At 72.4% G+C, this 56533-nt stretch carries 52 protein-coding genes (2 of these 52 running past the window's edge); 19 read left to right on the top strand and 33 right to left on the bottom strand.

Going from position 1 to position 56533, the window contains the following annotated elements:
* The 4 genes from tal to pgl form a co-directional block, all read left to right on the top strand.
* Positions 1–345 carry the 3' portion of a transaldolase gene (tal, locus tag ABTY04_RS07075; protein ID WP_352212302.1) on the top strand. It extends 774 nt beyond the left edge of the window, so only the last 345 of its 1119 coding nucleotides appear in the window; the start codon falls outside the window, past its left edge; its stop codon occupies positions 343–345.
* A gap of 5 nt (positions 346–350) precedes the next feature.
* The gene (zwf, locus tag ABTY04_RS07070; RefSeq protein ID WP_352212301.1) at positions 351–1877 is read left to right on the top strand and encodes a glucose-6-phosphate dehydrogenase; all 1527 of its coding nucleotides are present in this window, start codon (positions 351–353) and stop codon (positions 1875–1877) included.
* Positions 1874–2920 (top strand): glucose-6-phosphate dehydrogenase assembly protein OpcA, encoded by a 1047-nt coding sequence (gene opcA, locus ABTY04_RS07065; protein ID WP_352212300.1) that lies wholly within the window; start codon positions 1874–1876, stop codon positions 2918–2920. Before zwf ends, opcA begins: the two co-directional genes overlap by 4 nt.
* A 170-nt stretch (positions 2921–3090) precedes the next feature.
* Positions 3091–3873 carry a 6-phosphogluconolactonase gene (gene pgl / locus ABTY04_RS07060; RefSeq protein WP_352212299.1) on the top strand — a complete coding sequence of 261 codons (783 nt, stop codon included), beginning with the start codon at positions 3091–3093 and terminating at the stop codon, positions 3871–3873.
* Positions 3874–3950: 77 nt separating this feature from the next.
* Here the strand turns inward: pgl and pgi are convergent, their stop codons facing one another.
* The 13 genes from pgi to ABTY04_RS06995 form a co-directional block, all read right to left on the bottom strand.
* Positions 3951–5606 (bottom strand): glucose-6-phosphate isomerase, encoded by a 1656-nt coding sequence (pgi, locus tag ABTY04_RS07055; protein WP_352212416.1) that lies wholly within the window; start codon positions 5604–5606, stop codon positions 3951–3953.
* Positions 5607–5758: 152 nt separating this feature from the next.
* Positions 5759–6094: an RNA polymerase-binding protein RbpA gene (locus ABTY04_RS07050; protein WP_007263454.1), complete on the bottom strand. Its 336-nt coding sequence runs from the start codon at positions 6092–6094 to the stop codon at positions 5759–5761.
* 187 nt (positions 6095–6281) lie between these two features.
* Positions 6282–6509: a preprotein translocase subunit SecG gene (secG, locus tag ABTY04_RS07045; protein WP_352212298.1), complete on the bottom strand. Its 228-nt coding sequence runs from the start codon at positions 6507–6509 to the stop codon at positions 6282–6284.
* A gap of 145 nt (positions 6510–6654) precedes the next feature.
* Positions 6655–7431 (bottom strand): triose-phosphate isomerase, encoded by a 777-nt coding sequence (gene tpiA, locus ABTY04_RS07040; protein WP_352212297.1) that lies wholly within the window; start codon positions 7429–7431, stop codon positions 6655–6657.
* 6 nt (positions 7432–7437) lie between these two features.
* Entirely contained in the window at positions 7438–8649 is a 1212-nt protein-coding gene (locus tag ABTY04_RS07035; RefSeq protein ID WP_352212296.1) for a phosphoglycerate kinase, read from the bottom strand.
* 144 nt (positions 8650–8793) lie between these two features.
* The gene (gap, locus tag ABTY04_RS07030) at positions 8794–9801 is read right to left on the bottom strand and encodes a type I glyceraldehyde-3-phosphate dehydrogenase (protein ID WP_030160344.1); all 1008 of its coding nucleotides are present in this window, start codon (positions 9799–9801) and stop codon (positions 8794–8796) included.
* Positions 9802–10033: 232 nt separating this feature from the next.
* Positions 10034–12988, bottom strand: coding sequence for a M14 family metallopeptidase (locus ABTY04_RS07025; protein ID WP_352212295.1), 2955 nt, complete (start codon positions 12986–12988; stop codon positions 10034–10036).
* Between the two features lie 185 nt (positions 12989–13173).
* The gene (whiA, locus tag ABTY04_RS07020; RefSeq protein ID WP_030160342.1) at positions 13174–14163 is read right to left on the bottom strand and encodes a DNA-binding protein WhiA; all 990 of its coding nucleotides are present in this window, start codon (positions 14161–14163) and stop codon (positions 13174–13176) included.
* Entirely contained in the window at positions 14154–15224 is a 1071-nt protein-coding gene (locus ABTY04_RS07015) for a gluconeogenesis factor YvcK family protein (protein WP_352212294.1), read from the bottom strand. The genes whiA and ABTY04_RS07015 overlap by 10 nt, the downstream gene beginning before the upstream one ends.
* A complete protein-coding gene (gene rapZ, locus ABTY04_RS07010) occupies positions 15221–16216 on the bottom strand; it encodes an RNase adapter RapZ (protein ID WP_352212293.1) in 996 nt (331 codons plus the stop codon). Before rapZ ends, ABTY04_RS07015 begins: the two co-directional genes overlap by 4 nt.
* Positions 16213–18222, bottom strand: a complete 2010-nt coding sequence (gene uvrC / locus ABTY04_RS07005) for an excinuclease ABC subunit UvrC (RefSeq protein WP_352212292.1) — start codon at positions 18220–18222, stop codon at positions 16213–16215. The genes rapZ and uvrC overlap by 4 nt, the downstream gene beginning before the upstream one ends.
* Positions 18223–18453: 231 nt before the next feature.
* Positions 18454–19230, bottom strand: coding sequence for a hypothetical protein (locus ABTY04_RS07000; protein WP_352212291.1), 777 nt, complete (start codon positions 19228–19230; stop codon positions 18454–18456).
* Positions 19227–19853 (bottom strand): papain-like cysteine protease family protein, encoded by a 627-nt coding sequence (locus ABTY04_RS06995; RefSeq protein WP_352212290.1) that lies wholly within the window; start codon positions 19851–19853, stop codon positions 19227–19229. Before ABTY04_RS06995 ends, ABTY04_RS07000 begins: the two co-directional genes overlap by 4 nt.
* Positions 19854–20104: 251 nt before the next feature.
* Between ABTY04_RS06995 and ABTY04_RS06990 the strand changes: the two genes are divergently transcribed.
* On the top strand, positions 20105–21055 hold the full coding sequence (locus ABTY04_RS06990; RefSeq protein WP_352212289.1) for a hypothetical protein: 951 nt from the start codon (positions 20105–20107) through the stop codon (positions 21053–21055).
* Positions 21056–21071: 16 nt separating this feature from the next.
* Here the strand turns inward: ABTY04_RS06990 and ABTY04_RS06985 are convergent, their stop codons facing one another.
* Entirely contained in the window at positions 21072–21503 is a 432-nt protein-coding gene (locus ABTY04_RS06985; protein ID WP_352212288.1) for a Rieske (2Fe-2S) protein, read from the bottom strand.
* An 87-nt stretch (positions 21504–21590) separates the two neighbouring features.
* Between ABTY04_RS06985 and ABTY04_RS06980 the strand changes: the two genes are divergently transcribed.
* On the top strand, positions 21591–22469 hold the full coding sequence (locus ABTY04_RS06980) for a carbohydrate kinase family protein (protein ID WP_352212287.1): 879 nt from the start codon (positions 21591–21593) through the stop codon (positions 22467–22469).
* On the opposite strand, the gene ABTY04_RS06975 is transcribed toward ABTY04_RS06980, so the two are convergent.
* Entirely contained in the window at positions 22459–23064 is a 606-nt protein-coding gene (locus ABTY04_RS06975) for a TetR/AcrR family transcriptional regulator (RefSeq protein ID WP_352212286.1), read from the bottom strand. The genes ABTY04_RS06980 and ABTY04_RS06975 overlap by 11 nt on opposite strands.
* A gap of 74 nt (positions 23065–23138) precedes the next feature.
* Between ABTY04_RS06975 and ABTY04_RS06970 the strand changes: the two genes are divergently transcribed.
* Complete coding sequence (locus ABTY04_RS06970; RefSeq protein WP_352212285.1) at positions 23139–23789, top strand: NAD(P)-dependent oxidoreductase; 651 nt, start codon at positions 23139–23141, stop codon at positions 23787–23789.
* A gap of 527 nt (positions 23790–24316) precedes the next feature.
* On the opposite strand, the gene uvrA is transcribed toward ABTY04_RS06970, so the two are convergent.
* The gene (gene uvrA / locus ABTY04_RS06965; RefSeq protein ID WP_352212284.1) at positions 24317–27280 is read right to left on the bottom strand and encodes an excinuclease ABC subunit UvrA; all 2964 of its coding nucleotides are present in this window, start codon (positions 27278–27280) and stop codon (positions 24317–24319) included.
* Between the two features lie 184 nt (positions 27281–27464).
* Between uvrA and ABTY04_RS06960 the strand changes: the two genes are divergently transcribed.
* The 3 genes from ABTY04_RS06960 (at position 27465) to ABTY04_RS06950 (ending at position 30346) form a co-directional block, all read left to right on the top strand.
* On the top strand, positions 27465–28175 hold the full coding sequence (locus ABTY04_RS06960; protein ID WP_352212283.1) for a maleylpyruvate isomerase family mycothiol-dependent enzyme: 711 nt from the start codon (positions 27465–27467) through the stop codon (positions 28173–28175).
* Between the two features lie 25 nt (positions 28176–28200).
* Entirely contained in the window at positions 28201–28857 is a 657-nt protein-coding gene (locus ABTY04_RS06955; RefSeq protein WP_352212282.1) for an MBL fold metallo-hydrolase, read from the top strand.
* 103 nt (positions 28858–28960) lie between these two features.
* Positions 28961–30346: an MFS transporter gene (locus ABTY04_RS06950; protein WP_502996568.1), complete on the top strand. Its 1386-nt coding sequence runs from the start codon at positions 28961–28963 to the stop codon at positions 30344–30346.
* A 55-nt stretch (positions 30347–30401) separates the two neighbouring features.
* Here the strand turns inward: ABTY04_RS06950 and ABTY04_RS06945 are convergent, their stop codons facing one another.
* The 4 genes from ABTY04_RS06945 to uvrB form a co-directional block, all read right to left on the bottom strand.
* Entirely contained in the window at positions 30402–31391 is a 990-nt protein-coding gene (locus ABTY04_RS06945; RefSeq protein ID WP_352212281.1) for a TerC/Alx family metal homeostasis membrane protein, read from the bottom strand.
* Positions 31392–31629: 238 nt separating this feature from the next.
* Complete coding sequence (locus ABTY04_RS06940; RefSeq protein WP_352212280.1) at positions 31630–33618, bottom strand: TerD family protein; 1989 nt, start codon at positions 33616–33618, stop codon at positions 31630–31632.
* Between the two features lie 67 nt (positions 33619–33685).
* Positions 33686–34264, bottom strand: coding sequence for a TerD family protein (locus ABTY04_RS06935; protein WP_352212279.1), 579 nt, complete (start codon positions 34262–34264; stop codon positions 33686–33688).
* An 88-nt stretch (positions 34265–34352) separates the two neighbouring features.
* Positions 34353–36503, bottom strand: a complete 2151-nt coding sequence (gene uvrB / locus ABTY04_RS06930) for an excinuclease ABC subunit UvrB (protein WP_352212278.1) — start codon at positions 36501–36503, stop codon at positions 34353–34355.
* A 245-nt stretch (positions 36504–36748) separates the two neighbouring features.
* On the opposite strand from uvrB, the gene ABTY04_RS06925 reads away from it, so the two are divergent.
* From ABTY04_RS06925 to ABTY04_RS06915, 3 genes are all read left to right on the top strand, one after another.
* Positions 36749–37660, top strand: coding sequence for a glycerophosphodiester phosphodiesterase (locus tag ABTY04_RS06925; RefSeq protein WP_352212277.1), 912 nt, complete (start codon positions 36749–36751; stop codon positions 37658–37660).
* A gap of 39 nt (positions 37661–37699) precedes the next feature.
* Positions 37700–38263, top strand: coding sequence for a methylated-DNA--[protein]-cysteine S-methyltransferase (locus ABTY04_RS06920; RefSeq protein WP_352212276.1), 564 nt, complete (start codon positions 37700–37702; stop codon positions 38261–38263).
* A 226-nt stretch (positions 38264–38489) separates the two neighbouring features.
* A complete protein-coding gene (locus tag ABTY04_RS06915) occupies positions 38490–39785 on the top strand; it encodes an MFS transporter (protein WP_352212275.1) in 1296 nt (431 codons plus the stop codon).
* Here ABTY04_RS06915 and ABTY04_RS06910 read toward each other — a convergent pair.
* Together ABTY04_RS06910 and ABTY04_RS06905 are read right to left on the bottom strand one after the other, a co-directional pair.
* Positions 39739–40137 carry a cupin domain-containing protein gene (locus ABTY04_RS06910; protein WP_352212274.1) on the bottom strand — a complete coding sequence of 133 codons (399 nt, stop codon included), beginning with the start codon at positions 40135–40137 and terminating at the stop codon, positions 39739–39741. The two genes, ABTY04_RS06915 and ABTY04_RS06910, sit on opposite strands and share 47 nt — an antisense overlap.
* Before the next feature lie 514 nt (positions 40138–40651).
* A complete protein-coding gene (locus ABTY04_RS06905; RefSeq protein ID WP_352212273.1) occupies positions 40652–40978 on the bottom strand; it encodes a hypothetical protein in 327 nt (108 codons plus the stop codon).
* Between ABTY04_RS06905 and ABTY04_RS06900 the strand changes: the two genes are divergently transcribed.
* On the top strand, positions 40969–41895 hold the full coding sequence (locus tag ABTY04_RS06900; RefSeq protein ID WP_352212272.1) for a pseudouridine-5'-phosphate glycosidase: 927 nt from the start codon (positions 40969–40971) through the stop codon (positions 41893–41895). The genes ABTY04_RS06905 and ABTY04_RS06900 overlap by 10 nt on opposite strands.
* Positions 41892–42791 carry a carbohydrate kinase family protein gene (locus tag ABTY04_RS06895; protein WP_352212271.1) on the top strand — a complete coding sequence of 300 codons (900 nt, stop codon included), beginning with the start codon at positions 41892–41894 and terminating at the stop codon, positions 42789–42791. The genes ABTY04_RS06900 and ABTY04_RS06895 overlap by 4 nt, the downstream gene beginning before the upstream one ends.
* 45 nt (positions 42792–42836) lie before the next feature.
* On the opposite strand, the gene ABTY04_RS06890 is transcribed toward ABTY04_RS06895, so the two are convergent.
* Both ABTY04_RS06890 and ABTY04_RS06885 read right to left on the bottom strand, forming a co-directional pair.
* The gene (locus ABTY04_RS06890) at positions 42837–43475 is read right to left on the bottom strand and encodes a hypothetical protein (RefSeq protein ID WP_352212270.1); all 639 of its coding nucleotides are present in this window, start codon (positions 43473–43475) and stop codon (positions 42837–42839) included.
* A 167-nt stretch (positions 43476–43642) separates the two neighbouring features.
* A complete protein-coding gene (locus tag ABTY04_RS06885) occupies positions 43643–44305 on the bottom strand; it encodes a nucleoside/nucleotide kinase family protein (protein ID WP_352212269.1) in 663 nt (220 codons plus the stop codon).
* Positions 44306–44396: 91 nt separating this feature from the next.
* On the opposite strand from ABTY04_RS06885, the gene ABTY04_RS06880 reads away from it, so the two are divergent.
* The gene (locus ABTY04_RS06880) at positions 44397–45842 is read left to right on the top strand and encodes a WGR domain-containing protein (RefSeq protein ID WP_352212268.1); all 1446 of its coding nucleotides are present in this window, start codon (positions 44397–44399) and stop codon (positions 45840–45842) included.
* Positions 45843–45867: 25 nt separating this feature from the next.
* Here the strand turns inward: ABTY04_RS06880 and ABTY04_RS06875 are convergent, their stop codons facing one another.
* Complete coding sequence (locus tag ABTY04_RS06875; RefSeq protein ID WP_352212267.1) at positions 45868–46239, bottom strand: cupin domain-containing protein; 372 nt, start codon at positions 46237–46239, stop codon at positions 45868–45870.
* Between the two features lie 150 nt (positions 46240–46389).
* Between ABTY04_RS06875 and ABTY04_RS06870 the strand changes: the two genes are divergently transcribed.
* Positions 46390–47094, top strand: coding sequence for a DUF2293 domain-containing protein (locus ABTY04_RS06870; RefSeq protein WP_352212266.1), 705 nt, complete (start codon positions 46390–46392; stop codon positions 47092–47094).
* Between the two features lie 24 nt (positions 47095–47118).
* Here ABTY04_RS06870 and ABTY04_RS06865 read toward each other — a convergent pair whose 3' ends face one another.
* Entirely contained in the window at positions 47119–47868 is a 750-nt protein-coding gene (locus ABTY04_RS06865) for a chaplin (protein WP_352212265.1), read from the bottom strand.
* 127 nt (positions 47869–47995) lie between these two features.
* On the opposite strand from ABTY04_RS06865, the gene ABTY04_RS06860 reads away from it, so the two are divergent.
* On the top strand, positions 47996–48538 hold the full coding sequence (locus ABTY04_RS06860; protein ID WP_352212264.1) for a hypothetical protein: 543 nt from the start codon (positions 47996–47998) through the stop codon (positions 48536–48538).
* 35 nt (positions 48539–48573) lie between these two features.
* On the opposite strand, the gene ABTY04_RS06855 is transcribed toward ABTY04_RS06860, so the two are convergent.
* The 3 genes from ABTY04_RS06855 to ABTY04_RS06845 are packed head-to-tail and all read right to left on the bottom strand — an operon-like array spanning position 48574 to position 52831.
* A complete protein-coding gene (locus ABTY04_RS06855; RefSeq protein ID WP_352212263.1) occupies positions 48574–48759 on the bottom strand; it encodes a hypothetical protein in 186 nt (61 codons plus the stop codon).
* A gap of 38 nt (positions 48760–48797) precedes the next feature.
* Positions 48798–50003, bottom strand: a complete 1206-nt coding sequence (locus ABTY04_RS06850; RefSeq protein ID WP_352212262.1) for an SWIM zinc finger family protein — start codon at positions 50001–50003, stop codon at positions 48798–48800.
* Positions 50000–52831: an SCO1167/SCO6262 family helicase gene (locus ABTY04_RS06845; protein WP_352212414.1), complete on the bottom strand. Its 2832-nt coding sequence runs from the start codon at positions 52829–52831 to the stop codon at positions 50000–50002. The genes ABTY04_RS06850 and ABTY04_RS06845 overlap by 4 nt, the downstream gene beginning before the upstream one ends.
* A gap of 221 nt (positions 52832–53052) precedes the next feature.
* On the opposite strand from ABTY04_RS06845, the gene ABTY04_RS06840 reads away from it, so the two are divergent.
* The gene (locus tag ABTY04_RS06840) at positions 53053–53313 is read left to right on the top strand and encodes a DUF6343 family protein (protein WP_352212261.1); all 261 of its coding nucleotides are present in this window, start codon (positions 53053–53055) and stop codon (positions 53311–53313) included.
* A gap of 38 nt (positions 53314–53351) precedes the next feature.
* On the opposite strand, the gene ABTY04_RS06835 is transcribed toward ABTY04_RS06840, so the two are convergent.
* The 4 genes from ABTY04_RS06835 to rpsA form a co-directional block, all read right to left on the bottom strand.
* Entirely contained in the window at positions 53352–53759 is a 408-nt protein-coding gene (locus ABTY04_RS06835) for a tetratricopeptide repeat protein (RefSeq protein ID WP_352212260.1), read from the bottom strand.
* A 66-nt stretch (positions 53760–53825) separates the two neighbouring features.
* Entirely contained in the window at positions 53826–54455 is a 630-nt protein-coding gene (coaE, locus tag ABTY04_RS06830; RefSeq protein WP_352212259.1) for a dephospho-CoA kinase, read from the bottom strand.
* 103 nt (positions 54456–54558) lie between these two features.
* On the bottom strand, positions 54559–55497 hold the full coding sequence (locus tag ABTY04_RS06825; RefSeq protein ID WP_352212413.1) for a PAC2 family protein: 939 nt from the start codon (positions 55495–55497) through the stop codon (positions 54559–54561).
* Positions 55498–55655: 158 nt separating this feature from the next.
* Positions 55656–56533, bottom strand: the 3' portion of a protein-coding gene (rpsA, locus tag ABTY04_RS06820) for a 30S ribosomal protein S1 (protein WP_030292147.1). It continues 631 nt past the right edge of the window; the window shows 878 of its 1509 coding nt (coding positions 632–1509); the start codon falls outside the window, past its right edge; the stop codon is at positions 55656–55658.

Below are 56533 nucleotides of genomic sequence, written 5' to 3'. Positions count from 1 at the left end.
GCCAACAAGCAGCGTGCGCTGTGGGCCTCGACGGGCGTCAAGGACCCGGCGTACAAGGACACCCTGTACGTGGACGACCTGGTCGCCCCGAACACGGTGAACACCATGCCGGAGGCCACCCTGGAGGCCACCGCCGACCACGGGCAGATCACGGGTGACACCGTGCGCGGCACCTACGAGCAGGCGCGTGCCGAGCTCGACGCGGTCGCGAAGCTGGGCATCTCGTACGACGATGTGGTGCAGCTGCTCGAAGACGAGGGCGTCGAGAAGTTCGAGGCGTCCTGGAACGACCTGCTGAAGTCCACCGAGGCGGAGCTTGAGCGCCTTGCCCCCACGGAGGCCTGAGCACTTTGTCTGTAAACGGAGCGAACCCGCTTCGTGACGCACAGGACCGGCGGCTCCCGCGTATCGCGGGGCCGTCCGGCCTGGTCATTTTCGGCGTTACGGGTGACCTGTCGCGCAAGAAGCTGATGCCCGCGATCTACGACCTGGCGAACCGCGGACTGCTGCCGCCGGGCTTCTCGCTGATCGGCTTCGCCCGCCGTGAATGGGAGCACGAGGACTTCGCCCAGGAGGTGTACGAAGCCGTCAAGCAGCACTCGCGCACCCCCTTCCGGGAGGAGGTCTGGCAGCAGCTGGTACAGGGCTGCCGGTTCGTGCAGGGCGACTTCGACGACGACGCGGCGTTCGAGACGCTGAAGTCGACGATCGACGAGCTCGACAAGGCACAGGGGACGGGCGGCAACTTCGCCTTCTACCTCTCCGTGCCGCCGAAGTTCTTCCCCAAGGTGGTCCAGCAGCTCAAGAACCACGGGCTGGCGCAGAAGGAGGGCTCCTGGCGGCGTGCCGTCATCGAGAAGCCCTTCGGGCACGACCTCAAGAGCGCCGAGGAGCTCAACAAGGTCGTCCACGAGGTCTTCCCGCGGGACGAGGTCTTCCGGATCGACCACTACCTCGGCAAGGAGACCGTCCAGAACATCCTGGCGCTCCGCTTCGCCAACACGATGTTCGAGCCGATCTGGAACCGGTCGTACGTCGACCACGTGCAGATCACCATGGCCGAGGACATCGGCATCGGCGGCCGGGCCGGGTACTACGACGGCATCGGCGCGGCCCGCGACGTCATCCAGAACCACCTGCTCCAGCTGCTCGCGCTGACCGCGATGGAGGAGCCCGGCTCCTTCCACCCCAAGGCGCTGGTGGCGGAGAAGCTCAAGGTCCTCACGGCCGTCGAGCTCCCCGAGGACCTGGGCAAGCACACCGTGCGCGGCCAGTACTCGGCGGCGTGGCAGGGCGGCGAGAAGGTCGTCGGGTACCTCGAAGAGGACGGCATCGACCCCAAGTCGAAGACCGACACCTACGCGGCCATCCGCCTGGAGATCAACAACCGCCGCTGGGCGGGCGTCCCGTTCTACCTGCGGACCGGCAAGCGCCTGGGCCGCCGGGTGACCGAGATCGCGGTGGTCTTCAAGCGGGCCCCGTACCTGCCGTTCGAGTCGGGCGCGACCGAGGAGCTGGGGCAGAACGCCCTGGTCATCCGGGTCCAGCCGGACGAGGGCGTGACGGTGCGCTTCGGCTCCAAGGTTCCGGGCACCTCCATGGAGGTCCGGGACGTCACGATGGACTTCGCGTACGGCGAGTCCTTCACGGAGTCGAGCCCCGAGGCGTACGAGCGGCTGATCCTCGATGTCCTGCTGGGTGACGCGAACCTCTTCCCGCGCCACCAGGAGGTCGAGCTGTCCTGGAACATCCTCGACCCGATCGAGGAGTACTGGGACAAGCACGGCAAGCCCGCGCAGTACCCGGCGGGAACCTGGGGGCCGGTCGAGGCGGACGAGATGCTCGCACGAGACGGACGGAGCTGGCGCCGGCCATGAAGATCGACCTCACGGAGACCACCTCCAGCAAGATCAACGCCGCACTCGTGCAGGCGCGCCGGGACGTCGGCACGCCGGCCATCGGCATGGTCCTCACGCTGGTGATCGTGACCGACGAGGAGAACGCGTACGACGCGCTCAAGTCGGCGAACGACGCGTCCCACGAACACCCTTCGCGGATCATCGTCGTCATCAAGCGGGTCAGCCGCTCGCCGCGCAGCCGCCGCGACGCCCGTCTCGACGCGGAAGTCCGCGTCGGGGCGGACTCCGGCACCGGCGAGACGGTGGTGCTCCGCCTTCACGGTGAACTGGTCAACCACGCCCAGTCGGTGGTTCTCCCGCTCCTGCTGCCGGACGCGCCCGTCGTGGTCTGGTGGCCGGACGGTGCTCCGTCGGACCTGGCGGGCGACCCGCTGGGTGCGCTCGGGCAGCGCCGGATCTCGGACACGTACGCCTGCGAGAACCCTCAGCAGGCGCTCGGGGAGCGGGCCGCGGCCTATGCTCCGGGTGACACGGACCTGTCCTGGACCCGGATCACGCCGTGGCGCTCGATGCTGGCCGCCGCGCTGGACCAGCAGGCCCTGAAGGTCACCTCGGCGGTCGTCGAGGGCGAGGACGAGAACCCGAGCTGCGAGCTGCTGGCCATGTGGCTGGCGGACCGCCTCCAGGTGCCCGTCAAGCGGACCCGTTCGCAGGGACCCGGCCTGACGTCGGTCCGGCTGGAGACCAAGGACGGCGACATCGTCCTGGACCGGGCCGACGGCTCGCTGGCCACGCTGTGCATGCCGGGCCAGCCCGACCGTGCGGTGGCGCTCAAGCGCCGCGACACGGCCGAGCTGCTGGCAGAGGAGCTGCGCCGGCTCGACCCGGACAACACCTTCGAGGCCTCGCTGAAGTTCGGTGTGGGGAAGCTGGCGGCTGAGGTCCCGGCGGCGGCTCCGGCTCCGGCGAAGGAGGCGGCTCCGGCCAAGGCCGAGGCCGAGGCCGCACCGGCGGCCGCGAAGCCGGCCCCCAAGCCGGCGAAGAAGGCCACGGCCAAGTAGCCGTACCCGCTGCGCGGGGCTCTCTCCCCGCCCCGCCCCTTCTCCCCCGGCTACCGCTGGGGGAGGTCCGGGCAGAGCCCGGCGAACGGGAGAAGGGCGGGGTGGGGAAGGGCCCCGCGCAGCGGCATCGGCACCCACTCGCACAACCGACAAGGCGGCAGCACATGGGTATGACGACTCCCCAGGTCGTCGTCCACCGGGACAAGGAGCTGATGGCCGAGGCCGCGGCGGCCCGGCTCATCACGAAGATCGTGGACGCGCAGGCGGCCCGGGGCAGCGCCTCGGTGGTCCTGACCGGCGGCCGCAACGGGAACGGGCTGCTCGCCGCACTGGCGGCGGCCCCGGCCCGGGACGCCGTCGACTGGGCCCGGCTGGACCTGTGGTGGGGCGACGAGCGGTACGTCCCGGCCGACGACCCCGAGCGCAACCACATCCAGGCCCACGAGGCCCTCCTGGGCTCCGTCCCGGTGGACCCGGCACGGGTGCACGTCATGCCGGCCTCGGACGGCCCGTACGGGGACGACGTGGATGCCGCGGCGGACGCATACGCGGAGGAGCTGCGCCGGGCCGCCGGTCCGGAGGACCACGGTCCGGTGCCGCGCTTCGACGTGCTGATGCTGGGCGTGGGCCCCGACACGCACGTGGCCTCGCTGTTCCCGGAGCACCCGGCGGCGCGGGAGACCGAGCGCATGGTGGTCGGCGTACACGGCGCGCCGAAGCCGCCGCCGACGCGGGTCTCGCTGACCCTCCCGGCGATCCGGGCGGCCCGGGAGGTCTGGCTGCTCGCGGCGGGCGAGGACAAGGCGGGCGCGGTGGCGATCGCACTCGGCGGCGCGGGCGGGGTCCAGGCCCCGGCGGCGGCCGCGTACGGGCGCTCGCGCACGCTGTGGCTGCTGGACCGCGCGGCGGCCGCAAAACTCCCGTCGTCGATGTACCCCCCGGCCTCGGCCTGACCCGTACGGCCGAAGGGCCCGCCCCCCTCACGGGGAGCGGGCCCTTCGGCCGTGGCGTTGCGTGCGGTGCCCGCGGATCAGGCGCGGCCGCGCAGCGAGCGGTAGGCGGCGACGAGGGACTTCGTCGAGGCGTCCAGGCCCGGCACGTCGGCGCCGTCCGTCAGCGCCGGCTCGACCCGCTTCGCCAGGACCTTGCCGAGCTCCACGCCCCACTGGTCGAAGGAGTCGATGTTCCACACCGCGCCCTGTACGAACACCTTGTGCTCGTACAGGGCGATCAGCTGGCCCAGCACCGCCGGAGTGAGGTCCTGCGCCAGGATCGTCGTGGTCGGGTGGTTCCCCCGGAAGGTCTTGTGCGGGACCAGGGGCTCCGGTACGCCCTCCGCGCGGACCTCGTCCGCCGTCTTGCCGAAGGCCAGCGCCTGCGTCTGCGCGAAGAAGTTCGCCATCAACAGGTCGTGCTGCGCCGCGAGCGTGGGCGGCAGTTCACCGATCGGCCGGGCGAAGCCGATGAAGTCCGCCGGGATCACCTTCGTGCCCTGGTGGATCAACTGGTAGTAGGCGTGCTGCCCGTTGGTGCCGGGCGTGCCCCACACCACCGGACCGGTCTGCCAGTCCACCGGCTTGCCGTCCCGGTCCACGGACTTGCCGTTGGACTCCATGTCCAGCTGCTGGAGGTACGCGGTGAAGCGGGAGAGATAGTGGCTGTACGGCAGGACCGCGTGCGACTGCGCGTCGAAGAACGCGCCGTACCAGATGCCCAACAGGCCCATCAGCAGCGGTGCGTTCTGCTCCGGCGGCGCCGTGCGGAAGTGCTCGTCCATCGTCCGGAAGCCGCCCAGCAGCTCCCGGAAGGCGTCCGGCCCGATCGCGATCATCAGGGAGAGCCCGATCGCGGAGTCGAAGGAGTAGCGTCCGCCGACCCAGTCCCAGAAGCCGAACATGTTGGCCGGATCGATGCCGAACGCGGTGACCTTCTCGGCGTTGGTCGACAGCGCCACGAAGTGCCGTGCCACGGCCGCGGTGTCACCGCCGAGACCCGCCAGCAGCCATTCACGCGCCGACTCGGCGTTGGTGATGGTCTCGATGGTGGTGAAGGTCTTGGAGGCGATGATGAACAGCGTCTCGGCCGGGTCCAGGTCCCGTACGGCTTCGTGCAGATCGGCGCCGTCCACGTTGGAGACGAACCGTACGGTCAGTGCGCGGTCGGTGAACGCGCGCAGCGCCTCGTACGCCATCGCCGGGCCCAGGTCGGAGCCGCCGATGCCGATGTTGACGACGTTGCGGATGCGCTTGCCCGTGAAGCCGGTCCACGCGCCCGACCGGACCTGGTCGGCGAAGCCGGCCATCTTGTCGAGGACGGCGTGCACCTCGGGGACGACGTTCTCTCCGTCCACCTCGACCACCGCGTCGGCGGGTGCGCGCAGGGCGGTGTGCAGGACCGCCCGGCCCTCGGTCGTGTTGATCTTCTCGCCGCTGAACATCGCCTCGCGCAGCTCGGCCACGCCCGTCGCCGCCGCCAGCTCCCGCAGCAGCTCCAGCGTCTCGTCGGTCACGAGGTGCTTCGAGTAGTCGATGTACAGGTCCCCGACCCGCAGCGTGTAACCCGTGCCCCGGTTCGGATCCGCCTCGAACAGCTCGCGCAGATGCGTCTGCCCCAGCTCTTCGCGGTGCTTGCCGAGTGCCAGCCACTCGGCAGTCCGGTTGAGCCTCGTACGGCTGTCTGCGTTCATCTCGGACATCAACCCGTTTCTTCCATCCTGTCGTGCCCCGCCGATCACCAACCTAAGGGATCGGAAGCGGCTCAGCGCACGCAAAGGGCCCGGCCCGCTGGAGAAGAACTCCTGCGGACCGGGCCCGATGTCACACCGTCACGCGCGCGCTTTCAGATCTCGCCGCGGAGCTTGGCGAGTGCCTCGGCGAGGATCGCCTCGCCGTCGGCGTCCGTGCGCCGCTCCCGTACGTACGCCAGGTGCGTCTTGTAGGGCTCGGTGCGCGGCGGCGCGGGCGGGTTGTCCCGGTCCTGGCCGGCCGGGAACCCGCAGCGCGGGCAGTCCCAGGTGTCCGGCACCTGCGCGTCGCTGGCGAAGCTCGGCTGCGTCTCGTGCCCGTTCGAGCACCAGAAGGAGATGCGCAGGCGGGGCGCGGATTCGCCGCGCTCGGCCTCACCCATCGGCCCCGCTCCGACCCGACTGCCACGGATCGCGTTGCCACTTGCCACGGTCGTAACTCCCTGCGTGATGGTGCCGCGAAGCGTGAGTGGATTTCCGCCGCGGGCGCCCCAGTCTACGTAAGGCCCAACGCACGTCCATCACATGGAGTTACTCACTCCATGCCGTGGACGCCGTCCTCATGATAGGCGGGGTGGAGCCGGCCGGACTGGCGGAATGGCCAGAACCGTCCGCTCCCTACTTCAACAGGACGCCGAGCGCCATGATGCAGGCGAACCACAGGAGACCCACCACCACGGTGATGCGGTCCAGGTTGCGCTCCGCGACCGAGGAGCCGCCGACCGACGACTGCATGCCGCCGCCGAACATGTCGGAAAGGCCGCCGCCCTTGCCCTTGTGCATCAGCACGAGCAGCATCAGCAGGGCGCTGAAGACGATCAGGGCGATCGAGAACCCCATAATCACGGCTGATTCCTACTTTCTGGCTGTACTGGCTGTCCGGCTCTGCTGGATGTGCGCGGGGGCCAGTGGCTGGTGGTTCAGCCTCCTGGCCCCCGCAAGGGTACGACGGATCCGCCCTACCGCATACTCACTGCGACGATCACGCAGCTCACTGGTCGCGGAACCGGACGATCTTCACGAACTCGTCCGCGTCCAGCGCCGCGCCGCCGATCAGGGCGCCGTCGACGTCGGGCTGGGCCATGATCGCCGCGATGTTGCCGGACTTCACCGAGCCGCCGTACTGGATGCGGACCTTGTCGGCCAGCTCCTGCGAGTACAGCTCGGCGAGGCGGCCGCGGATCGCCCCGCAGACCTCCTGGGCGTCCTCGGGGGTGGCGACCTCGCCGGTCCCGATGGCCCAGACGGGCTCGTACGCGATCACGATGGACTCGACCTGCTCGGCCGGGACGTCCTTGAGGCCGCCGTCGACCTGGGCGAGGGTGTGCGGGACCTGCTGTCCGGCCTTGCGGACGTCCAGGCCCTCGCCGACGCACAGGATCGGGGTGAGCCCGTGCCGGTAGGCGGCCTTGACCTTGGCGTTGCAGAGCTCGTCGCTCTCGCCGTGGTACTGGCGGCGCTCGCTGTGGCCGACGGCCACGTACGTGCACTTCAGCTTCGAGAGCATCGCGCCGGAGATCTCGCCGGTGTAGGCACCGGACTCCTGCGCCGAGATGTCCTGGGCGCCGTACTTGATCTTCAGCTTGTCGCCTTCGACCAGGGTCTGGACCGAACGCAGGTCGACGAAGGGCGGCAGGACCGCGACCTCGACGGCGTCGTAGTCCTTGTCGGCGAGTGCGAAGGCGAGCTTCTGGACGTGCGCGATGGCCTCAAGGTGGTTGAGGTTCATCTTCCAGTTGCCCGCCATCAGCGGGGTACGCGTGGTCATACGGGTTCAGACCTCCAGTGCGGCGAGGCCGGGGAGCGTCTTGCCCTCAAGGTATTCGAGGGAGGCGCCGCCACCGGTCGAGATGTGACCGAATGCGTTCTCGTCGAAGCCGAGCGTGCGCACGGCCGCGGCGGAGTCGCCGCCGCCGACCACGGTGTACGCGCTGCTGTCGACGAGGGCCTGCGCGATGGCGCGGGTGCCTCCGGCGTAGTCGGGGTGCTCGAAGACGCCCACGGGACCGTTCCAGAAGACGGTCTCCGCGTCGGCGATCTTCGACGCGTACAGCTCACGGGTCTTGGGACCGATGTCCAGACCCTCCTTGTCGGCGGGGATCTTGTCCGCGTCGACGGTCTCGAAGACGGCCGGGGCCTTGGTCTTCAGGTCGGGGAAGTCGGCGGAAACCAGCACGTCGACGGGGAGGACCAGCTCGACGCCGGTCTCCTCGGCGCGCCGCATGTACTCCGTGACCTTGGCCAGCTGGTCTTCCTGGAGCAGGGAGATGCCGACCTCGTAGCCCTTGGCCTTGAGGAAGGTGTACGCCATGCCGCCGCCGATGAGGATGCGGTCGGCCTTGCCGAGCAGCTCGTCGATGACGGCGAGCTTGTCGGAGACCTTGGCGCCGCCGAGGACGACCGCGTAGGGGCGCTTGACGTCGGCGGTGAGCTTCTTCAGTACGCCGACCTCGGTGGCGATGAGGTGACCGGCCGCGTGCGGCAGGCGCGCGGGCAGGTCGACGACCGAGGCGTGGGCGCGGTGGACGGCGCCGAAGCCGTCGCCGACGTAGAGGTCGGCCAGCTCGGCGAGCTGGTCCGCGAAGGCGCCGCGCTCGGCGTCGTCCTTCGAGGTCTCACCGGCGTTGAAGCGCAGGTTCTCGATGACGGCGACCTGGCCGTCGGTGAGCTTCGCGACGGTCTCCTTGGCGGAGTCGCCGACGGTGTCGGTCGCGAACGCCACCTCGGTGCCGAGGAGTTCGCCGAGCCGCTCGGCGGCCGGGGCGAGCGAGAACGCCGGGTCCGGGGCGCCCTTGGGGCGGCCCAGGTGCGAGGCGACGACCACGCGGGCGCCGGCCTCGGCCAGCTTCGCGATGGTCGGCTGCACGGCGCGGATGCGGCCGTCGTCGGTGATCGTGGCGCCCGCGAGCGGCACGTTCAGGTCCGCGCGGACGAAGACCCGCTTGCCGGCGACGCCTTCGGCGAGCAGTTCATCGATCGTCTTCATGTGTTTCCACTCCTTATCCCCATACACGGGTTCTGCCGGTGCGGGGCAGTGTTGCCGAGGCAGACAACAGGGCCCGTGCAGCGCTCCATCGCGCTGACCGGACCCTGTGCTCACCTCTTGGTGCCTTGCCCTGCTACCTGAGACTTAGAGCTGGCCGCCGACGAAGACGGTCAGGTCGACGAGGCGGTTGGAGTAGCCCCACTCGTTGTCGTACCAGCCGACGACCTTGACCTGCGTACCGTCCTGAACCATGGTCAGGGAGGAGTCGAAGGTGCAGGAAGCCGGCCAGTTCACGATGTCGGAGGAGACGATCGCGTCCTCGGTGTAGTCGAGGATGCCCTTGAGCTGGCCCTCGGCAGCCTTCTGGAAGGCAGCGTTGATCTCTTCCTTGGTGGTCTCGCGGGAGAGCTCCAGGACGAGGTCGGTGACCGAGCCGGTCGGGACCGGGACGCGCATGGCGATGCCGTCCAGCTTGCCCTTGAGCTGCGGGAGGACCAGCGCGGTGGCCTTGGCGGCACCCGTCGAGGTCGGGATGATGTTCTCGGCGGCGGCGCGGGCGCGGCGCAGGTCCGAGTGCGGGAAGTCCAGGATGCGCTGGTCGTTCGTGTACGCGTGGACCGTGGTCATCATGCCCTTGACGATGCCGAAGTTCTCGTCGAGAACCTTGGCCATCGGCGCCACGCAGTTGGTGGTGCAGGAGGCGTTGGAGATGACGTGGTGGTTGGCCGCGTCGTACTTGTCCTGGTTGACGCCCATCACGATGGTGATGTCCTCGTCCTTGGCCGGGGCCGAGATGAGGACCTTCTTCGCGCCCGCGGCGATGTGCTTCGCGGCGTCGGCCTTCTTCGTGAAGATGCCGGTCGACTCGATGACGATGTCGGCACCCAGCTCGCCCCAGGGGAGGTTCGCGGGGTCGCGCTCGGCGAACGTCTTGAAGGTGTTGCCGCCGACGGTGATGGTGTCGTCGGTGTGGGAGACCTCGGCCTTGAGGCGGCCCAGAATGGTGTCGTACTTGAGCAGGTGCACCAGGGTGGCGTTGTCAGTCAGGTCGTTGACACCGACGATCTCGATGTCCGCTCCCTGCTCAAGGAGCGCCCGGAAGTAGTTGCGGCCAATTCGGCCAAAACCATTGATGCCTACGCGGATCGTCACGAACCGATCTCCTCGTTGGTGCGCCGGTAAGTCCGCCGGCGAGCTGTATGGGATGTCCCCGACCGCTTACGACCCTACCTCTCCGTGAGCTTTTGAGTGACATCGGCCGGGACCTGACACTCCCCCTGCCACGTGGGGGGACCGCTGCCGGGGCCCCGTACCGTGCGATCGGCACAGGACCCCGGGGACTACGATCTCCGTCACTCAGAGTGAGCGACGGGGGCTCTTATGATCAGCGGTGTAGCGACCTGAGCGCCTTACCGACGAGTACGGCTCGGTCCGCCGCCGCCGGCAGGTGTTCGAGGCCGAAACCGAGGAGCACCGTGTTACGCGTAGTGACAGCGGCGTATGACTTGAACAGCTCCCCGGACCGGGACCAATCGCCCGGAACCACAGGGCTGCCGGCCGGTGCGCCCTGCGCGGTCCAGGTCCCCAGCGAGGTCTCGAATCCCTCCACCGCCTGGTCGGAACCGCCGACGGAGACGCGTGCCTCGTCCGCGAAGAGGCCGCGGCCGCCGGCGCCCCCGTCCGAGATGTACGAGAGGGAGACCTCAACGGTCTTGCCCGCGTACGCGCTCAGGTCGAAGGACACCTGCTTCCAGCCGTCCGACGAGCCGGTGAAGCTGTTCCACGAGCCGCTGGTGCCCTTGGCGGCGCAGCCCGCGCTGTCGAGGGTGAGGTAGTGCTTCAGGAAGGGGTGCCCGTTGACGAAGAACCCGGCCTCGCACTCCGCCGGGACGGCGGCGCTGCTCAGGCCGCCCGCCTCGGGCAGGGTGGTCCAGTCCTCCGCGCCGGCCGTGTGGGCCTCCAGGACCGCGTGGTCGTAGCCCTGCTCCGTGTTCCAGTTGAGGGCCATCTTGAGCTGCGGCTTGTCGGCGGCGGTGACCTTGGTCAGGTCGACCGTGCGGGTCAGCCGCTTCCACTCGTCGTCCTCGTGGGTGGCCGCGGCCATCCATCCGCCGGCGTAGGGGGCGTACGGGTTCACGACCCCGGCGTACTGGCCCGCCTGCGCGCTCTTGAACTGGGGGAACTGCGCCGCGGGCAGGGAGTCGGAGGTGACCGCGTAGGACCCGGGGGCGTTGAACGGGTTGCCCGCCGCGTCGCCCAGGCCGCCCTTGGCGCCGGCGAGCGCACCCGTACCGGTGAAGCCGGTGCCGCCGCCGGCACTCGTACGGCTGTAGGCGCCGAGGTAGTACTGGCTGAAGTCGTTCGTCACAGCGCGGCCCACCTGGACGTTGCCGCCCGCGAGTTCGCCCGCCTCGATCAGCTTGCCGCCCTCGTTGAGGAAGTCGCGCACGGCCAGCTGGGTGTCGCCGCCGGGGGTCTTGGCGCCGGTGTAGTGCACGGCCGTGCGGAAGTGGGAGAGCACGCCCAGGTGGTGCGGGGCGCCCTGCGCCGCCACGTCCCAGACCGCCGCGGACTTCCCGTTGGCGCGCAGGGCGTCGACGTACTCCTGTGCGTGCTGGGCCTTGGCGCCCTCCTCCGCGATCACCAGCACGTCGGCGCGCGGCCGCTCGGCCACCGTGTACGTGAAGTGCTCGCTGGAGACCTGCTTGCCGGAGCGGTCGCGGCCGGTGAACCAGACCTCGACCTTGTCGCCGGGCCTGGCGCCGTCCACCTTGGCCCGGTACGCGTCGAACCAGTTGTTGTCGTCGCCGCCGTAGACGTCCCCGCCCTTCCAGGCCTTCAGCCCGTCGTCGTGCGTGCGGCCGCCGTTGATGCGGAACTTGAGCTGCTTGTCCTTCAGCGCCTTGCGGGCCGTGACGGAGACCGTCTGGTCCTCGCCCTTGGCCGCGTAGGAGGTGGTGAACGGGTCGAGGGTGAAGTCCGCGGCGCTCAGGCCCACGGAGGACTTCGGCTGGTCCGGGTGGGCGGCGCTCTCGCCGACGGCGAGCGCGAACGGGATGTTCTTGGCGAACTCCGCCTGGATGAGCTTCTCGTCGTCCGGGAAGTTGAAGCCGGACCGGCAGTCCTCGGGCTTCCACCGGTCGTTCGGGTCGCTCGCCGAGGCCGTCTGACAGGTGGTCATCTCCGGCGTGAACATCATGACGCCGTTGACGTTGGCGGCGTGGCCGTCGGCCTCGCCGTTCGTCGTGTAGAGCTCGGAGGAGACCTGCGGGTAGTAGCCCGGGATCGCCGGGTTCTCCGGGGTGCCGGCGAGGGCCTTGTACGCAACGTCGTCCGGGGTCGGGGTGGCCACCTGCCAGCCCACGCCGTAGAGCAGCAGCTCGGCGGCGGAGTGGTAGTTGACGGCGTACCTGAAGCCGATGCGCTTCTCGAACGTGTCGAGGGCGACGGTCTCCGGCTCGGAGGACGGCTTGGGGCCGCGGTAGGTCTCGCTCGACTGGTTCGGCGAGGAACCCTCGTTGTCGTAGCCCCACTTGTAGGCGAAGTTCCGGTTGAGGTCGACCCCGTCGCCGGGGGTGATCTTGCCGTCGCCGTTGTTGTCGTGCAAGTTCTTGCGCCACAGCCGGTCGCCGTCGGGGGCGTGCGTGTAGTCGTACCCGTCCGGGTTGGCGGACAGCAGGAACCACAGCTCGGTGGAGTCCACCAGCTTGGTGATGCGCTGGTCCTTGCCGTAGTTGTCGAGGGTGTGGTGCATCAGCCGCCGGGTCATCTCCGGGGTGATCCACTCACGGGCGTGCTGGTTGGACATGTAGAGCACGGACGGCTTGGCGCCGTCCTTGGTCGTGCGGGCGTTCTTCGTGACCTTCAGGGCGAGGATGTCCTTGCCCTGGACGGTCTTGCCGATGGAGACCACCTTGGCGAGGCCCGGGTTGGCCTGGGCGGTCTTGAGGATCTCTTCCCGGAGTCCGCCCTTGCCGCTGTACGGGCGGAAGACCCCGTCGCCGGCCACCCGGGAACGGGCGGCGCCCGCGGGGACCTCGTGTTCGGCGAGCTTGACGCCCTGGCCCGCGAGCTCCCTGGCCTGGCCGCCGGTGAGGAACAGCTCGACCTTGGCGGTCCCGGTCTCCGGGGCGCGTTCGGTGAGCTCGTGGGCGTCCTGGCCCGCGGCGAGGAGGAGCGGGATCTGCTCCTTGGTGACGTCCGCGTCGTAGACCCGGACCTCGTCGGCGCCGGGTGCGGCGTCCGCTGCGGGCCGGGCATGGGCCGCCGGGAGGGCGGCCAGTGTGGTTCCTAAGACGAGTGCGCTTGCGGCGAGGATCGATCTCGCGCGGTGCCTCATGTGCCCCCCTGGGCGTCGTCTGCCACGAAAGCGTTCGGACGACAGGCTCACGATCGGGCGATGCTCATGTCAATGGGGCGTGTCTCAAAGGGGCCCGCACGTGTGACGACGGCGTCGTGTGACGTGCGGGCCCCTTTGAGACGTACGGGAGACGTACGGGCGGGCGTACGGGTGCGGGGCGCCGCCTATCCGGCCATGTTGTCGGCGAGGTCCTCGCTGAGGTTCGACTCGGTGCCCGGGATGCCGAGGTCCTGGGCCCGTTTGTCGGCCATCGCCAGCAGACGGCGGATCCGGCCCGCGACCGCGTCCTTCGTCAGCGGCGGGTCGGCGAGCGCGCCCAGCTCCTCCAGGGAGGCCTGCTTGTGCTCCATGCGCAGCCGGCCGGCCGCCGCGAGGTGCTCCGGCACCTCTTCCCCGAGGATCTCCAGGGCGCGCTGGACCCGGGCCCCGGCGGCCACTGCGGCCCGCGCCGAGCGGCGCAGGTTGGCGTCGTCGAAGTTGGCGAGGCGGTTGGCGGTGGCGCGCACCTCGCGCCGCATCCGCCGCTCCTCCCAGGCCAGGACCGACTCGTGGGCGCCGAGCCGGGTCAGCAGGGCGCCGATGGCGTCGCCGTCGCGGACCACGACGCGGTCCACCCCGCGCACCTCGCGCGCCTTGGCGGCGATGGAGAGCCGGCGGGCGGCGCCCACCAGGGCCAGGGCGGCCTCCGGACCGGGGCAGGTCACCTCCAGGGAGGAGGACCGGCCCGGCTCGGTGAGCGAGCCGTGGGCCAGGAAGGCGCCGCGCCAGGCCGCCTCCGCGTCACAGGTGGCCCCGGAGACCACCTGCGGCGGAAGACCCCGGATGGGGCGGCCGCGGCCGTCCACGAGGCCCGTCTGGCGCGCCAGCTGGTCGCCGCCGGCCACGACCCGGACGACGTACCGGCTGCCGCGGCGCAGACCACCGGGAGCCATGACCACCAGGTCCGAGGAATGGCCGAAGATCTCCAGGATGTCCTTGCGCAGGCGCCGCGCAGCGATCCCGGTGTCCAGCTCCGCCTCGATGACGATCCGCCCGCTCACCAGGTGCAGCCCGCCCGCGAACCGAAGAATCGCCGAGACCTCCGCCTTCCTGCAGCAGGTCCGGGTGACGGGGAGCCGGGAGATCTCATCCTTCACCGCTGGCGTCATCGCCATGGGCCGATCCTTCCATGCATCCGAAAAATACGGTCGTACGCGGCGGCGAGCAGCTCCGGATCATGCTTCGGAGAGCCGTCTTCCCTGGCCACCGGCGCCAGCTCGACCGCGGCACCGAACCGCTTTGCGGCATCGGCGAGGGACTCGCGGTCGGGCACGGCGGCCTCGTCGGCCAGCACCACGTCCAGGGCGAGTTTAGGGGCGTGTCGGGCCAAAACCTCCAAATGACGCTGCGGAGAGAAGCCCTCTGTTTCACCGGGCTGCGGCGCGAGGTTCAGCGAGAGGACCCGTCGGGCCTTGGTCTCGATCAGCGCGTCGAGCAGTTCCGGCACCAGCAGGTGCGGGATCACGGAGGAGAACCAGGACCCCGGACCGAGCACGACCCAGTCGGCGTCCAGGACCGCCGCGACGGCCTCCGGCACGGCCGGCGGATCGCCGGGCACGACCTGGACGGAGAGCACCTCGCCGGGGGTGGTGGCCACCGTGGCCTGTCCCCGGACGGTGTCGACCTCGCCCGGCCGGGTCGGGTCGTGGCCGCGCACCAGCGCCTGGAGCTCCAGCGGCACCGCCGACATCGGCAGGACCCGGCCCTGCGCGCCCAGCAGCTTCCCGACCAGGTCGAGGGCCTGGACGGGGTCGCCGAGCTGCTCCCACAAGGCCACGATCAGCAGATTGCCGACCGCGTGCTCGTGCAGGGCGCCGGCCGACTGGAAGCGGTGCTGGATCACGCGGGCCCAGGTCTGGCCCCAGTCGTCGTCACCGCACAGCGCGGCCAGCGCCTTGCGCAGGTCGCCGGGCGGCAGCACGCCGAGCTCCTCGCGGAGCCGGCCGCTGGAGCCGCCGTCGTCGGCGACGGTGACCACGGCCGTGAGCTCGCCGGTGATCCGGCGCAGGGCTGCCAGGGAGGCCGACAGGCCCATGCCGCCGCCGAGGGCGACGACCTTGGGTGCGACCACCTTGGGGGCTGCGCCGCGGCGCAGCCCGGTGCGGCCCGCGCCGTCCTCGCCCCGCCCCGAGGTGAGGCGGCGCAGGCGGCGCAGCCGCAGGGTCCGTCCGGTCACTCGCGCCCCATGTCCCGGTGTACCACGACGGTCTCGACTCCCTCGGAGGCGAGGCGGGCGGCGAGCTTCTCGGACATGGCCACGCTGCGGTGCTTGCCGCCGGTGCAGCCGACCGCGATGGTCACGTACCGCTTGCCCTCGCGGCGGTAGCCGGTGGCGATGAGCTGGAGCAGCTCGGTGTAGCGGTCGAGGAACTCCTTGGCGCCGGGCTGGCTGAAGACGTAGCCCGACACCTCCGGGTTGAGGCCGGTGAAGGGGCGCAGCTCGGGGACCCAGTGCGGGTTCGGGATGAAGCGGCAGTCGACGACGAGGTCGGCGTCGACGGGGAGGCCGTACTTGTAGCCGAAGGACATGACGGTCGCCCGCAGCTCGGGCTCCTCGTCGCCCGCGAACTGGGCGTCCATCTTCGCGCGCAGCTCGTGCACGTTGAGGCTGGAGGTGTCGATGACCAGGTCGGCGTCGCCGCGCAGCTCGCGCAGCAGGTCGCGCTCGGCGGCGATGCCGTCGGTGATGCGGCCGTCGCCCTGGAGCGGGTGCGGGCGGCGCACCGACTCGAAGCGGCGGACCAGCGCGTCGTCGGAGGATTCCAGGAAGGCGATGCGCCGGGTGACGCCCTTGCTGTCGAGGTCGGCGAGGGACTCGCGCAGGGCGTCGAAGAACTGGCGGCCGCGGACGTCGACGACGACGGCGATGCGCGCGACGTTGCCCTGCGAGCGGGCGCCGAGCTCCACCATGGTGGGGATCAGGGCCGGCGGGAGGTTGTCGACGACGAACCAGCCGAGGTCCTCCAGACACTTGGCCGCCGTACTGCGGCCCGCCCCGGACATCCCGGAGATGATCACCAGCTCGGGGATGGCCGCCTCGGCGGTATCTCCGGGCTCCACTGTCGTGCCCGTACTCACCTGTGCTCCGTCTCGGTCGTGCTCGGTCTTCGGCTCGGTCGTCTGCTCGGCCTCGCGCTCGGAATCATGCTCGGACGCGTGCTCGGTCATTGCTCGGTCCCCCGTTCGGACGATGTCCCCGCCGGCGCGGGGTGCTCATCCTCAATGATCTCTCCTGTCGCCGTATTGACGGCAGGACCAGCGGGAACCGACCGGGCAAGGGCCGCGGCCACGGTCTCGGCCGTCTTGCGGCCTATCCCCGGGACCTCACAGATCTGGTCGATTGTCGCCTGTCTCAGCTTCTTCACCGAACCGAAGTGCTTGACCAGGGCATGCCTGCGGCTTTCCCCGAGGCCGGGCACCTCGTCCAGCGGGCCGGCCTTGAGCCGCTTCCCGCGCTTGTTGCGCTGGTACTGGATTGCGAACCGGTGGGCTTCGTCACGGACCCGCTGGAGCAGGTACAGCCCCTCGCTGGTGCGGGGCAGCACGACCGGGTCGTCCTCGCCGGGCAGCCAGACCTCCTCCAGCCGCTTGGCCAGACCGCACACGGCCACATCGTCGACGCCGAGCTCCTCCAGGGCCCGCTTGGCGGCGGCCACCTGCGGCTGCCCGCCGTCGACGACGACGAGCTGCGGCGGGTACGCGAAGCGCTTCGGCCGCCCGTCGTCCTCGGCGAGGGGGTCCTCGCCCTCCTCCGGGGACCACTCCCCCGTCTTCAGCTTCTCCTGGAGGTAGCGCCGGAAGCGCCGGGAGACCACCTCGTGCATGGAGCGGACGTCGTCCTGCCCCGCGAAGGACTTGATCTGGAAGCGCCGGTACTCGCTCTTGCGCGCCAGTCCGTCCTCGAAGACGACCATCGAGGCCACCACGTCGTCGCCCTGGAGGTGCGAGATGTCGAAGCACTCGATGCGCAGCGGCGCGCTGTCCAGGTCGAGGGCCTCGGCGATCTCCTCCAGGGCCCGGGAGCGGGTGGTGAGGTCGCTGGCGCGCTTGGTCTTGTGCAGGGCCAGGGACTGCTGCGCGTTGCGGTGGACGGTCTCCATCAGGGCCTTCTTGTCCCCGCGCTGCGGGATGCGCAGGCTGACCTGGGCGCCGCGCCGCTCGGTGAGCCACTGGCCCAGGACCGGCGTGTCCTCGGGCAGGGCCGGGACCAGCACCTCCTTGGGGACGGCCTCGCCCTTCTCCTCCCCGTACAGCTGCTGGAGGGCGTGCTCGACCAGTCCGGCGGTGTCCACGGCCTCGACCTTGTCGGTCACCCAGCCGCGCTGGCCGCGAACCCGGCCGCCGCGTACGTGGAAGATCTGCACGGCGGCTTCGAGCTCGTCCTCGGCGACCGCGATCAGGTCGGCGTCGGTGGCGTCGGCGAGCACGACGGCGTTCTTCTCCATGGCCCGGCGCAGCGCCCCCAGGTCGTCGCGCAGCCGGGCGGCCTTCTCGTACTCCATCTCCTCGGCGGCCTCGTGCATCTGCTGTTCGAGGCGGGAGAGGTGGGTGCCGGTGCGGCCGGCCATGAAGTCGCAGAAGTCCTCGGCCAGTTCCCGGTGCTCCTCGGGGGTGACCCGGCCGACGCACGGCGCCGAGCACTTGCCGATGTAGCCGAGCAGGCAGGGGCGGCCGATCTGCGCCGAGCGCTTGAACACCCCGGCGGAGCAGGTGCGGACGGGGAAGACCCGCAGCATCAGGTCGACGGTTTCGCGGATGGCCCAGGCGTGCCCGTAGGGGCCGAAGTAGCGGACGCCCTTCTTCTTGGGGCCGCGCATGACCTGCACCCGCGGGTACTCCTCGTTCATGGTCACGGCGAGGGAGGGGTAGCTCTTGTCGTCCCGGTACTTGACGTTGAACCGGGGGTCGTACTCCTTGATCCAGGAGTATTCGAGCTGGAGCGCCTCGACCTCGGTGGAGACGACGGTCCACTCGACGGAGGCGGCCGTGGTCACCATGGTGGCGGTACGGGGGTGCAGGCCGGCCAGGTCCTGGAAGTAGTTGGCCAGGCGCTGGCGCAGGCTCTTGGCCTTCCCGACGTAGATCACCCGGCGGTGCTCGTCGCGGAATCTGTAGACCCCCGGGGAGTCGGGGATCTGCCCCGGCGCGGGGCGGTAGCTGGAAGGGTCGGCCATGCCAACCACCCTACTGGCGCCCACCGACAACCCGGAGCCTTGAGACGCAGAGGTCCGGGCGGAGCCCGGGGTATCCCGGCCCGCCCGGCGTTCGAGGGCCGGGCTGCGGGATGAGCCCGGTGGGCCCCGGCCGGAGTCCGGGGGAGGGAGAAGGGCGGGGTGGGGAGTCGGCACCCGCAGGGCCCGGGCGGCCGCCGGGCCACCCGGGTCGTGCGGGCCGCGCCCGGCAGGTCAGGCCGTCACATGCCTCCGCCGGGCCCGGCGCACCGCAAGCGCGCCGAGAGCGGCCAGAGCCAGCGCGCCCGCTGCGGCGGCCGGAGCCACGGCGGGCTCCGCGGCCTGTGGCCCGGCGTACCCGCCGGCCTTGCCGCCCTTCGCGTACGCCGAGCCCGGCAGCTTGTCCCCGTACGCCTTCGTGACCCGGGTCCGGTATGCGGCCAGCGTGGTGCCGCCCTCCCCGACCGCCCGGACCGCGTCCTCGTCCAGCGGCAGCACGCGGCTGCCCGCGGCCACGTACCAGGCGTCGGTCTGCGGTTCCCGGAACACCGTGCCGCCGGGCAGTTTCGCGGCGCCGAGCTGCGCGTAGCGGAACTCGTCGTCGCCGGTGGCGATGTTCACGACCTGCCACCCCGCTTCGGTGCGGGCGGTCCACAGCACGGCCTGCTGCCCGTCGGAGGAGACCGCCTTGCCGGCGAGGAACTCCAGCCGGGCCACGGGTGCCCCGGCCCTGCCCGCCACGAAGTCCGGGGAGAGGTAGCTCACGGGTATCACCTCGCCCTCGATCCGCGGCCGGGCGGCATCCGGTGCGACCTTGCCCTCGCGGGCGAAGAAGCGGGAGAGCGTGGCCAGGGTGTCGGGGGCAGTGGCCGCCTGCGCGGCGGCGGCCCTGGTCCCGGCGGTGACGGACGGAGGCTGCGGCACCGGGGCCGCCGAGGCCTGCGGGGCCAGGGCGAGGACGGCGGTCGCGGCGAGGACCGCGGCGGCGGCGCGCTTGGTCATGGCGGTCACGCCCCGATCCGGTAGAGCGAGTGGGTCCAGGAGAAGGTGCTGTTGTCCACGTACCAGGCGTGCGAGGCCCAGTTGTAGCGGTCGCCGGACGGCCACGGATCGCCCCAGTAGACCCAGCTGTTGGCGGTGTCGTAGCCGTAGAGGACGTGCATGTGGCCACCCCCGCCGGACCACTGGATCCGGGTCTCGACCGGCCGGTTCGCATCGATCTCGCTCTGCACGGTGGGGTAGCGGAGCCAGCCGTTCACGTACGAGCCGGAGCTGATGCCGGCCCAGCTCAGGGCGGTCTGGACATCACCGAGGGTGGCCTGGTTGTTGGGGCAGTCGTAGCCCTGCGGGCGGTTGAAGGCGGCATTGCAGAACTGGTTCTGGGTGTAGGTGCGGCCGAACCAGGTGGCGATGGTGTTGCCGCTCGCTGCCCAGCACCAGTTGGTCTTCTGCTGCGCCTGCATGGTGATGTTCAGGCGCTTGTAGGCCAGGGCGGAGCCGGTGGCGGTGCCGGCATCGGTGGGGGTTTCGGTGCCGGAGCCGGCGGCGGTGGCGGTGGCGGTGGCGGTGGGCAGGGCCAAGAGCACGGCGGTGACGACGGCGGCGAGGGAAAGCCGCCGGTTTCGGTTGCGCATCGCGTTCCTCCCGTGTGGGGATCCCCCCGGCGGGGCCGGGGAGGCTGGGGATGGAGGAGCGCGTCCGGACGCTGCTGAGGAGCATCGGGGTGTTGTCGCGATCAGGTCAACAGGCTTCAATACGCCGTGACATTGCAGTGTGAACGGCGGGACCGCAGTGTGAATGACTGCCGTCCTTTCACCTGGCCCCCGGGTGCCACCGGCGAGCTCTCCCGCCCCACCTCACGTGAATGTTCACAGGAGGAGCAGTCATGCGGTCGACCGGGGAGAGCGCGTCGGGCACGCAGGAGCTGGGGCACCTGCTGCGCGCCGGGCCCTTCCATCTCGCGCTGCGCGCCGCGCTCACCGCCCGCGGGCTGCCCCTGCACCGCGTACAGCACCGGCTCGCGGCCCGCGGCATCAAGCTCGGCGTCACCAGCCTCAGCTACTGGCAGCAGGGCGCCCGCCGGCCGCGCCGCCCCGAGTCCCTGAAGGCCGTACGGGCCCTGGAGCAGATCCTGGAACTGCCCGAGGGGACCCTGCTGCGGCTGCTGGCCGTGCCCGAGGGCGCCGCCGGGCCCGGAGCGGTCCGCCCGTCGGCCCGCTCGTACCGGGCCCTGGTCAGCGTGGGTGCGGCAGTGGAGGGGCTGCTGGCCGGCATGGAACTGCCCGCCGACGGCGGCCTGCACACCGTCGGCCACCACGAGAGGGTGCGGATCGGGGCGGGCGGCGAGCTGCTGGACCGCGAGTCGCAGCACGTCGTACGGGCCCACCGCGACGGAGTCGACCGGTACCTCGCCGTCCACCACGGCGATCCCGGCTGCGACCCGGCCCGGGTCCGCGTACGGGCCGACGAGAACTGCCGGACCGGACGCGTCCGCTGGCACCGGGAGGCCGAGGTGCTGGTCGCCGAGCTGCTCTTCGACGCCCGGCTGCGCGCGGGGGACACGTACGTCTTCGGCTACGGCTTCGAGGACGGGACCGGCGGCCGCTGCTCCGAGTACGTGCGCGGGTTCAGCTACAGCGGCGGTCAGTACGTGCTCCAGGTCCGCTTCGACGAGGCGGCGCTGCCGGTGCGCTGCCGCCGGTTCAGCCGGTCCGGCCCCGGGGCACCGCGCAGCGGGCTGGCGGACCTGACGCCGAGCGGCCGCCACCGTGCCGTGCACCTGGTGGAGCCGGGGGTGCGGCGCGGGCTCCTGGGCATCGCCTGGGACTGGGCGTAGCCCCCTTCGCGGCGGCTCAGCCCGCGATGAGCTTGCCGCCCTCGGCCTTGACCGGGACGGCGGGCAGCGGGTCGGCGGCCGGGCCGCGCAGCACCTTGCCGGTCGTCACGTCGAAGCGGCTGCCGTGGCACGGGCAGTTGCCCTCGCCCTCGACGATCTTGTCCAGGACGCAGCCGGCGTGCGTGCACTGGGCGCTGAACGCCTTGTACTGGCCCTCCGCCGGGCAGCTGACGACCAGCTTCCGCTCCCGGAACAGCTTCGACCCGCCGACCGGGACCTCGGACACGGCGCCGAGCTCCACCGGGGCGGCCGGGACCGCCGGAGAGCCGGAGCCGCCGTTGCCCTCGGTGGAGCAGGCCGCGAGCACAGCCCCGCCGCCGGCGGCCCCCACGATCGCGGCGGCGCCCTTGAGCACGGTACGGCGGGCGGCGGGCTGCGACGCGGACATGCGGTTCTCCTGGTACGAGAGGTTCTGCTGGGCCCCCCGACGATACCGCCGCCCGGTTCCGCCGCCCGGTGGGATACCTTCCCCCGCGTGATCGTCGTCGGTGGAGAAGCCCTGATCGACCTCGTGCCCGTCGCGCAGCCGCCGGGCGCGCTGCTGCCGCGGCCGGGCGGGGGACCGTACAACACCGCGCTGGCGCTGGGCCGCCTCGGCGCGGAGGTCGCCTTCTGCTCCCGGGTCTCGGCGGACGGCTTCGGCGAGAGCCTGCTCGCCGGGCTGCGCGCGGCCGGGGTGGACCTGTCGCTGGTGCAGCGCGGGCCGGAGCCCACCACCCTCGCCGTGCCCTCACTGGCCCCGGACGGCTCGGCCGCGTACGAGTTCTACGTGGAGGGCACGGCCGACCGGCAGTTCTCCCTGCCCGGGGCACTGCCCGCGGGCACCCGGGCGCTGGCGCTCGGCACCTGCTCCCTCGCCCTGGAGCCGGGCGCGAGCGCGTACGAGGCCCTGCTGCGCCGGGAGTCCGGGCGCGGGCTGCTGACGCTGCTGGATCCCAACATCCGCCCGGCGCTGATCGCGGATCCGGCGGCCTACCGTGCCCGGTTCCTGGGCTGGCTGCCGTACGTGTCCGTCCTCAAGCTGTCGGAGGAGGACGCCCGGTGGCTGGGCGGGCGGGTCTCGGACTGGCTGGCGGCGGGGCCCTCGGCGGTGGTGCTCACGCGGGGTGCGCGGGGGCTGACGGTCCGGACGCGGGAGGGTGCGCAGCACACGGTGGCGGCCCGCCGGGTCGCCGTGGCGGACACGATCGGTGCGGGCGACACCGTCAACGCGGCCCTGCTGCACCGCCTGTCGGGTCCGGCCGGCGGCCCGGTGGACTGGCCCGGCGTCCTGGCCTACGCGGCCCACGCGGCGGCGCTGACCTGCACCCGGGCGGGCGCGGAGCCGCCGTACGCGGTGGAGCTCAGCGGATAGCGGCCCACAGGGTCCTGGCCACGGCGGGGGCGAACTCCTCGACGGGCTGGACCACTTCCGGGCCGGAGAAGTGCAGGAAGAAGGCCCGCTGGAAGCAGGCGCCGAGCAGCAGCGCGGCGGCCGCCGCCGGATCGGCGTCGGGGCGCAGCCGCCCCCGTTCGAGCTCGCGGCGCAGGTGGCCGGTGAGCGCGTCGCGTACGACGTGGGGGCCGGTGCCGATCTCGTGCACGCCCTCGCGGTGCCGGGTCAGCAGGGCCGGCTCGGCGAAGAGCGAGGCGGCCATGGGCATGGCGTCGGCGTAGAACAGCGAGGCGTGGCGGGCGACCGCGGTGAGCCCTTCTTCCACGGAGCGCCCGTCCCGGTCCCCGGCGAGCTCGGCCATGAGCGGCCCGGCGTTGGGGGTGCGCTCCATGAGGACCCGGACGAAGAGCTCCTCCTTGTTCGCATAGTGCTTGTAGAGCGCGGCCTCGGAGCAGCCGGCCTCGCGGGCGATGGCCTTGGTCGTGGTGTTGGCGAGCCCGATGGTGCGCATGAGCATCTCGGCGGCGTCGAGCAGCCGCTCGGGAGTGGGTCGGCTTGACTTCGGGGTGAGCATTCACTCACCCTAGCGGAAGAAGGGGTGAGTGAATGCTCACCCACCTCCATCCACCCTCTGCAGGGGAGCCGGCGATGAAACTCACGGTGTTCGGAGCCACGGGCGGGGTCGGCCGCGAGGTCGTCCGACAGGCCCTCGACGCGGGCCACGAGGTGACGGCGGTGGTCCGTGACCCCGCCCGGCTGGACGTGCCGGCACACGAGCGCCTGGACGTGGCCGTGGTGCGCGATCTGACGGACGTGGAAGCGCTGGTCCCCGTCCTCGCAGGCCGGGCGGCGGTGATCTCCGCCCTGGGCGCGGCGAGCAACAAGCAGGCCCGGCTCGCGCCGGTCACCGGACCAGCGGTGCGGGCCATCGTGTCGGCGATGGGCCGGGCGGGCGTGAGCCGCCTCGCGGCGGTGAGCGCGGCCCCGGTCGGGCCGGACGTCGAGAGCGACGGGGTGGTGACCCGGAAGGTGTTCCTGCCCCTGCTGCGGCGGGCCCTGCGCGACCTGTACGCGGACCTGGCGGTCATGGAGGCCACGATCCGGGCGAGCGGCACCCAGTGGACGGTGATCCGCCCGCCGCGGCTGCTGGACAAGCCCCGGACCGGGAGCTACCGCCGGGTGATCGGCGCCAATGTCCCGAGCGCCCGGACCATCTCCCGCGCGGACGTCGCGGACGCCCTGCTGGCCTCCCTGACGGACCCGGCCACGACCGGCCACACGGTCGGCGTGGCCACCTGACACCGCCGAGGCAGGACCTGGGCGGCGGGTACCCGGCGGAGCCGTTTCCGGCGCACGACTGCGGCCCGCCCTTCGGCCCCGGCGGCGATGCTTGACAGGTCCGGGCTGAGCCGCGGAACGGCTGGAGGCGGGCAGGGCCGAAGGCCCGGCCGGCCGGCGGCCCTCACGGGGGTGGGGCGGCCACCGGTGCGGGGACCGGGCCGCGGCGTCAGCCGTGGTCTTCCGGGCCGGGTGCGCGGACCGGGCCTCGCGGACCCCGCTCTCCCGGCCCCGGCGGCCCGCGTGCACATGCCGAACCCGCCCGGCGCCCAGCCCTCCCCGCAACCCACGACCGGGCCGCGGCGCGGGGCGCCCGTGCACGGTCACCGCTCCCGGGGGCGGGGACACCTCGGAGTGCCCCGGGCGAGCGGTCACCCCGGCGGGCCACCGCCGGGGGGGTGACCCAGGCGGTCCGGCTCGCCGTCGCACGAGCCGGACCGCCCGGGCTAGGGAGCCCGGGGCCCGGGCGGCCCCGGCCGGGTGTCAGGTCAGGCCTTGCGGGCCCGGGCCGTCGTCTTCTTCGCCGGGGCGGCCTTCTTCGCCGCCGCCTTCTTCGCCGGGGCGGCCTTCCTGGCCGGGGCGGCGGCGACCGGCGCCGCGTCCGAGACCCGCTCCGCCCCGAGGATGTCCCGCAGGAACTTGCCCGTGTGGCTCGCGCCCACCGAGGCGACCTGCTCCGGCGTGCCTTCGGCAACCACCAGACCGCCCCCGTAACCGCCCTCCGGGCCCATGTCGATGACCCAGTCCGCGGTCTTGATGACGTCCAGGTTGTGCTCGATGACGATCACCGAGTTCCCCTTGTCCACCAGCCCCGACAGCACCTTGATCAGCTTCGAGATGTCCTCGAAGTGCAGGCCCGTCGTCGGCTCGTCAAGCACGTACACCGTCCGCCCCGTCGAACGCTTCTGCAGCTCCGAGGCCAGCTTCACGCGCTGCGCCTCGCCGCCCGACAGCGTCGGCGCCGACTGGCCGAGCCGGACGTATCCGAGCCCCACCTCGTTCAGCGTCCGCAGGTGCCGCGAGATCGTGGGCACCGCCCCGAAGAAGTCCAGCGCCTCCTCGATCGGCATGTTCAGGACCTCGGCGATGGACTTGCCCTTGTAGTGGACCTCCAGCGTCTCCCGGTTGTACCGGTCGCCGTGGCAGACCTCGCACGGAACGTACACGTCCGGCAGGAAGTTCATCTCGATCTTGATCGTGCCGTCGCCGGAGCAGTTCTCGCACCGGCCGCCCTTCACGTTGAAGGAGAAGCGGCCCGGCAAATAACCGCGCACCTTCGCCTCCATCGTCTCCGCGAAGAGCTTGCGCACGTGGTCGAAGACACCCGTGTACGTCGCCGGGTTCGACCGGGGGGTCCGGCCGATCGGCGACTGGTCGACGTGCACGACCTTGTCGACGAGGTCGTCCCCGTCCACCCGCGTGTGCCGTCCCGGCACCGAGCGGGCGCCGTTGAGCTCGCGCGCGAGGTGCGTATACAGGATGTCGTTGACCAGGGTCGACTTACCCGACCCGGACACGCCGGTCACCGCGGTGAGCACGCCCAGCGGGAAGGACACGTCGATGTCCCGCAGGTTGTTCTCCTTGGCGCCGTGGACGGTCAGCCTCCGGTCCCCGTTCACGGGCCGGCGGATGTCCGGCACCGCGATGGACCGCTTGCCGGACAGGTACTGCCCGGTCATCGACTCGCCGTTCCTCAGCAGCTCCTCCAGCGAACCGCTGTGCACGACCTTGCCGCCGTGCTCGCCGGCGCCCGGGCCGATGTCGACGACCCAGTCGGCCACCTTGATGGTGTCCTCGTCGTGCTCGACCACGATCAGGGTGTTGCCCATGTCCCGCAGCCGCACCAGCGTCTCGATCAGCCGGTGGTTGTCCCGCTGGTGCAGGCCGATGGACGGCTCGTCCAGGACGTACAGCACGCCGACCAGGCCGGAGCCGATCTGCGTGGCCAGCCGGATGCGCTGGGCCTCGCCGCCCGAGAGGGTGCCGGCGGCGCGGTTCAGCGAGAGGTAGTCCAGACCGACGTCGACGAGGAAGCGGAGCCGCTCGTTGACCTCCTTCAGGACCCGCTCGGCGATCTTCTTGTCGCGGGCGTCGAGCCGCAGCCGCCCCAGGAAGTCCGCGCACTCGCTGATCGACATCGCGGCGACCTCGGCGATGGACTTCTCCATCACCGTCACCGCGAGCACGATCGGCTTGAGCCGGGTGCCCTCACAGGTCGGGCAGGGCACCTCGCGCATGTAGCCCTCGAAGCGCTCGCGGCTGGCGTCGCTCTCGGACTCGGAGTGCCGGCGCTTGACGAACGGCACGGCGCCCTCGAAGGCCGTCGTGTACGCCCGCTCCCGCCCGTACCGGTTGCGGTAGCGGACCTCGATCTGCGTCTTGTGCCCGTACAGCAGGGCCTTCCTCGCGCGCAGCGGCAGCCCGGCCCACGGGATGTCCGTACGGAAGCCCAGCTCCCCGGCGAGCGCGCCGATCAGCCGCTGGAAGTAGTCCTTGGTGTGGCCGAGGGACCACGGGGAGACCGCGCCCTCGTCCAGGGACTTGTCCTCGTCGGGGACGATCAGCTCGGGATCGACCTCCATGCGCGTACCGATGCCGGTGCACTCGGGGCAGGCGCCGAAGGGCGAGTTGAAGGAGAAGGAGCGCGGCTCCAGCTCCTCGAAGGACAGGTCGTCGTACGGGCAGTAGAGGTGCTCGGAGTACATCCGCTCACGCTCGGGGTCGTCCTCGGCGAGGTCGACGAAGTCGAGGATCACCATGCCGCCGGAGAGGCCGAGGGCGGTCTCCACGGAGTCCGTGAGGCGGCGCTTGGCGCTGTCCTTGACGGTGAGGCGGTCGACGACCACCTCGATGGTGTGCTTCTCCTGCTTCTTCAGCGTGGGCGGCTCGGAGAGCTGGATGGTCTCCCCGTCCACCCGCGCCCGGCTGTACCCCTTGGTCTGGAGGTCGGAGAAGAGGTCGACGAACTCGCCCTTGCGCTCGCGCACCAGCGGCGAGAGCACCTGGAAGCGGCTGCCCTCGGGGAGGGCGAGCACCTTGTCGACGATCGCCTGCGGCGACTGGCGCGAGATGGGGCGGCGGCACTCGGGGCAGTGGGGCTTGCCGATGCGCGCGAAGAGCAGGCGGAGGTAGTCGTAGACCTCCGTGATGGTGCCGACCGTCGAGCGCGGGTTGCGCGAGGTCGACTTCTGGTCGATGGAGACGGCCGGGGAGAGGCCCTCGATGAAGTCCACGTCGGGCTTGTCCATCTGCCCGAGGAACTGGCGGGCGTACGACGAGAGCGACTCGACGTAGCGGCGCTGGCCCTCGGCGAAGATCGTGTCGAAGGCCAGGGAGGACTTGCCCGACCCGGAGAGTCCGGTGAAGACGATGAGTGAGTCGCGGGGCAGGTCGAGCGAGACGTTCTTGAGGTTGTGCTCGCGAGCGCCACGAACGATGAGACGGTCGGTCACGCCGGTCCGCACCTTTCTTGAGAGAGCGGGGGCACGGGCCCCCGTCCCAGGGTATGGGGGGCGCCTCGGCGATGGGAAAGAGCTTGGACTTCGAGCGTATAGCACGCGCATTCGATTTACGGCACTCCTCAGACGGCTTCACCCATTCGTGTGGCCGGGGGCCCGCGGCACTAGGCTCGGACCCATGACTGATCATGTGCACGACCTGCAATCTGTACGTGAAGCCACGGACCGGCTGCTGACCGCGGTCGCGAAACTGGACAACGCCGCCCTCGCCGAGGAGTCACACCTCCCCGGCTGGACCCGCGGCCACGTGCTGGCACACCTGGCACGCAACGCGGACGCCCTCGTCAACGTCTTCGCGGGCCGCCCGATGTACGCGAGCGCCGAGGCCCGCGACTCCGACATCGAGCGCGACGCCCCGCGCCCGCTGGAGGTCCAGCTCGCCGACGTCCGCGAGACCCACGCCGACTTCCTGGCGCAGACCGAGCAGGACCAGGACTGGTCGCGCACCGTCGAGCTGCGCAACGGGGTCACCGACCTCGCCGCGAACGTGCCGTTCCGCCGCCTCGTCGAGGTCGAGCTGCACCACGTCGACCTGAACATCGGCTACGAGCTCTCCGATCTCCCGGACGAGTTCACCGCCCGCGAGATCACCTTCCTCGCCGACCGCTGGTCCGGCCGCCCGGAGGTCCCGCCGGTCACACTGGCGGTGTACGGCGACGCCGTCCGGCAGCCCGGCGACCCCGTCTGGCACACCGGCGGCACCGAGGGCACCCCGGTGACCGTCACCGGCCCCGCGGACGAGCTGCTCGGCTGGCTCGCCGGGCGCGGGCTCCGGGGCGCCCACCTCGGCGCCGAGGGCGGACCCCTGCCCGAACTCCCCCCGCTCTAGGAACACGCACCTCTAGGATCGACACATGACGTACAGCGGAGCGGTCAAGGTCGGCGGTCCGGCCGACGTGCACGAACTCTCGGACCTGATGATCTCCAAGGTCGCAGTGGGTTCCATGAACAACAACGCGTACCTGCTGCGCTGCCGGGCCACCGGCGCCCAGCTGCTGATCGACGCGGCCGCCGAGGCGGACACGCTGCTCAGCCTGATCGGCGACGACGGCATCGAGTCCGTCGTCACCACCCACCGGCACGGCGACCACTGGGGCGCGCTCCAGGCCGTGGTCGAGGCGACCGGCGCACGCACCTACGCGGGCGCCCACGACGCCGAGGGCATCCCGGTGGCGACCGACGTCCTGGTCGCCGACGGGGACACGGTCACGGTCGGACGGGTCACCCTGACCGCCCGCCACCTGGTCGGACACACGCCCGGCTCGATCGCGCTGATCTACGACGACCCGCACGGGCACCCGCACGTGTTCACGGGCGACTGCCTCTTCCCGGGCGGCGTGGGCAACACCTGGGGTGACGCGCAGGCCTTCACCCGGCTGCTGGACGACGTGCAGCACAAGCTCTTCGAGCAACTGCCCGACGAGGCCTGGGTCTACCCGGGGCACGGCAACGACACCACGCTCGGCGCGGAGCGGCCGCACCTGGCCGAATGGCGCGAGCGCGGCTGGTAGCACGCGCCCCGTACCGGTCAACACCACGGCAGGAAGCACTCCTTCCGGTCGAAGATGACCGAACGCACGTCCTGGGGGTGTGGGGCGGGGTAATTGCTGCACCATGCAACAGGACCCCTCCCCCTCCCTCGCCGTCCCCGTCGATCCCCGTCCCCCCTCGATGCTGCGCCTGGCCTCGGCCTCGCTCGCCGGGACCGCCATCGAGTTCTACGACTTCTTCGTCTACGGCACGGCTGCGGCCCTCGTCCTCGGCCCGCTGTTCTTCCCGTCCTTCTCCACGCTCGCCGGGACCCTCGCCGCCTTCGGCACCTTCGGCATCGGCTTCCTCGCCCGCCCGCTGGGCTCCGTGGTCTTCGGCCACATCGGAGACCGCTACGGCCGGCGCCCGGTGCTGCTCGGTTCCCTGCTGCTCACCGGCCTCGCCACGGTCGCGGTCGGCTGCGTGCCGACGTACGCGACGATCGGCATGGCGGCGCCCCTGCTGCTCCTCGTGCTGCGCTTCCTCCAGGGGCTCGGCCTCGGCGGCGAGTGGGGCGGCGCGGTCCTGATGACCGCCGAGCACGCCCCCGAGCAGCAGCGCGGACTGTGGGCGAGCTTCCCGCAGGTCGGCCCTGCGGTGGGCTTCCTGCTGGCCAACGGCATGACCCTCACCCTGTCCGCGACGCTGACCGACGGGCAGTTCGCCTCCTGGGGCTGGCGCGTGCCGTTCTGGGCGGCGGGCGTGCTGGCCCTCGCGGGGCTGTGGCTGCGCCGCTCGGTGGAGGAGACCCCGCAGTTCCGCGCCCTCGCCGAGACCGGCCGGCGCTCCGACGCACCGCTGTCCGAGGTGGTGCGCGGCCACTGGCGGCTGCTCCTGCTGACCGGCGGCGCCCTGTCCGCGGGCTACGCGGTCTTCTACGCGGTCACCACCTGGTCCCTCGCGTACGCCACGGAGCACCTGCGCGTGGACCGCACGGCGATGCTGGCCTGCGTCATGGCGGCCGTCGCCCTCAAGGGCCTGATGACTCCGGTCGTGGCGGTGCTCGGCGACCGCCACGGCAGGCGGCCGCTGTGCCTGGCCGGCAGCGCGATCTGCCTGGTGTGGATGTTCCCGTTCGTCGCGCTGCTGCGCACGGCGGACCCCTTCCTGATGACGCTGGGCTGCATCGGCGGGCTGCTGGGCATGGTGACGATGTTCGCCGTGGTGGGCGCGTACCTGCCGGAGCTGTACGCCCCGCGGATCCGCTGCACGGGCGCGGCCGTGGGCTACAACCTGGGCGGGGTGCTGGGCGGGGCGCTGACCCCGATCGTGGCGACGGCGCTGGCGGACGGCTCGGGTCCGCCGTGGGGCGTGGCCGTGTACCTGAGCGGGATCGCCCTGATCAGCCTGGTCTGCTTCGTGCTGCTCCCGGAGACGAACCCGACGGTCGTCCGGGCGCGGACCGGCCCCGGTACGGAGTCGGGCACCGGTCCGGGAACGGGGGCGGCCGAAGCGGCCGCCCCCGCGTAGCCCGGCCGGACCGCCGGGCGTCAGGCATCAGGCATCAGGCATCAGGCATCAGGCATCAGGCGTCGACGCGCTCCGGGCGGGCGGCGGCCTCGGCGGCCGCCCGCTTCTTCGAGGCCATCAGGCTGGTGATCGTGGTGATCACCAGGACACCGCAGATGACGCCGAGGGAGACCGGGATGGAGATCTCCGGGACGTGCACCCCGGACTCGTGCAGGGCGTGCAGCACCAGTTTGATGCCGATGAAGCCGAGGATGACGGACAGGCCGTAGCCGAGGTGGACCAGCTTCTCCAGCAGACCGCCGATGAGGAAGTACAGCTGGCGCAGACCCATCAGGGCGAAGGCGTTGGCCGTGAAGACGATGTACGGGTCCTGGGTGAGACCGAAGATCGCGGGGATCGAGTCCAGGGCGAACAGCACGTCGGTGGTGCCGATGGCGAGCATGACGACCATCAGCGGGGTCAGGACGCGCTTGCCGTTGTTCCGGATGAAGAGCTTGGTGCCGTGATACCGGTCGGCGACGCCGAACTTCTTCTCGATCGACTTGAGGAGGCGGTTCTCCTCGAACTCGTCGTCGGCGGACCCCTCGTCCTTGCGGGCCTCCTGGATCAGCTTCCAGGCGGTGTAGATCAGGAACGCGCCGAAGATGTAGAAGACCCACGAGAAGGTGGTGATGATCGCGGCGCCGGCGGCGATGAAGATCGTGCGCAGCACCAGGGCGATCAGGACGCCCACGAGCAGGACGCGCTGCTGGAGGTGGGAGGGCACCGCGAACTTCGCCATGATCAGGACGAAGACGAAGAGGTTGTCCACGCTCAGGGACTTCTCGGTGATGAAGCCCGCGAAGAACTCCTGGGAGGCCTGGCCGTTGCCGAAGAACAGCAGGCCGAGCCCGAACAGCGCGGCCAGGACGATCCAGACGACCGTCCAGGTGCCCGCCTCCTTGATCGATACATCGTGCGGTTTGCGGCCGATGAGGAAATCGGCGCCGATCAGGATGCCCAGACCGAGAATGGTCAGCACCCAGAGGGTCAACGAAACATCCACTGCTTATTCGCCTCCGGCAGATGGCTCAGCACACAGGTCAGCGTCATCGCTGCCGGAGGTCTCTTCCACCCGGGGGGCCTGGAGGCCGCGGGCCGGCGCCCCGGGACCGACTGCGTTCACACAGCCGAAGTGGTCCGTATTGACGGGTACGCCGTAGCAGGAAAGCAGGAATACTCCCCTCCGCGTGCCCAGGGTATCCGTCAGACCCCGAAAAGGTAAAGGGAATGCCAAGGGTGGGTCATGGGCGGGCATTGCGCCGGGTGGCGGCGATCCGGTCCAGGGTCTCTTCCAGGACTCGGCTGCCCTGCGGCGGCAAGTCCGCTTCGAAGGTCCAGGCGTGGCCGACCCACGGGTCGGCGAGATGGTCGTCCGGCACCGGCGACAGCCGCATCAGCGAGCGCCACAGCGGGTCCAGCAGCGGCCCGTACGCCGAGGCCTCGTCGCGGTCCGCCACCATCAGGAGGTGCACGCCGACCGCCGGGCCCTCGTCGGCCAGGTAGCGCAGCCGGGTGACGGCCCGGTCGTCGAAGCCGTGCGGGAAGTCGTGCACGATCAGCAGCTGGTCGGCGATGTCGACGTCGGGCGGCAGGTCCTCGGGGGCCCCGGCCCGCACGGCCATCTGTACGAGGTCCACCCGTCGGGTCAGCTCCTCCAGGGTCCGGGTGACCCCGGCGGCCCCGGCGGCGGGCGGACCGGCCAGCACCCCGGCCGCGACCAGCGGCGCCAGGGAGGCGGCCCCCGCCCCGGCCGCGTCGATGACGTGCACGGAGAACCGGTCGCCGGGATGGACCGCGAGCAGCCGGACCGCGTGGGCGACGGCCATGTCCATGGCCGCCCGGCGCAGCCGGTCGGTGTCCATCGCCATCGCGGCCTCGGAGCCGGTGCGGCCGTTGTCGATCCACAGTCCGCGCTCCAGCGGGACCCGCACCAGCATGGGGATGCGCAGCTCGGGCCGCTCGGGCAGGTGCAGGTCGCCGAGGCGCAGGGCCATCGGGGCCTCCTCGGGGACCCCGTGCCCGTGCCAGACGGGGTTGGCCCAGCGGGCGTACGAGGGCGGCAGCGCGGGCTCGACCACCTCGGACTCGGCGATCAGCTGGGCCAGGTCCTGGTCGAGCACCGCCTTGGCCTGGGCGACGAGCTCGTCGTGGCGGGCCCGCGCCTCGTCGCGGGCGGCGTTGCCGGAGCCTGCGAGGCGGTGGCGGGCGTCGGACAGCGCCTCGTCGAGCTCGCGGTCCATCCGGGACCCGGCGAAGTCGCAGGCGCTGCGGTAGGCGGCCACCGAGCGGGCCAGGTCCTCGAACATGCCCCAGACCTGGTTGTAGAGCCGCTCGTCCATGGACCAGCCACTGGCGTCGCCCGCGACGGGGACGGGCGGCCGGCCGGGCTCCGCGGACTCGGCGGCCCGCGGCGCCGGTTCCGGCGCCTCGGTGGTGCTGCGGCGGCGGCGCGGGTGCACGTAGTCGAGCGTGGGCGGGCCGCTCCCGGCGTCGGGCCCGGCGGCGGGGCCGGGCGTACCGGCGTACGGGACTCCGGACACCGGCACTGGACCCGGCTGCTCGGGAGCCGCCGGGCCGGACACGCCCGCAGCCGTATCCGCCCCGGAGGCGGAGTGCGGTTCCGGGAGGCCGAGCGGAACCCCGGGGGCGCCCCCGGCAGGCACGGGCGCGAGCGAGGCCGCGTCCCGCTCGGCCGCTCCCGCCACCTCGGCGGCCAGTGCCGCGGCGGCCGGTGCGCCCAGTCCGGCGTCGGCCAGCAGCGCGCCGAGCCCGTCCGCGTACCCCTGGCCCACGGCGCGGACCTTCCAGGCTCCCTGGCGCCGGTAGAGCTCGACGGCCACGACTGCGGTCTCGGACTCCAGCCCGGTGAGCGCGTACCCGGCGAGCACGCCGCCCTCCGGGTCGGCCACGGCCACGTACGACGCGGGCACCGCGCCGAACCGCGCCGGCCCGCCGGGCGGCAGGACCAGGACCACCCCGATCCGGTGCACGGCCGGCGCGACGGCGTCGAGGTCGACGGCGAAGCGGTGCTCGCCCGCCACCGCCCCCGGCGCCTGCAGTCCGGGCAGGCTCCGGGCGCCGGGGCGGGCCACCGAATCGGGGCCGGCCAGCCGGCCCGCGTCATCGCAGGCCGAGGCCAGGGCGAGCACGGGCGTGCCCGCCGAGACCCTGATCTCCACCCGCGTCCGGGACAGGGGGTGGTTCTGCCCCCGGACCAGTTCGGCCGTCATCGTGCAGCCCCTCCCCCGTGCCCTTGCGCTCGTTCTGTCGTGTCCGGTCGTCCGGACGGGTTCCGGCTTACAGGTGCGGCAGGATCGCCGGCATCAGGTCCTGGAAGGTGCGGCCGTTGGCCGGGTTGCCGAGGGCCGTCATCTGCCAGCCTTCGCCGACGCGGGACACCTTCGCCATGATCTGCGCCGTGTACTGGCCGCCGCCGTCCAGCGTGTAGCGGGCCAGCTCCTGGCCGTTGGTCTCGTCGACGATGCGGCAGAACGCGTTCTGCACCTCCTGGAACGTCTGGCCGGTGAACGAGTTCACCGTGAAGACGATCTGGTCGATGTGCACCGGCACGCGCTGGAGGTCGACGAGGATCGACTCGTCGTCCCCGCCCTGGCCGGCGCCGCCGACGAGGTTGTCACCGGTGTGCCGGACCGAGCCGTCGTCGCTCTGCAGGTGGCGGAAGAACACCACGTCCACCGGCTGCTTGTCGGCGAAGAGCACCGCCGAGGCGTCCAGGTCGATCTCCCGGGTCCGCGAGCCGAACAGTCCGCGGCGCTTGGCCGCCTGCCAGCCGAGGCCCATCCGGACCGCGGTCAGCGTGCCGCCGCCCTGCTTCTGCAGACTGATGGCCTGACCCTTGGTCATGTTGACCGTCACGCGCTGTCCCCTCTCCCTCGCCCCGCCCCCGATGTGGGTGCGCAGCATGTACCTGCGGCTGACGCCAACCCTACTGACCGCCTCCGGGTCAGGCGAGGCCCGCTTCCTTCATCTGCCGCAACTCCTTCTTCAGCTCGCTCACCTCGTCGCGGATCCGGGCCGCCACCTCGAACTGGAGCTCGGCGGCGGCACCCCGCATCCGCTCGGTCATCTGCTCGATGAGCACGGCCAGTTCCTCGGCCGGCCGGTCGGTCAGCTCCGCCGCCGCCTTGGCGGACCTGGCACCCTTGGCGCCCTTGCCGGCCGCCTTGGCCTGGGCCGTCGCCACGCTGCCGAGCGCGGGCACGGAAGCCTTGGCGTCCTTCCCCTGGCGGTACCCGGTGCCGAGCAGCTGTTCGGTGTCCAGCTCCTCCCGGGCGATGGTGGCGACGATGTCGTTGATCTTCTTGCGCAGCGGCTGCGGGTCGATCCCGTTCGCCGTGTTGTACGCGATCTGCTTCTCCCGGCGCCGGTTGGTCTCCTCGATGGCCTTCTCCATCGCCGGGGTCATCTTGTCCGCGTACATGTGGACCTGGCCCGAGACGTTGCGCGCCGCGCGGCCGATGGTCTGGATCAGGGAGGTCCCCGAGCGCAGGAAGCCCTCCTTGTCGGCGTCGAGGATGGCCACCAGCGACACCTCGGGCAGGTCGAGGCCCTCGCGCAGCAGGTTGATGCCGACCAGGACGTCGTACTCGCCGGCCCGCAGCTCGCGCAGCAGCTCGATCCGGCGCAGCGTGTCGACGTCGCTGTGCAGGTAGCGGACCTGGATGCCCAGCTCCAGGAAGTAGTCCGTGAGGTCCTCGGCCATCTTCTTGGTGAGGGTGGTGACCAGGACGCGCTCGTCCTTCTCCACCCGCTGCCGGATCTCGTGGACCAGGTCGTCGATCTGCCCCTCGGTGGGCTTGACCACGACCTCGGGGTCGACGAGGCCGGTGGGGCGGATGATCTGCTCGACGAAGCCGTCGCCGCGGGAGAGCTCGTACTTGCCGGGAGTCGCCGACAGGTAGACCGTCTGGCCGATCCGCTCCTGGAACTCCTCCCACTTCAGCGGCCGGTTGTCGAGCGCGGACGGCAGCCGGAAGCCGTGGTCGACCAGGGTCCGCTTGCGCGAGGCGTCGCCCTCGTACATCGCGCCGATCTGCGGCACGGTGACGTGCGACTCGTCGATGACGAGGAGGAAGTCCTCGGGGAAGTAGTCGATGAGCGTGTTGGGCGCGGAGCCGCGCTCGCGGTCGTCCATGTGCAGCGAGTAGTTCTCGATGCCCGAGCAGGACCCGATCTGGCGCATCATCTCCAGGTCGTACGTGGTGCGCATGCGCAGCCGCTGCGCCTCCAGCATCTTGCCCTGCTTCTCCAGCTCGGCGAGGCGCTCGGCCAGCTCCGCCTCGATGCCGTTGATCGCCTTCTCCATGCGCTCGGGGCCGGCGACGTAGTGGCTTGCGGGGAAGACGTACAGCTCGCGGTCCTCGCTGATGACCTCGCCGGTCAGCGGGTGGAGGGTGGACAGGGCCTCGATCTCGTCGCCGAACATCTCGATGCGGACGGCGAGTTCCTCGTAGACCGGGAAGATCTCTATGGTGTCGCCGCGCACGCGGAAGGTGCCACGGGTGAAGGCGACGTCGTTGCGCGTGTACTGGATGTCGACGAAGCGGCGCAGCAGCTGGTCCCGGTCCATCTCCTCGCCGACCTTGAGGGGGACCATCCGGTCGACGTACTCCTGCGGGGTGCCGAGGCCGTAGATGCAGGACACGGAGGCGACGACGATCACGTCGCGCCGGGTGAGGAGCGAGTTGGTCGCCGAGTGGCGCAGCCGCTCCACCTCCTCGTTGATCGAGGAGTCCTTCTCGATGTAGGTGTCCGACTGCGGTACGTAGGCCTCGGGCTGGTAGTAGTCGTAGTACGAGACGAAGTACTCGACGGCGTTGTTCGGCAGGAGCTCGCGGAACTCGTTCGCCAGCTGGGCGGCGAGCGTCTTGTTCGGCGCCATCACCAGGGTCGGGCGCTGGAGCTTCTCGATCATCCAGGCGGTGGTCGCCGACTTGCCGGTGCCGGTCGCACCGAGCAGGACGACATCCTTCTCACCTGCGCGGATGCGCTTCTCCAGGTCGGCGATGGCTGCCGGCTGGTCGCCGCTGGGCTGGTAGGGGCTGACGACCTCGAAAGGCGCCACCGTGCGTTCGATCTTCGATACGGGCCGCATGAGTCCACGGTACGACCCCCCACTGACACTCACGCCGCCGCGCGGGACCGCGGCGCCGCGCCGGGTCCTGCGGGCGGGGCAGAAGTCCTCCTTTCTGGTCCGTTTGTCATAGTTCGGTGGCGGCCAGGTGATCTTCAACCGCATGATCGCCGTAGAGGTCCCCGCCGTGAAGTGCATCGCCGCAACGTCTCCCATTCCGCACGCGTCTGACGCAGGAACAGGGCTCCGAACCGAGGAGAACGCACATGTACGTCCGTCCCGCCGCCGCGACCGCCGCCGCATTCCTGGGCTTCACCCTGACCGTGCTGGGCGGGACGGCCTCGTCCGCCGCCACCGGCCCCTCCGCCGCCACCGGCTCCACAGGGGTGCTGAACCCCGTCGTATACGCCCACCGGGGGGCTTCGGCGTACGCCCCGGAGAACACGCTCCCCGCGATCGACCTGGCGATGCGGATGGGCTTCTCCTGGGTCGAGAACGACGTCCAGCGCACCAAGGACGGCGAGCTGGTCGTGATCCACGACGACACCCTGGCCCGCACCACCGACGTCGAGCAGGTGTTCCCGGACCGGGAGCCCTGGCGGGTCAAGGACTTCACGGCGGCGGAGATCGCCACGCTCGACGCGGGCAGCTGGTTCGGCGAGGCGTTCGCGGGCGCCCGGGTGCCGACCCTGCGCGAGTACCTCGACCGGGTGCAGCGCAACCGGGAGCGGCTGCTTCTGGAGATCAAGAAGCCCGAGCTCTACCCCGGGATCGAGCAGCAGACGCTCCAGGTGCTGGGCGAGGCCGGCTGGCTCGACGCGGACCACGTGCAGCGCCGCCTGGTCGTGCAGAGCTTCAGCGCCGACTCCGTGCGCATCGTCCACGGCATGCGCCCGGACCTCGTGACGGCCTTCCTGGGCACCCCCACCGTCGCCGACCTGCCGAAGTACGCCCAGTTCGCGGACCGGATCAACCCGTGGCACACCACCATCTCGGCCGACTGGGTGGCGGCCGTGCACGGCCTGCTGGGCGCCCACGGCAAGGCCATGGAGGTGGACACCTGGATCGTGGACGATGCGGCGACGGCGCGGAAGGTCCAGGGGATGGGAGTGGACGGGATCATCACCAACGCCCCGGACGTCGTGCGGGAGGCGGTGCTCGGCGGCTTCGGGCACTGAGCCGCCCGGGCTGTCGTACCCGCCCCGTACCGTGGAGGGGTGGACAGCACCGAGCGGCCGCGCGGGCCGCACCTCGAATGGACCGTCGTCGCCAGCGACATCGGGCCCCTGCTCCTGGCCGCGACCCCGCAGGGCCTGGTCCGGGTCGAGTTCCATGCCGGTCCGGACCGGGTCGACCAGATGATCGGCTCCCTCGTCTCCCGGCTCGGCGCCGACGCCTGGCGGCCGGCCCCGGGCCACGAGGTGCTGCTGGCCGAGCCGGTACGCCAGCTCTCCGCGTACTTCGCCGGCTCGCTCAGACGCTTCGAGCTGCCGCTGGACTGGCGGCTCAGCTCCGGCTTCAACCGGCAGGTGCTCCAGGAGCTGGACCGCTCGGTGCCGTACGGGGCGGTCGTCGGGTACGGGGAGCTCGCGGCCCGTGTCGGACAGCCGGGCGCGGCCCAGGCCGTGGGCAACGCCATGGGGTCGAACCCGCTGCCGCTGGTGGTGGCCTGCCACCGGGTCGTGGAGAACGACGGCGGAATCGGCGGCTTCGGCGGCGGGGTGGAGACCAAGCGGTCCCTGCTGGCACTGGAGGGCGTCCTGCCGCAGCCGCTGTTCTGACGGGCGGACCGGGGCGCGGGTGCCGGCCGAGGCGCGGGTGCCGGCCGGGGCGCGGGCCGGGACCGGCGTGCGGTCCGGGGCGGACACGTGCTCCGGGGCACGGGTGCGCATATCCCGTTCCGTCGGGCGGTAAGGGGTGCGAAACTGCCGCGGTGACTACTGCTACCGCCTCCGGCCGCGCCGCGCCCGTACACCGTCCTGCTCCGGTGCGCCGGGGGTGGACGGCATGACCGCCGTACCCGGAACCGACCGGCCCGCTCCGCCCGTCGACCCCGCGGACCTGCCCCGGCTCCAGCGCCGCGTCTCCGGGGTGCTGATCGCGAGCCAGATGCTGGGCGGCCTCGGCGTGCCCATCAGCATCGCTCTGGCCCCGGTCCTCGCGACCGAGGTCAGCGGCACCGAGTCGCTGTCCGGCTTCGCCTCCACCGCCGCGGTGATCGGCACGGCGGCGGTCTCGCTGCCGCTCGCCGCCCTCATGACCGCGCGCGGCCGGCGGGCCGGGCTGGTCCTCGGCTACGGCATCGGCGCCGTCGGGGCGAGCCTGGTGGTCCTTGCCGCCGCGATCAAGAGCTTCCCGCTGCTGATGCTCGGCATGGCCGCCTTCGGAGCCGCCTCCTCCGCCAACCTCCAGGCCCGGTTCGCCGCCGCCGACCTCGCCGCCCCGGACCGCCGGGCCCGGGCGGTCGCCGTCGTCGTCTGGGCGTCGACCCTCGGCGCGGTGCTCGGCCCCAACCTCTCCGCCCCGGCCAGCCGCAGCTTCGCCGGGACCTCCATACCCGAGACGGCGGGCCCCTTCGTCTGGGCCGGCGCCGTCTTCATCCTCACCGGCACCCTGATCGGCCTGCTCCTGCGGCCCGATCCGCTGCTGACGGCCCGGGCCCTCGCCTCGCCCGAGGAGCAGGCCCGCAACAGCCGCTCACTGCGCGCCGGGGTCGCCGCCGTCAAGGCCTCCCCGCGGGCGCGGCTGGCCCTGGTCACCGTCGCGGTGTCCCACACCGCCATGGTCTCGATCATGGTGATGACCCCGGTCGACCTGGGCCACCACGGCGCCGGACTGCAGCTCGTCGGCCTGGTGATCAGCGGTCACATCGCCGGCATGTTCGCCTTCTCGCCGGTCATGGGCTGGCTCGCGGACCGGGTCGGACGACTGTCCGTGATCGGTCTGGCCGCCGGCCTGCTGTCGCTGGCCGCCCTGCTCGCCGGCACCGCCGGTCCGGACCACGCGCAGAGCGCGGCCGGCCTGTTCCTGCTCGGCCTCGGCTGGTCCGCCGGCATGGTCTCCGGCTCCGCGCTGCTGACCGACTCCGTGCCGCAGGCCGCCCGGGCCGCCGTACAGGGCCTGAGCGACCTCACGATGAACACCTGCGCGGGCGTGGGCGGCGCGGCCGCCGGCCTGGTCATGTCCCACGCGGGCTACGGCTGGCTGAACGCGATCGGCGCGGGCCTGCTGCTGCCGATGGCGGCGCTCGCCCTGTTCACCGCGCGCCGCCACCCGGCTGCAGCTCCTGCCCCTGCCAGTTGATGTGGTAGGCCTTGCGCAGCGTCTCGTGGACGGTCCAAGTGGTCTTGTCCCCCTCCCGGAGCACGCAGGCGGAGCTGGGGCCCACCTCCAGCGTCGCGCCGCCTTCGACCTCGATGGTGGCGCGGCCGCTGACCACCACGAACAGCTCGTTCGCCTCGGTGTCGGTCACCACGCCCGGGGTGATCTGCCAGATGCCGCGCACCTGCTTGCCATCGGGGGACTCCCACAGCACCCTGCCCGTCACGACGGGTTCGCCGGAGAGGATCTGGTCGGGATCGAGGTCCTCGGCCTCCAGCTCGACGTCCGGTACGGATACGGCGAAGGAGGCGGGACCATGCTCACTGGTGCTCATGCCGAGTCACCCTATTGCGGCCCTCCGGCGCGGCGCGGTGCACAAGGCGTCCAGGTTCTGACCGGAGCACAGGGCAACCTGTCCAGCCGGCGCGTCAGACCGGCCGCCGGGCACTGAGCACCGGCTGGTGGCACCTGGTGGCCGCCGCCGGGTGCCGCACCGCAGCGCCGAGACCGGCGCGGCGTGCGTGGCCGGCCGTCTCCCCTCCGGGCAGCGCCCAACAGGTGGCCCGGGACGTCCGGGTGGTCCGCGTCTCGCCACCGGGCCCGCCGCAGTTCGCCGTACGGGCGGGTGGAGAGCAGCGGGCCACCGGGGCGCAGCACCCGCTGGGTTTCGGCCAGGGCGGCGCCCACGTCCTCGGCCGTGAGGAGGTGCGGCAGGGCACTGTCGGCTCACACGACCGCGTCGAAGGAGCCGTCCCGGAAGGACAGGGCCCGCGTGTCCGCGGCCGCGGCGGACAGGACGGGCCCGCGCGCGGCCGCCTCACGGACGGCGCGCGCGGCCGAGAGCGGGCTCAGGCCGGTCCCGGTGGCCCGGTGGCCCGGTGGCTCGGGGTGGCCGGCCCCGGCGCCCGGGTGCCGATGCCGCAGGCGTTGTCGAGCACGCGGTGCGGGCCGGGGTCCGGCAAGGGGGTGAGCAGCCCGTTCAGCGCCTTGCCCTGGCGGGCGATGCCCGCGTCCCGGTCCGCGTACAGGAGGTCGTACCGGTCCGCGAGATCGTCACAGAAGGCGCGCGGATCCCGGGGGTTCAGGGGGCAAGGCCGCCCGGACAGGTTCGCGAGGCCGGCCGGGAGCGCGTTTGGGGGCGGGGATCCCGTGCCAAGGATGGGACATGCACACATCACCCGAGGTCCCCGTCCTGTCCGAAGAGGTCCGCGAGGCGCTGGAGCGGCGCCGTCCCGTCGTGGCCCTGGAGTCGACGATCATCGCGCACGGCCTGCCCCGCCCCCGCAATCTCGCCATCGGTGCCGAACTGGAGGCGCTGGTACGTGCCGAAGGGGCGGTTCCGGCCACGATCGCGGTCGTCGACGGCGTGGCGTACGCGGGCCTGGACAAGGCGCAGTTGGAGCGGATCGCCGGCGGTGAGGGCGTGCGCAAGCTCGGCCACCGGGATCTGGCCCCCGCGCTGGCGGCCGGCGCGACGGGCGCGACGACGGTGTCGGCGACGGCGTTCCTGGCGGCGCGGGCCGGACTTCGGGTCTTCGCCACGGGCGGGCTGGGCGGCGTACACCGGGAGTGGGCACAGACGCAGGACGAGTCGGCGGATCTGCAGCTGCTGGCGCGGACCCGGATCACGGTGGTGTGTGCCGGTGTGAAGTCGATCCTGGACGTGCCGGCCACGCTGCAGCGGCTGGAGACGCTCGGGGTGGGGGTGCTGGGGTACGCGACGGAACGTTTCCCCGGCTTCTACCTGGCCAGTTCCGGGGAGCCGGTGGACTGGACCGTCCACCGGCCGGAGGAGGTGGCGGCGGTGATGGCTGCTCAGGACGCGCTCGGTGGAGCGGAGTCGGCGCTGCTGGTGGCCAACCCGGTCGCAGAGGCGGAGCAGCTCGATCCGGACCTGCACGACCGGGTCCTGGCCGAGGCCCTTGAGGAGTGCCGTGCGCGGGGAATCACGGGGCAGGCGGTGACCCCGTTCCTGCTGGGGTTCCTGGTACGGGCGACGGGCGGGGCCTCGCTGGAGGCCAACCTGGCGGCGGTGCGGGGCAACGTGGCGCTCGGGGCCAGGATCGCGGGGGCCTGGGCGGCGCGTCCGTGACCGCGCCCGGGGCCCTGCTGGTCGTCGGGGACGTGGTGACGGACGTCGTGGCGGTGCATCCGGAGCCGCTCGCCCCGGCCACGGACACGGCCGCGCGGATCCGGACCCTGCCGGGCGGCGCCGGCGCCAACGCGGCCTGCTGGGCGGCGCACGCGGGGGCGGCGGACGTACGCCTCCTGGCCCGAGTCGGCACCGAATCGGCCCGGTGGCACGAGCAGTCCCTGCGGGACGCGGGGGTGCGGCCGCGGCTGGTGATCGACCCGGCCGAGCCGACCGGAACGGTGGTGGCGCTGGTCGCCGCGGACGCGGAGCGGACCTTCCTGACCGACAGCGGCGCCGCGCTGCGGCTCTCCCCCGAGGACTGGGCGCCGGCCCTGCTGGACGGGGCGGCCCATGTGCACCTGTCCGGCTACCTCTTCTTCGCCGACAGCAGCCGGGCGCTGGCCCTGGTCGCGCTGCGGGCGGCACGCGCCCGGGGGGTGCCGGTGAGCGTGGACCCGGCCTCGGCGGGATTCCTGGCCGGGCTGGGCGTGGAGCGCTTCCTCGGTGCCGTGGCGGGGATCGGCGTACTGCTGCCCAACGAGGACGAGGCGCGGCTGCTGGCCGGGCTGCCGGAGGGAGCCGGTGCGGCCCGGGCGGCGGCGGAGCTGAGCCGACGGGTGCCGCTGGTGGTGGTCACCCGGGGTGCGGCGGGGGCGCTGGTGGCCGAGGCGGGCCGGGTGACCGCCGAGGTGTCGGCGGAGCCGGCCGATGCGGTGGACTCGACGGGTGCCGGGGACGCGTTCACCGGCGGGTTCCTGGCGGCCCGGCTCGCGGGCGCGGCCCCTGCCGATGCGGCCCGGGCGGGGTGCCGTGCGGCCGCGCAGGCGGTCACCCGGCTGGGCGGGCGTCCGTAGCGGCGGGAGCGGCGCGGCGGCCCGGGCGCACGGCGGTCGCGGCGGCTACGGGGTGTACTCCTCCTGGCCGAGGGTCTCGATCATGCCCCTGTGGTTCACGTTGTAGTGGAACACCAGGCCCTTGTTCGGGTGGGACTCCAGCCACGAGGTGAGCTCGTGCGCGGTGATCGGCTTGCTCACGGAGCCGGTGAGGATGGGGGCCATGGCGGTGATCTTGGCGTCGTCGGCCACCGGGATGAAGGTTTCCTCTCCGACCGTCACGAAGGGGGTGGCACCCCCCGCGACGGGGCAGCCCCAGTTCCCGTGCTTGACGATCAGGCTGAGCATGCCCCCCTCGGGGGTGTAGCGGTAGACGGCGATCTCGTCGGGCGAGATCGGCATCTTGTGGTCGCAGGTGGGAGCGGGCGCCGGCGGCTTCGGCTTGCCGGTCGCGGTGGCGGCCGGGGCCGGCTTCTTCGAGGAGGTCGCGGAGGCGGACGGCGTCGATCCGCCGGGCGCGGCCGAGGAGGTGGCCGCGGCCGACGGGGTCGCCGTGCTTGCGTCGGGCGCCGTACCCGCGGCTCCCGCAGAACCGTCGTCGCCGTTGCAGGCCGTGAGGGCCAGGGCTCCGCACAGCACCAGCGCGGCGCACGCGTGACGCCGCAGCCGTCTCGGACCCCGGGCCGCCGTACCGCGTCCGCCCATTGCCTTCTCCCTCTGCCAGGGCGCCACCGTGTGGCCACCGTCGAAGCGTGGCGTCAACGTAGCGCCGCGGTTGCGGCCGGGGCGACGGCCGGATCCCGTTCGTCACCGAGCCGGGATGGCGCTGTTGCCGATCCCGGACGTCCGTGACGGGGCGGGGGTCCGCGAGGTCAGCCGGCGGGGCCGGTGGGGCTGATGAGACCGGTCCAGGCGGGGTGGCGGGGGTCGTCGGCCCGGACCACCGCGTCGGCCTGCGCCCCGGGGTCGGTCTCCGCCTCGTAGCGGGCGAAGGCGGGCAGCGTCCAGCGCGCGGAGTCCTCGGTGCGGCGGGCCAGCGCCCCCGGGGAGAGCCGGATGTGCACGCTGAGGTCGAAGGGGAACCAGTGTCCCAGTAGCAGCGGGCCGTGCACGATGACCACGCCGCCCGGCGGGAGTTCGGTGTACGGACTGCGGGTCGCGCGGTCGGTCACCGGGTCCCAGAGGTCGGGCAGCACCCGGCCGGTGCCGCCCGGGTCGGTCGGGCCGAACACCTCGCGCCGGAGGGCGGCGGTGTCGTACCAGCCGCCGAGGTAGGAGTCCACGTCCTCGCGGCCGAACTCGAAGCGGAGCGAGGCCGGCCGCAGGAAGCCCTCGGCCGGGACCACCAGGACCGGGCGGCTGCGCAGCCGCAGCTCTTCGGCGAGGTGGCCGGCGAGCACGCCGGTGCCGGCGGCGGGCGCACCGTCGATCCCCACCCGCTGCCAAGTCCCCCGCCCGGCGGAGGCCTTGTGTTCGTCGAGGTGACCGGCGAGCCGCTCGGCCATCCGCTGCCATGTGATCGCTTCCAGCTGCACGGGCCCATTGTCAGTGGTGGGCCTTAGCGTTTTTCACGAGGGATCACCGGCGGGAAAGAGCCGTTGGCCCGGCCTTGGGGAGGGGTCTGTCATGGCTCGCGAGAAGACGTATCTGGAGCTGTCGCAGGACGGCGGCGGGGCGCACAAGTTCTACGAGGTGACCGTGGACGGCACGGCCGTCTCGGTGAGGTACGGGCGCATCGGCGCGGACGGCCAGGTGCAGAGCTCGTCGTTCCCGACCGTCGAGAAGGCCCGGGCGGCGGCCGCCAAGAAGATCGGGGAGAAGGTCCGCAAGGGGTACGCGCCCGCCGTGGCCGGACAGCGCGCGGCCCGGGCGGTGACGCGCCGCCAGGTCACGTCGGCGCCGTCGACGGCGCGGGCGGTGGCCCCGGTGCTGTGGCGGTTCCGTACGGGCTCCTCGGCGTTCGGGATCCATGTGGACGAGGACCGCTGCTGGGTCGGGAACCAGGCGGGGGACGTCTACACGCTGAGCCACGGGGGCGAGGTGCTGGCCCGGTACTCGCTGCCGGACGGGGTGAAGTGCCTGGTGGCGGACGAGTTCTGGATATACGCGGGCTGTGACGACGGCACGGTGTACGACCTGTCCTCGAAGGTGCCGTTCGGGGCCTACGACATCGCGGCGGACGTGGACATCTTCTGGCTGGACATCCACGAGGGCGTGCTGAGCGTGTCCGACCGCAGCGGCGGGCTCACGGTCATCGACCACGAGGACGAGTTCCAGTGGTCGCGGCGGTCGTCGGGCTCCAACGCGTGGATGGTCCGGGCGGACGAGCGGGCGGTCTACCACGGGCACAGCCAGGGCGTGACGGCGTACGCGGCCGACGGCGGGGCGCAGCTGTGGCACACGCCGACGGGCGGCTCGGTGCTCTTCGGCTGGCAGGAGGACCACACCGTCTACGCCGGCACCGGGCGCCACACCGTGCAGCGCCTCGCGAAGGCGACGGGTGCCGTGGAGGCCTCGTACCGGTGCGACGCCGCCGTGTACGCGTGTGCGACCTCGCCGGACGGCCGGCACGTGTTCGCCGCCGACTACGCCTCCTCGGTGTACTGCTTCGACGCCGACGGACAGCGGCTGTGGAAGCTGGGCACCGGCGGCGGTTCGGCCCTGTCCATGCAGTACCTGGACGAGCGGCTGTACCTGGTCACCACGGACGGGTCCCTGATCTGCATGGACGCGAGCGAGGCGGCGATCCTCGCGGCCCAGCAGGGCTCCGTGCCGACCGCGGTCGATGTGAAGTCGGCGGCTGCGCTGCCGGTGTTCACCCCGGCGGCGTCCGCCTCGGCGGTGGCGACCGTCTCGGTGGCGGCGGCGCCGGCGGACGGTGTGGTCGTGGAGTGCGTCCGGCAGGGCGGCCGGGTGCGGGTGCAGGTCGTGTCGGGCGGCTTCGAGCCCTCGTGGAACGTGCAGTTCCCGCGCGGGATCCGGGAGCCCGGCGCCCGGTACGTGGTGGACGGGCTGCACGCGGCCTCGGGTGGGTTCTACCGGGTGCGCGGGGAGATACGCCGCCTGGTCTGAGCGGGTCGGCGCCCGGCGGGCCGGTTCACGTGAAGTCCCCTGAGCAGGGGCACGGTGTTGCGCCGCGCGGGGCGGCAGCGGGTATGGAGAAGGCCTCTTCCTCGGCGAGCGTGGAGGTCACGTACAGCACGACGGGTACGGTGCCGAGGTTGCGGCCCAGGTGGAGGTGCTCGATGCCGGGCGGCTCGACGAAGCTGGTCCCGGGCCGGTGCACGACCGTCGTGTTGTCGTGCAGGATCCGCGTCAGCGTCCCGGACTTGACGAGCGCGATCAGCGGGACGCGGTGGAAGTGCCAGCCGGTGCAGCCGCCGGGCGCTATGACGACCTCCCGGCCCGCGAGGTCCTCCGCGCCGGCCGTGTCTCTCGCCGGCCGCGCCGTCGCCTGCCGTCCGCCCATGTCGCCCCTCCTCCACGGGCATCACGGCCCTACCGCAGCCCCGTCGCCCCACGGTAGAGGGACATCCGGCCATCCAGGGGGAGTTGAAGAAACCCGGATCGCCGGACCTCGCGAGGTGATAAGCCGACCGGACAGCGGTATCACCAGGTCATGAGCCTCGTGGTGTTCGAGTCACTGAAGCAGATCCACTGCGCGCAGTGCCGCCAGGGGCCGCTGCGGCATCTCGTCCGCGAGGCCGGTGTGCCCCGCTGTCTGGACTGCGCCGACCTCGGGCACCTGGTCTACCTGCCGCGGGGGGATGCCGCGCTGACCCGGCGGGCGCGTGAGGCCAGTTCACTCTCCGCGGTCGTCGTCCGCTTCGACAAGCGGCGCCGGCGCTACGAGCGCCTCGGGCTGCTGGTCGAGGACCCCGCGCTGGCCCGCGCGGAGCGCGCCTGTCTCGCGGACGCCGAGGCGCGGGCCCGCCGCCGGGAGCGCGACCGGCTGCGCCGTGCGGTGGAGGACACCCGCTTCACGGCGGCGTTCACCGCGGAGATCCGGCGGCTCTTCCCGGGCTGCCCAGCCGAGCGGGCGGCGGCCATCGCCACCCACGCCTCGGTGCGCGGCAGCGGCCGGGTGGGCCGTACGGCGGCCGGCCGGGCCCTCGACGAACAGGCGGTGTCGGTGGCGGTCCGGGCGGCGGTGCGGCACACGGACACCGAGTACGACGCCCTGCTGATGGCGGGCGTCCCGCGGTTCGCGGCCCGGGCCCGGCTGGCGCCGCAGATCGACGCGATCCTGGACGGCTGGCGCACACTCCCACCGCCCGCGCCGCCCGCGCACCGGCCCGTGCCCGCGTCGGGCCCCGAGCCGTAGGCAGGCCTGCGGCGCGCCGGCTGCCTACCGGAGGCGGAAGCGGCGGTAGAGCAGCACCCCGCCCAGCAGCAGGGCCCCGCCGCTGGGCAGCAGGTAGCCGACTCCGTCGGCCCCGGTGTGGGCGAGCGCCGGGCCGTGCTGCGGCGGCGCGGACGGGGTGACGGGCTGCTCGACGGCGGGTGGGGCGGGCGGCTCGACGACGGGCGGCTCGACGGCAGGCGGCTCCACGACGGGCGGCTCGACGACGGGCGGCTGCTGCGGGTTGGAGCCGCTGGGCTCCCCACCGTTGACGGAGGTGTTGCCGGTGGTGCTGCTGCCGATGCCGACGACACTGACCGCGTTGCCGCTGATGTTGGCCGGGACGTGGACCGGAAGCTGGATCCCGTTGCCGGACACCACTCCGGGGGAATCCGTTACGCGTCCCTCGGCACGGGCTCCCCCGCCGTTGTCGGTCTGGACCACGGACCCGTTCGCATCCCCTGGTTTCGACGCATGCGTGGACGACGACGCTGGACTTCCGTCGCCCGCTTCGTTGGCACAGCGGTTGCCCGCAGCCGGGTTCAGCAAGCCGGCCACGTTCACGGTGTTCCCGCACACGTTCAGCGGGGTGTGCACCGGCAGCTGCACCAGATTCCCGGACAGCAGCCCCGGCGAACCCTCGGCCGTCCCGCCCGCGTTGGCGTCGGCATGGGCGAATCCGCCGACGCCGGCGACCGCCAGTCCGCCTCCCGCGACCACCGCCGCGATCACGCCATTCCGACGACTGTGACGCATCAGTTTCCCTGCCTTCCGGAGGAGTCCACGGGTACTGCACCCGTACCGCAGAAAACGCGGTAAACCCATCCGGGTTACAGAGCCGGTGGGCATTTCACTCCATCGTGTGCTGGGTACTGCCTACTTCATGACCGATCGCCCGCTGCTGCTCCTCGACGTGGACGGCCCCCTCAACCCGTTCCGCTCACGCCTCGCCGGGCTGCGCGGATACACGAGCCACCGGATGCGTCCGACCGGCTGGATGTCCCACCGGGACCCGGATTCCCGCAGCGCCCGGCGCGGCCTGCGGGTGCGCCTGCACCCGTCCCACGGCCGCCGTCTGCAGGCCCTGCCCTTCGAACTCGCCTGGGCCACCGCCTGGATGCACGAGGCCAACACGTTGATCGCCCCGCACGTCGGGCTACCCGGCGACCTTCCTGTCATCGAGTGGCCGGAACTCTTCGCCGACGACCCCGACGGACTGTTCTGGAAGACCCGTCCGCTCCTCGGCTGGGCAGCCGGCCGTCCCTTCGCCTGGGTCGACGACATGATCACCGCCCGCGACCGCGCCTGGATCGCCGCCCACCACCCGGCTCCGGCACTCCTCCTGCGCATCCACCCCCGACACGGTCTGCGAGACCGGGACTTCACCACGTTGACGCGCTGGGCGGCGGCCCTGCCGGACGAGTGAGCGCGCACCCGTCGCGGCAGGTCTGCGCAAGGGCCTCAGTGGGGCGCGACGAGCCGGTCCGGGGAACCGCTCAGGCCTCCGCGGCCGCGCAGCTCTTCGATGTCGGACTCCAGCGCAGTCCGGATGTCGGAGCCCATGCGCTTCCACCCGAAGAATTCCCGTGTCTGCTGGAGAAGCTCCTCCCTGTTCATCCCCGGGCATTCGAGGACCAGCTCCCTCATGGCCGGCTGCCTCTCGCCGGAGGAATTGCCGTTCGGCGTCAGTGGCGCAGGGCCGTGAGGGGGTCCGGGGAAGGGGTGCCCGTCGGCCACCAGTCCTCGGTGTCCGGGCGGGACTCGTAGGCGTACCAGAGGCCGTCGCGGCCCAGGCGGAGCTGGCAGGTGTGCGCGGTGAGCCGGTTGCGCTCGGGGCGGAAGACTCCCCGGGAGGCGGCGAGGAGGGCCGGGCGGGCCCGGTCGAAGGGGCCCGCCGGGGGGTCCCAGGGCTCTTCGAGGGCGGCGAGCGCGGGCCGCCCGCCCTGGCGCCAGGCTGCGGCGGCCCGGGCCAGGTCGGTGGTGGTGCGGCCGGTGGCGCGGGCCAGGTCCCGGTAGAGGGTGCGGGCCGCTCCGGTGAGGCCGGCCGTGTGGTGCGCGGAGGCCAGACGGACGGCGTCCTGCCAGAGGGTGAGACCGGCGATCGGGTCCTCGGCGGTGGTGAGCAGCGCGAGGGCGCGGGCGGCCGCGTCCGTGGCGAGCTGTTCCAGGGCCAGCGGGTCCGGGGCCGCCGGATCGGCCGGGTACGCGGGCGGCAGGCCCGCGGCCGCGGGCGCGGCCGGCGGGGCCGGCAGCGGTGGCAGGCCGGTGCGGGCCAGCGCGGCACGGGCCGGGACACCGGGGAAGTCCGGTGCGGCATCGGGCTGTTCGCGTGCAGCGTGGGCGGCGTTGCGCCGGGTCAGCTCGTCGAGGAGCTCCCGTTCGCCGCGGCCGCGCAGGAGCAGCAGGACGAACGGGTCCTCGTCGAGGAGGCGGGCGGCCCGGTAGCAGAGGGCGGCGGCGTGCTTGCACGGCGGGCGGGCGGTGTCCGGGCAGGAGCAGCGCGGGACGAGCTCGCCCGCGCCGGGCAGGACCGTCCCCGCCAGGGACTGCGGGACCTCTCGCTCCAGCAGGCTCGCGAGGGCTGCGGGGTCGGCGGCCACCGACTCCAGGAGTTCGCTCCACCCGTCGTCCGGGAAGGGGCTCAGCGCCAGTTCGGTGCGGTACGGGCGGGCCCGGCTGCCCCGTACGTACGCCACGATCCGGCCCGGGGTGATCGTGACCGCGTCGACATGGCCCTCGGCGGCGTACGCCCGGCCCCGGGCCAGGCGGGCCGGGTCGCGGGACACCTCTTCGAGCGCCGACACCCAGGCCCGGCCCCACCAGCTGGTGGCCTCCACCCCGGCGGGCACGGTATCGAAGGTACGGCGGCGGTCGTCCCGCGCGGTGATCATGCGGGCCTCCGCAGGGAGACGAGGTCGGCCAGCTCGCGGTCGGTCAGCTCCGTCAGCGCCGACTCCCCCGAGCCGAGCACGGCATCGGCCAGGGCCCGCTTCGCTTCCAGCATTTCACCGATCCGGTCCTCCACGGTGCCCTCCGCGATGATCCGGTGGACCTGGACGGGCTGCGTCTGGCCGATCCGGTAGGCGCGGTCGGTGGCCTGCTCCTCCACCGCCGGGTTCCACCAGCGGTCGAAGTGGATGACATGGCCGGCCCGCGTCAGGTTCAGCCCGGTGCCCGCCGCCTTCAAGGAGAGCAGGAAGACCGGGACTTCGCCGGACTGGAAGCGGTCCACGAGCTCCTCGCGGCGCGCGACCGGGGTCCCGCCGTGCAGCAGCTGGTGGGAGATGCCCCGGGCCGCCAGGTGCCGCTCGATGATCCGGGCCATCGTCACGTACTGGGTGAAGACCAGCACCGAGCCGTCCTCCGCGAGGATCGTGTCCAGCAGCTCGTCCAGCAGGGCCAGCTTGCCCGAGCGGTGCGGGATCCGGGGCTGCTCCTCCTTCAGGTACTGCGCGGGGTGGTTGCAGATCTGCTTGAGCGAGGCCAGCAGCTTCATGATCATGCCGCGTCGCTCGATGCCCTCGCTCGACTCGATCACGGCCATCGCCTCGTCCACCGCGGCCTGGTAGAGCGAAGCCTGCTCCCTCGTGAGGGAGACCGGATGGTCGGTCTCCGTCTTCGGCGGCAGCTCGGGGGCGATCCCCGGGTCGGACTTCTTGCGCCGCAGCAGGAACGGCCGTACGAGCGCGGCCAGCCGGGCGACCGCCGCCTCGTTGCCCCCGTCCTCCTCCTGCTGGTGTTCCACCGGGCGGGCGTGCCGGGCCCGGAACGCCGTCAGCGGGCCGAGCAGCCCCGGCGTGGTCCAGTCGAGCAGCGCCCACAGCTCGGACAGGTTGTTCTCCACCGGGGTGCCGGTCAGCGCCACCCGGGCCGGCGCCGGGATCGTGCGCAGCGCCTTCGCCGTCGCCGAATGCGGGTTCTTCACGTGCTGCGCCTCGTCGGCGACGACCATGCCCCAGGGCTGCCCGGCCAGCCGGGCCGCGCTCGCGCGCATCGTCCCGTACGTGGTGAGCACGAATCCCCCGGCGAGCCCGTCGAGGCTGCGGCTTCCTCCGTGGAAGCGGCGCACCGCGACTCCGGGCGCGAACTTCTCGATCTCCCGCTGCCAGTTGCCCAGCAGCGACGCGGGGCACACGACGAGCGTCGGCTCGGGGCGGTCCCGGTGCAGGTGCAGCGCGATCAGGGTGACCGTCTTGCCCAGGCCCATGTCGTCGGCGAGGCAGCCGCCGAGGCCGAGCGAGGTCATCAGGTCCAGCCAGGCCAGGCCGCGCGCCTGGTAGTCGCGCAGGGCGGCCTTGAGCCCGACGGGCTGCGGCAGCAGGGCGGGCTCGCCGGTGAGCCGATCCCGCAGGGCGGCCAGCGCGCCGACGGGAACGGCCGCCACCGGCTCCCCGTCGACCTCGGCGGTCCCCGTCAGCACCGTGGCCAGCGCATCCACCGGGTCCAGCAGCCCCAGCTCCCGCTTGCGCGCCTTGCGCACCAGCTCGGGATCGACCCGCACCCACTGGTCCCGAAGCCGCACCACGGGCCGGTGGGCCTGCGCCAGGGCGTCCATCTCCCCCGGGGTGAGCCGGTCGCCGCCCAGCGCGAGCTCCCAGGAGAAGGCGAACAGGTTCCGGGCGTCGAAGAACGCCGTGCCGTCGGTGGCCGATCCGGGCGCGGCCGGCCGTACGACCGCGGTCGCGGACAGCGTACGGGCCAGCTCCCGCGGCCAGTGGACGAGGACCCCGGCGGCCGCCAGCCTGGTCGCGCCGGTGCCCAGCAGGTCTTCGAGCTCCGGGTCGGAGAGGGCCAGGACGTCGGGGACCGGCTGGTCCAGCAGGCGCAGCAGCGGCGGCCAGACCCGGGCGGCCCGGCGCAGCGCGAGCACCGCGTCGATCCGTGCGCGCGGCCCGAAGCCGGCGGCGGCCGCACCGGCCCACAGCAGCCCGGCATCGGTCACGAGGGTGGGGTCGGCGAGGCTGTGCACCTGGACGACGGCGGCGCCCGCGCGGCGGACGTCCTCCTCGTCCGCCTCGTCGAAGAGGCGGAACGAGGACAGGTCGAGCCGCAGCGAGATCCCCACGCCGGCATCGGCGCCGGCCGCGACCTGCGCGGCCCAGTCCTGTATCCCGGGCACCCGCTGCGGCTCCTGCGCGGCGAACGGCCGCCCGGCCGCCACCGGCGCGGCCGGGGTGCGGGGCAGGCTGTCGGCGACGGCATCGAGGAACGCCCGGACCAGGGCCTCCGGTTCGGGCAGCCGGAGCGGGCGGCGGCCGGCCAGGGGGGTGGCGTACCCCTCGTACGGGAGCGCGGCGGCCACCGCGCGGAGGAATCCCACGTCCTCGGCGTCGAGCGGACCGGCCCGCCAGGCGTCGACCCCGTCGGGGGTGGTCCCGGGGAGGAGCCGACCGCGGGCGACGAGCGCCAGCGCGTGGCAGGCGGCGGTGCCCCAAGCCCGGGTGGCGGGGTGCGTGACGGCGCTGTACGGGGCGCGGGCGAGCAGGGGCAGGGCGTCGGTGACGGAGAGGCCGAGCGAGGGGACCGTACGGGAGCGCACGGACGAGCCATGGGGGCGTACGACCGTGAGCGGCGCCGGAGTCCCCACCGGGAGCTCGGGGAGGGCGTCCCCGTCGGCGGCCCAGAAGGCGATGCGGGCCTCGCGGGGGACGGCGGCGGGCAGGAACACGGCGGGGTGGCGCAGGAGGGCGTGCGCGGGGTGCGGCGGTGCCGGATGCAGTGTCCGCTGCGATGTCGGCTGCGGAGTCACGGTGTCACCTCCCCCTCCCCTCGGTTCCTTCGGGCCAGACCGAGCCCGTCTGCCGCCGAGTCTAGGCGCGCCCACTGACACCCGCGCTGACCTGGGCAGATACCGGATCCCCAGCCAGGGCGCCGAACCCGCCTCCACCCCTGGCGCACCACCGCCCCGCCGGTGGGACCATGGACCTGAGGCGATGGGCCATGCGTTCCGGAAACGAGCCGATGACCGCCCGCAGTCCGCTGCGGCTGAGGTTCTGGCTGAGCCTGTGGGGGATCGTCTGGGCCGTCGCCGGGACCGCCGCGTTCTCGCTGGTCGGCCGGCCCGGGTGGGCGGCCGCCTGCGGGGTGCTCGCCGTGCTCGCGACCGTGGACCTGGCGGTGGTCCTCCACCACATCCACCAGGGCCCGCACTACCAGCCGGGCCCGGACGTCCCCCCGTACGAGCCTCCCGGCAGCCGGTGAAGCCGGGCGGGCCGGCAGGGCGACGGGCCGGGGCGGGCCTACTCCTCGAAGCGGGCCGCCGCCAGGTAGTCCGGCCGGGGGTCGAGGGCGGCTGCCAGGCGGAAGTGCTTGCGCGCCTGCGCGGGCCGGCCGGAGCGCTCGTGGGTGCGGGCCAGCGCGAAGTGCGCGAAGGCATTGTCCGGCTCCCGCTCCAGCACCAGCTCGAACTCCAGTGCCGCCGGACGCAGTTGAGCGGCGGCGAAGAACGCACGGGCCCGCAGCAGCCGGGCCGCCGTGTTCTCCGGGTGCGCGGCGATCACCGAGTCGAGCAGTTTCACGGCGCCCCGCGGGTCACGCGCGGCCAGCAGCTGCTCGGCGGCCCGGTAGTCGATGACGTGCGTCTCGGGCGACGAACCGGACGGCGGAGGCGGCTGCGACGGTACGGGCTGCGGCGTGGTGTCGGACACGGTCGGTTCCTTCCCTCTCCGGACCCGTTCAACGCCTCGCGCCCCGCCCGCTATTCCATGTGCACGTCAGGCACGGGGAGCTCCGGCGCCACCGCCCGCAGCCCCCGCCCGCTCCATGAGCTCCGCCCACACCTTGCGCACCTGCGGTTCCAGTGCCTCCAGCGGCCCGTCGTTGTCGATCACGAGCGTGGCCACCGCCAGCCGCTGCTCCCGGGTGGCCTGCGCGGCCATCCGCGCCCGCGCCTCCTCCTCGGCCATCCCGCGCAGCGCGGTCAGCCGCGCCAGCTGCGTCCCGGAGGCCGCGTCCACCACGACGACCAGGTCGTACAGCGGCGCCAGGCCGTTCTCCGCAAGCAGCGGTACGTCGTGCACCACGATCGCGTCGGGCCCTGCGGTGGCCTCCAGTTCGGCCGACCGGGCCCTGACCAGCGGATGCACGATCGCGTTGAGGGTCTGCAGCTTCGCCGGGTCGGCAAACACGATCGACCCCAGCTTCGGCCGGTCCAGTGCCCCCTCGGCGGTCAGCACGGACTCTCCGAAGGCCGCCACGACGGCCGCAAGCCCAGGGGTCCCCGGTTCCACGACCTCCCGCGCGATGCGGTCGGCGTCCACGACGACCGCCCCGTACCCCGCCAGCAGCCGCGAGACCTCGCTCTTGCCCGCACCGATTCCGCCGGTCAATCCCACCTTCAGCATGCCCAGCAGACTAGACCCCGCGCCCCGGCCCCCGTACAGCCCCCCGGCTCCCCAGACCGTCCCGCCCCCGCGCCGGGGGGCGGGGGCGGGACGGTAACGCCCGTCAGCCCTCGCCCTCGCGCTCCGCCAGGAACCGCTCGAACTCGCGGCCGATCTCGTCCGCCGACGGGATCTCCTGCGGCTCGGCGATCATGTTGCCCCGCGTCTCGGCGCCGGCCGCCGCGTCGTACTGGTGCTCCAGCCCCTGGACCAGCCCGACCAGTTCCTCGTCGCCCTCGCGGATCTGCCGGTCGATCTCCGTCTGCGTGCGGTGCGCCTCGGTCCGCAGCCCGTGCGCCACCGCAGGCAGGACCAGCCCGGTCGCCGCCGTGATCGCCTCCAGCGCCGTCAGCGCGGCGTCCGGGTACGGGGAGCGCGCCACGTAGTGCGGGACGTGCGCGGCGACGCCCAGTACGTCGTGCCCTGCCTGGCCGAGGCGGAACTCGACGAGCGATTCGGCGCTGCCCGGCACCTGCGCCTCGTCGAAGGGGCTTCGGTGGCCCGGCATGAGGTCGGTCCGGTTGCCGTGCGGGGTGATCCCGACGGGCCGGGTGTGCGGGACGCCCATCGGGATGCCGTGGAAGTTGACCGAGAGCCGGACGCCGAGGCGCTCGACGATCTGCCGGACCGCGACGGCGAAGCGCTCCCACTCCACGTCCGGCTCGGGGCCGGAGAGCAGCAGGAACGGCGCGCCCGTGGCGTCCTGGACGAGGCGCACCTCCAGCCGGGGCTCCTCGAACTCGGTCCAGTGGTCGCGCTGGAACGTCAGCAGCGGACGCCGGGCGCGGTAGTCGACCAGACGGTCCGCGTCGAACCGGGCCACCACCTGGTGGGGCAGCGTGTCGAGCAGCCGCTCGACGATCTGCTCACCGGCCTCGCCCGCGTCGATGTACCCCTCGAAGTGGTAGAGCATGACCAGCCCGGCCGAGTCCTGGGCAAGTGCCAGGTCCGCCACCGCCAGGCCCTTGGCATCCCATTCGTACAAACCCTGTGGATCAAGCACCGTCACGACTCCTCCTGTCCGCCTTCTCAGCCAAGAACGTCCAAGGCGGCTGCTCCATTCCCCAGTTGGCGCTTTTCACAGGAACGCAACAAGGCCCGCCCCCTGGGGGACGGGCCTTGCTTTCAGCTCAGCTCACACCGGAGTGTGATGCGCTGCGATCAGCTCTGGCCGCCGGCCAGCTTCTCGCGGAGCGCGGCCAGGGCCTCGTCGGAGGCCAGGGCGCCCGAGGTCTCGTCCGACTCCGAGGAGTACGAACCACCCGAGATGCCCGCACCGGCGTTGCCACCGGCGGCCGGGGCGGCAGCGCCCTCGGCAGCAGCGGCCTCGTCGGCCTCGCGGCTCTTGATGACCTGAGCCTGGTGCTGCTCGAAGCGGACCTGCGCCTCGGCGTACTGGCGCTCCCAGGTCTCGCGCTGGGTCTCGTAGCCCTCGAGCCAGTCGTTGGTCTCGGGGTCGAAGCCCTCGGGGTAGATGTAGTTGCCCTGGTCGTCGTAGGACGCGGCCATGCCGTACAGGGTCGGGTCGAACTCGACCGACGCCGGGTCGGCACCGAAGGACTCGTTGGCCTGCTTCAGCGACAGCGAGATCCGGCGACGCTCCAGGTCGATGTCGATGACCTTGACGAAGATCTCGTCGTTGACCTGGACGACCTGCTCCGGGATCTCCACGTGGCGCTCGGCCAGCTCGGAGATGTGGACCAGGCCCTCGATGCCCTCGTCCACGCGGACGAACGCACCGAACGGAACCAGCTTGGTGACCTTACCCGGGACGACCTGGCCGATCTGGTGGGTCCGGGCGAACTGCTGCCACGGGTCCTCCTGCGTCGCCTTCAGCGACAGGGAGACACGCTCGCGGTCCATGTCGACGTCGAGGACCTCGACGGTGACTTCCTGGCCGACCTCGACAACCTCGGACGGGTGGTCGATGTGCTTCCAGGACAGCTCGGAGACGTGGACGAGACCGTCGACGCCACCCAGGTCCACGAAGGCACCGAAGTTGACGATCGAGGAAACGACGCCGGAGCGGACCTGACCCT

It is taken from the genome of Streptomyces sp. NPDC097981 (assembly GCF_040302565.1).
Classification (GTDB): domain Bacteria; phylum Actinomycetota; class Actinomycetes; order Streptomycetales; family Streptomycetaceae; genus Streptomyces.
The sequence above is the reverse complement of the archived record's forward strand: the minus strand, read 5'-3'. Positions and strand labels throughout refer to the sequence as shown.

Bases quoted from the DNA above. Each gene is read 5' to 3' on its own strand.
- opcA (WP_352212300.1), top strand. From the start codon at position 1,874: ATGAAGATCGACCTCACGGAGACCACCTCCAGCAAGATCAACGCCGCA.
- pgl (WP_352212299.1), top strand. From the start codon at position 3,091: ATGACGACTCCCCAGGTCGTCGTCCACCGGGACAAGGAGCTGATGGCC.
- pgi (WP_352212416.1), bottom strand. From the start codon at position 5,606: ATGAACGCAGACAGCCGTACGAGGCTCAACCGGACTGCCGAGTGGCTG.
- tpiA (WP_352212297.1), bottom strand. From the start codon at position 7,431: ATGACCACGCGTACCCCGCTGATGGCGGGCAACTGGAAGATGAACCTC.
- ABTY04_RS07035 (WP_352212296.1), bottom strand. From the start codon at position 8,649: ATGAAGACGATCGATGAACTGCTCGCCGAAGGCGTCGCCGGCAAGCGG.
- ABTY04_RS07025 (WP_352212295.1), bottom strand. From the start codon at position 12,988: ATGAGGCACCGCGCGAGATCGATCCTCGCCGCAAGCGCACTCGTCTTA.
- whiA (WP_030160342.1), bottom strand. From the start codon at position 14,163: ATGGCGATGACGCCAGCGGTGAAGGATGAGATCTCCCGGCTCCCCGTC.
- rapZ (WP_352212293.1), bottom strand. From the start codon at position 16,216: ATGACCGAGCACGCGTCCGAGCATGATTCCGAGCGCGAGGCCGAGCAG.
- uvrC (WP_352212292.1), bottom strand. From the start codon at position 18,222: ATGGCCGACCCTTCCAGCTACCGCCCCGCGCCGGGGCAGATCCCCGAC.
- ABTY04_RS06995 (WP_352212290.1), bottom strand. From the start codon at position 19,853: ATGCGCAACCGAAACCGGCGGCTTTCCCTCGCCGCCGTCGTCACCGCC.
- ABTY04_RS06990 (WP_352212289.1), top strand. From the start codon at position 20,105: ATGCGGTCGACCGGGGAGAGCGCGTCGGGCACGCAGGAGCTGGGGCAC.
- ABTY04_RS06985 (WP_352212288.1), bottom strand. From the start codon at position 21,503: ATGTCCGCGTCGCAGCCCGCCGCCCGCCGTACCGTGCTCAAGGGCGCC.
- ABTY04_RS06975 (WP_352212286.1), bottom strand. From the start codon at position 23,064: ATGCTCACCCCGAAGTCAAGCCGACCCACTCCCGAGCGGCTGCTCGAC.
- ABTY04_RS06970 (WP_352212285.1), top strand. From the start codon at position 23,139: ATGAAACTCACGGTGTTCGGAGCCACGGGCGGGGTCGGCCGCGAGGTC.
- ABTY04_RS06960 (WP_352212283.1), top strand. From the start codon at position 27,465: ATGACTGATCATGTGCACGACCTGCAATCTGTACGTGAAGCCACGGAC.
- ABTY04_RS06955 (WP_352212282.1), top strand. From the start codon at position 28,201: ATGACGTACAGCGGAGCGGTCAAGGTCGGCGGTCCGGCCGACGTGCAC.
- ABTY04_RS06950 (WP_502996568.1), top strand. From the start codon at position 28,961: ATGCAACAGGACCCCTCCCCCTCCCTCGCCGTCCCCGTCGATCCCCGT.
- ABTY04_RS06940 (WP_352212280.1), bottom strand. From the start codon at position 33,618: ATGACGGCCGAACTGGTCCGGGGGCAGAACCACCCCCTGTCCCGGACG.
- uvrB (WP_352212278.1), bottom strand. From the start codon at position 36,503: ATGCGGCCCGTATCGAAGATCGAACGCACGGTGGCGCCTTTCGAGGTC.
- ABTY04_RS06925 (WP_352212277.1), top strand. From the start codon at position 36,749: ATGTACGTCCGTCCCGCCGCCGCGACCGCCGCCGCATTCCTGGGCTTC.
- ABTY04_RS06915 (WP_352212275.1), top strand. From the start codon at position 38,490: ATGACCGCCGTACCCGGAACCGACCGGCCCGCTCCGCCCGTCGACCCC.
- ABTY04_RS06910 (WP_352212274.1), bottom strand. From the start codon at position 40,137: ATGAGCACCAGTGAGCATGGTCCCGCCTCCTTCGCCGTATCCGTACCG.
- ABTY04_RS06900 (WP_352212272.1), top strand. From the start codon at position 40,969: ATGCACACATCACCCGAGGTCCCCGTCCTGTCCGAAGAGGTCCGCGAG.
- ABTY04_RS06905 (WP_352212273.1), bottom strand. From the start codon at position 40,978: ATGTGTGCATGTCCCATCCTTGGCACGGGATCCCCGCCCCCAAACGCG.
- ABTY04_RS06890 (WP_352212270.1), bottom strand. From the start codon at position 43,475: ATGGGCGGACGCGGTACGGCGGCCCGGGGTCCGAGACGGCTGCGGCGT.
- ABTY04_RS06880 (WP_352212268.1), top strand. From the start codon at position 44,397: ATGGCTCGCGAGAAGACGTATCTGGAGCTGTCGCAGGACGGCGGCGGG.
- ABTY04_RS06875 (WP_352212267.1), bottom strand. From the start codon at position 46,239: ATGGGCGGACGGCAGGCGACGGCGCGGCCGGCGAGAGACACGGCCGGC.
- ABTY04_RS06870 (WP_352212266.1), top strand. From the start codon at position 46,390: ATGAGCCTCGTGGTGTTCGAGTCACTGAAGCAGATCCACTGCGCGCAG.
- ABTY04_RS06865 (WP_352212265.1), bottom strand. From the start codon at position 47,868: ATGCGTCACAGTCGTCGGAATGGCGTGATCGCGGCGGTGGTCGCGGGA.
- ABTY04_RS06860 (WP_352212264.1), top strand. From the start codon at position 47,996: ATGACCGATCGCCCGCTGCTGCTCCTCGACGTGGACGGCCCCCTCAAC.
- ABTY04_RS06855 (WP_352212263.1), bottom strand. From the start codon at position 48,759: ATGAGGGAGCTGGTCCTCGAATGCCCGGGGATGAACAGGGAGGAGCTT.
- ABTY04_RS06850 (WP_352212262.1), bottom strand. From the start codon at position 50,003: ATGATCACCGCGCGGGACGACCGCCGCCGTACCTTCGATACCGTGCCC.
- ABTY04_RS06840 (WP_352212261.1), top strand. From the start codon at position 53,053: ATGCGTTCCGGAAACGAGCCGATGACCGCCCGCAGTCCGCTGCGGCTG.
- coaE (WP_352212259.1), bottom strand. From the start codon at position 54,455: ATGCTGAAGGTGGGATTGACCGGCGGAATCGGTGCGGGCAAGAGCGAG.